The organism is Rhizobium sp. UGM030330-04 (assembly GCF_003208455.1).
Taxonomy (GTDB): Bacteria; Pseudomonadota; Alphaproteobacteria; order Rhizobiales; family Rhizobiaceae; genus Agrobacterium; species Agrobacterium rhizogenes_A.
Window position 1 is genome coordinate 230,686 of record NZ_QKML01000007.1, and the last position, 56,778, is coordinate 287,463.

A 56,778-nucleotide genomic window follows, 5' to 3' on the forward strand; every position below is an offset into this window, starting at 1 on the left:
ACTATTTTCATCGATGCCGCATCGGTCCCTTCACACTGGACCACCAGCGCATCTCTCGTCATCCAAAGGCTTGGGAGGGCCTTCCTCATGAAGACAAAAACAAAGAAATCATTGCTCATGTTCTGACGCCTGTCACGGGAAGGAGCCCCGCGCCGCCCCTATGATCCGCAACGGCAAAAGGGGGTTTCCTCAACAGGCAGTCACCGTTGTTTTCACCTTCGTGCAGCGCGTTCCGCTGTCCGCAGCCAGATAGCTGCACGCTTTTTATACGGAGTTTTCCCATGTCGATCCTCAAGAAAATAGCTTTTGCCGGGCTGGCCGTCGCCGCTCTGGCAGCCGCCTTGCCGGCTTCCGCCGACGATCTGGCCAAGGTCAGGGAACGCGGCACCTTCAGCTTTGCCATGAGCGGCAGCTTTCCGCCCTTCAGCTTCGTCAACGACAAGAACGAAGTTGTCGGCTTCGATGTCGATATCGGCAATGAACTGGCAAAGCGCCTTGGCGTGAAACCGGTTGTGGTGACGACGGCGTGGGACGGCATTATCGCCGGCCTGATTTCCGGCAAATACGATGCAGTCGTAGGGTCCATGACCATCACGCCGGAACGCGAAAAGGCCGTCGCCTTCGCCGGCCCCTATTACCATAGTGGCAGGGCCGTCTTCGTTCCCGAAACATCACCGGCGAAATCGCTCGACGACCTGAAGGACAAGAGCGTCGGCGTCACCCTCGGTGAAGTCAGCGACAAGTGGGCACGCCAGCACAGCGGCTGGACCGTGCGGACATACAAGGCTCTGTCGGAAGCACTGCTCGACCTCCAGGCCGGCCGCATCGACGCCATCGCCGCAGATTCCATTCCCGTTCTCGTGGCCTCGAAAAGCAGCGGTCAGAATGTGCGCGAAATCGCCATTCCAGACGCCGGAAATGGCGACAGCATCGGCATCGCGCTGCGCAAGAACAGTGGCGAACTCAAGGACGCCATCCAGAAGGCGCTGGACGACATGCGCGCCGACGGCACCTACGAAAAGATTTCGATGAAATGGGTCGGTCGCGACATTCGCTGACAGCTGCCCCGACATAAATCATGGAAGGAGGGTCCGCCCGTGGACCTTCCCTTTCCTTTCTCAGTTCGAGAGGAGGCACAATGGGCTTCTCCTTAATGACGCAGGTTTTTCCGTTTTTTCTGGAAGCCGCTCTCGTCACACTTGAAATCACCGCGCTTGCCCTGGCCCTCGGCCTCGTCCTTGCCACGCTGGCGACAGCGGCGCGCCTTGCCCGCTCGAAGCTTCTGCGCTTCGTCGGCGGCGCCTATGTCAGCGTCTTTCGCGGAACGCCCTGCCTGCTGCAGCTTTTCATCCTCTATTTCGGCGGCCCGCAGATCGGTATCGATCTCGACCCTTTCACCGCCGGCGCGATCGGCCTCGGCATCAATGTCGGCGCCTATCTTGCCGAAGCCATGCGCGGCGCAATCCTCACCGTCGACAAGGGACAGACGGAAGCGGCCCGTTCGATCGGTTTCGGCCGTGGGCAGACGATGCGGCTCGTGGTGTTGCCACAGGCCGGCCGGCTGATGATCCGATCCATCGGCGTCAACGCGATCATGCTGCTCAAGGGCTCATCGCTGGTTTCCGCCATCTCGGTCGTGGAACTGACCTATACCGCCCAGCGGTTCATCGGCTCGACCTATCGTCCCTTTGAAATCTTCGCCGTCTCGGCAGCGATCTACATGGTGCTGGTCTATCTGCTTGCCCGCCTGATCGACGCGCTCGATGCCCGTTTTGCGCTGAAATAGGAGGTATTCCATGCTGGATTTCACCATTGTTCCGCCCTTTGCCGCCGCGATCCTCACCGGCGCGCTGTGGACGGTCATCATCGCCGCAAGCGCCGCCGTCATCAGCTTTGCCGGCGGCGTGCTCATCGCGCTCGCCACGCTTTATGCGCCGCGTATCGCGCAATATCCCGTGCGTTTCATCAGCTGGGTGCTGATGGGAACGCCGCTGCTACTGCAGCTCTATTTCATCTATTACGGCCTTTCCCAGATCGGGGTGAACATACCGGCAATATGGACCGGCATCATCGGCCTCGGACTGCATTTCGCCGTCTACAATGCCGATATCATCCGCATCTGCATCCTCGGCATCGATAACGGCCAGACGGAGGGCGCCCGCAGCATCGGTTTCAGCAAGGTGCAGACGCTGCGTTACGTCATCGTGCCGCAGGCCGTGGTGCGCGCGCTGCCGCAGATCGGCAACAACATGATCGCCATGCTGAAGGACACCGCCGTGGTTTCGGTTCTCGGTGTTTCGGAACTGGTTCTCGCCTCCCAGCAGGCGATCAGCGAAACCTATCGTCCCTTCGAATTCTATCTTGTCGCTGCCGCGATCTATTACGCGATCAACGTGGTGCTGGAATTCGCATTGCGCAGGGCAGACAAAAAAATGGAGTTTATCCGATGAGCAATTCCCGGCCGATGGTCCAGCCCGCAATCCAGCCCACTGTGGACGTGCGCAATGTCGCAAAGTCCTATGGCGAGCTCGAAGTTCTGAAGAATATCAATCTTTCCGTCGCAAAGGGCCAGATCGTTGCGATCATCGGGCCGAGCGGCTCCGGCAAAAGCACGCTCTTGCGCTCCATCAACCATCTGGAAACGGTCAATTCCGGAGAAATCTATCTCGAAGGTGTGCAGGTAAACCAGCCGCTCAAGGGCCGGGCTTTCGAACGCCACATCAATGCCGTGCGTCAGGACATGGGCATGGTCTTCCAGCACTTCAACCTGTTCCCGCATCTCAGCGTGCTGGAAAATATCACGCTGGGGCCGATCACGCTCAAAAACATGGCCAAAGGCGCGGCAACGGAGCTTGCCATGTCACTGCTTGCCAAGGTGGGGCTGGATGCCAGGGCGGCGGCCTATCCTTCCATGCTCTCCGGCGGCCAGAAACAGCGGGTTGCTATTGCCCGGGCGCTCGCCATGCGGCCAAAAGTCATGCTGTTCGATGAAGCCACCTCCGCTCTCGACCCGGAACTGGTGGAAGAGGTCAACCAGGTCATGAAACAACTGGCGAGAGAGCACATGACCATGCTGATCGTGACCCATGAAATGCGTTTTGCCGCGGAAGTCGCCGACCGCGTGCTGTTCATGGACAAGGGGCTGGTGGTGGAGGAAGGCCCGCCCTCCGAAATCTTCGTCCGGCCGCAACAGGAGAGGACGCGCAGCTTCCTCAAGACCTATCTCAACAACTGATCGCCAGCAGGACACAAGATCACAAGCGCAGACTGTTGCGCTTGTGATCCGCAGCGTTGACCCCGCCGGAAAAAATCAGAAGACAAGCTGGACCTTCATGGATTTGCTTCTGTCACCCGCAGTTTCGAAGGCTGTGACCGCCTCTTCCAAAGGAAAGGTTCCGGTCAGCAATGGCTTCAGATCAACGCGGCGGTGGTTGATGAAATCGACGGCAAGTCCAAATTCCTCATGGAACCGGAAGGTGCCCTTCATCTCGATTTCCTTGGCCACCACCATGTTCTGCGGAATGGACACATCACCGCCAAGACCGAGCTGAACCACGGTGGAGCGCGGTTTCAGCGCTTCAAGACCCGAACGGACGGCTCTTTCATTTCCGGATGCCTCGAACTGGACGTCGAAATAACCCTTGTTCGCCGAATAGGCGGAGAGCGCATCCGGGTCGCTGGCGACATTGATGACACGGTCGGCGCCGATGGCGAGCGCCTTTTGTAAAACCGCATCCATGACATCGGTTGCGACGATTTCCCGGGCGCCATGGGCGCGGGCGGCGATGATGGCAAGCGCGCCGATCGGCCCGCAGCCGGTGACCAAAACGCGCTTGTCGGTCAATGCGCCGGCGCGGTTGACGCCATGCAGCGTTACCGCGAAAGGTTCGGCCATGGCCGCTTCATGAATGGAGATGCCATCCCGCACCTTGTGGCACTGATACGCCTCGGCAACGAGGCGCTGGCGAAACGCACCCTGAATATGCGGCATCGGCATGGCGGAACCATAAAAGCGCATGTTCAGGCACTGGTTCTGCTGGCCCTTCAGGCAAAATTCGCAATGGTTGCAGGGCCGGCTCGGCGATACGGCAACGCGGTCGCCGACGGCAAGACCGGAGACACCCTCTCCCAGAGCCTTGATGGTGCCGGCGACCTCATGGCCGAGGATCATCGGCTCCCGCACGCGCACGGTGCCGAAGCCGCCGTGATTGTAATAATGCAGGTCGGAGCCGCAGATACCACCCGCCTCGATGGCGACCTCGACCTGTCCGGGGCCGGGCTGCTCGGTCTCCCGTTCTTCGATCCGCAGATCCTTCGCCGCGTGGATGACAACCGCTTTCATAGTCTCTCCTCCCATGAGGGCTTGGCGCGGCGGCTATTGCCGCCAGGCCGTCTCCCTGGATTTTCTCAGATATCGACCACGAGGCCCTTGGCTTTCAGCACAGCCTCGAGCTTGCTGACCTCGATCACCGACTTGCCCTGCTTGTAGGCTTCGATGTAACCGGCCTCGGCATCTTCGCGGGCCTGCGAAAGCTTGGCCGCTTCCTGCGCTTCCTCGCGCCTGACGACCACCAGCCCGTCGGCATCACCGACGATGATATCGCCCGGATTGATGATTTCACCACCGACGATCACCTGATCGTTGACCGCGGCAATGGTCTCCTTGACCGTGCCCTTGATGCAGACGCTGAGCGAGAAGACCGGGAAGCCGAGGTCACGCAGCTGCAGCGTGTCGCGCACGCCAGTGTCGGTCACCAGACCGCCGATGCCTTTTGCGAGGCAGGCATTGGCCAGCACGTCACCGAAGGAACCGGCTTCTTCATATTCGCCGGCGGAAACGACGATGATGTCGCCCGGCTTGGCATAGTTGATGGCAAGCTGCAGCATGATGTTGTCGCGCGGCGCACATTTGACCGTGAAGGCCGGGCCGCAAAGCTTCATGCGATAATCGACCGGCTTCAGCCGCGAAGACAATGCGCCACGGCGCCCCTGCGCCTCATGGATCGTGGCGGGAGAGAATTTGGCAAGGGCGTCGACATCCGCTTGGGTAGGGCGCTGTGCGATATCTTTAATGTGGATCATGAAAACCTCCCACGTTGAAGCTGTCGGCGAGAGCGTCTCGCCGACCGATAGTGTTGAAGAATTGGAAATTGGCCGAGGCTGAGCCGAAGCTCAGGGGATCGGATCGAACTTCAGCTCGGACAGAGGCACGACCTTGTCGGTGCGCGTCATCTTGTATTCGGTGTCCGGGCCAAGCCACTTGTCCCAGATACGATTGATTTCGCCATCCGCATCGAGCTTGCGCAGGATTTCGTTGATCTTCGCGGTCAGCGCCGGATTGTCCTTGGCCATGCCGATGCCGATGGGCTGGAAGAGCATCGGCTCTTCGATCATCCGCATCTGCTTGCCCTTGGTCTTGGATTCATTGACGAACTTGGTCATCGTCATGGTGTTGCCGACAATGCCGCGCGCCTTGCCCTGCTGAACGGCGAGATAGGCGGACGCCGTATCCTGGAACGTCAGCGGCTCGGACTTGTTGAGCTTGACGGAGAGTTCCGATGTCGAGCCCTTGCTGGACGCGATGCGCTGGCCGACAAAATCGGACTTCTTGGTGCCGGGGTCATCGACCGGAACGATCAGCATTTCCTTAGCCAGATAATATGGGTCGCTGAACTGGATCTGTTCGGCGCGGCTCTGGGTATAAGCGAGGTTGGCGACCGAGAGATCAACGCGGCCGAGCTTGACTTCTGGAACGCGCGCCTCGACCGACACCGGCTTGATCTCGGCCTTGACGCCGAGTTCCTTGGCGATGGCCCCGCACAGATCAACGTCGAAGCCGGCCATTTCACGTGTCTTCGGGTCCGGTGAGGCGAAAGGCGGCACGTCGGCGAAAGTGGCGCAACGCAGCGTCTTGTTCGCAATGATCGTGTCGAGCTGGTCGGCCTTGGCCGGAATGACTGCTGCCGAGGTGGCAAGCGCAGCGGTAAGCGTAATTGTCTTCCAGTTCATTTCAGTTCTCCCTGTTATTATAGAGGTTGGGTTGGTAATTCAGTCCAGAGCGGATTTTTGCGAAACCGCTCATATTTGTTGCCAGCTCGCCCTAGTGTCTGAGATCAGCGAGAAAACGCTGGGCACGCGGGTGTTGCGGATTTTTGAAAAACTCGTCCGGTTTGGCGGTTTCGAGAATGCGCCCGGCATCAATGAACCAGATGCGGTCGGCCACTTCACGGGCAAAGCCCATTTCGTGGGTGACGCAGAGCATGGTCATGCCTTCGGCGGCGAGGCTCTTCATGACGGCAAGCACCTCACCGACCATCTCGGGGTCGAGAGCGGAGGTCGGCTCGTCGAACAGCATGACCGGCGGCTCCATGGCAAGCGCCCGCGCAATGGCGACGCGCTGCTGCTGGCCGCCGGAGAGCTGGGCCGGGTAAGAGCTGGCCTTGTCGGCAAGGCCGACGCGATCGAGAAGTTTCAGCGCCTTGTCATGAGCGACGGCCGGAGCAACACCCTTCACCCGGATCGGCGACATGGAGACGTTCTCCACCACCGAAAGATGCGGGAAGAGGTTGAAGCTCTGGAAGACGAAGCCCACCCGGCTGCGCAGCGCATTCAGCTCCTTTGCGCGCATCTGGGCATGGATGTTCCTGCCATCCAGCATGATCGACCCGCTGCTGATCTCTTCCAGACGGTTGATCGTGCGGATGAGGGTGGACTTGCCGGAGCCCGACGGTCCGCAGATGACAACGACTTCGCCACGGGTAACATTTTCGTTGACGTCCTTGAGTACCTGATAATCGCCATAGCTCTTGCAGACCTGCGAAAGCGTGATGGTGTAGTCCTGAGTGGCGGAAACTGGCGCGGTCATAGCTGCTCCGTAACGATATTGGCGGGGGCCGGGGCCGTGTCAGCGGCAAGCTTGCCACGCGGGCCAGCCCGGCGGCGGGCGATACGCCGCTCGAGAAGATTGGCGACATGGGTGAGCGACCAGCAGATGATGTAATAAACCAACGCCAGAATAAGGAAGACCTGGAAGGGCTGGGTCAGGAGCTGGTTGTTCACCTGGTTTGCCGCAAAGGTCAGATCAGGCACATTGATGACGTAGCCAAGGGTCGTATCCTTGATGGTCGACACGAAGGTCGATATCAGGCTCGGGATCATGTTGTAGAGCGCCTGCGGCAGGATGATGTAGCGCATCGCGCCGAAATATCCGTGGCCGAGCGCCCGTGCCGCATCCATCTGCCCCGTGCCCAGCGATACGATGCCGGCTCGGACGACTTCGCTCATGAACGCGCCCTGATAGATGACGAGCGTCGCCAGCATGGTGACGAAGCTCGGCACATCCGCTCCGGTCCAGAGCGGAACGAGAAAATAGCTCCAGAGGATGAGCATCAGCAGCGGCACGCCGCGGGTGAAATACACCACCGCGGTGACCGGCCAGCGCAGGACCCGCCATTTCGACAGCCGCGCCAGTGCCATGAGAATACTGACGGGGAAGGCGAGCGCGATGCTGAGCGCCGACAGGATGAGCGTGTTGGCAAGGCCGCCCAGCGGCCCGTTGGGATATTGGCCGATGAGGAGCAGCAGCCAGTAATCCTGCACGATTGCAATCATATCGTGGATCATGCCCGTGCCCTCCTGAGCGGATCGGCGCGCATGGAGATATAGGCTCCGAGACCCATGATCAGCAGCGAGAAGAACAGATAAAGCACGGTGGCGACCAGATAGACCTCAAACGTCCGGAAACTGAGATTTTCGACTTCCTTGACCGCATGAGTGAGTTCAGGCGCCCCGATCAGAACGCCGAGACTGCTGTTCTTGAACAGCGAGGTGCTGTGGTTGATCAACGGCGGCAGCGCGTTGCGAACGCCCTGCGGCATGATGACGAAACGCATGGCCGAGACATAGCTATGCCCGAGCGCACGTGCGGCCTCCATCTGGCCGGGATTGATGGAGCGAACGCCGGAACGCAGATCCTCACTGAAATAGGCGGCCTGACAGAGGCCGAGGCCGATAATGGCGAAGATCGATTCCGCATTGTGACTGGAAAGCCAGCTGGCCAACCCGCTTGGCAGCAGCGTGAAGACGCCGAAATACCACAGCATCAGTTGCACGAGTGTCGGCACGTTGCGATGATAGGAAACATAAGCCGCCACCAGCGGATCACCGAAGCGGAAGGGTGACAGGCGAATGGCAAGCAGCACGATGGCGAGCGACATGGCCAGCAGCCACGAGCCGGCATAGATGATGAACGTCATCTGGATGCCGTGCAAAAGCATCGAGACGTAGTCCGCATTGCTCAGGATTGCCCAGAGGTCAAAACCGCTCACGCGACTTTTCCTCCGGCTCCGCCCGCCGCCGCCTTATTTTCAGCCGGCCGATTTTCAACCGTCTGGGGCTTGGCCGTCTGCAGCCCGCCCATGACCTGAAGCGTCGGGGTAATTTCCATGTGGCCGATATTCATGGACACGGGTGCGGCGATGGCAAAGGCAATCGCATCGGCGATATCGGATGCCTGCGGCAGCTCGAAACCATCGATGAAACGTTCGCGAATGCTCGGATCGTTACCATGCACATGGTTGAAAATATCGGTTGCGACGCGGCCGGGGCAGATTTCCGTCACCCGCACGCGCTTGCCGAAAGCATCGATGCGCAGCTGGTTTGACAGCATCGCCACGCCGGCCTTGCTGGCATGATAGGTGGAGTTGCCGCCGAAATTGTAATTACCGGCTATGGAGGAGATGTTGATGACGTGGCCGCGATCGCGCGCCACCATGCCCGGCACCACCATGCGGCACAGATGCAGCACGGCGCGCAGGTTGACGTCGATCAGGAGATCGATATCGCTCTCATCCGCTTCCAGAAATTTCTTCGGGCGGTCGACGCCGGCATTGTTCACAAGGACATCGAACGCAACTTCGCTGGTGAGCTTCGCAAGCGCCGGCCGGTCCGTCACGTCAATGGCATGGGCAAAGCAGCCGGTGCGCTTCGCCAGCTGGCTGAGAGCGTCCGCGCTTCTGGCAACCGCATGCACTTCCAGCCCTTCGCGGCAAAGGCGCTCGACAACGGCGGCGCCAATTCCGGAGGATGCGCCGGTCACGAGTGCGGTCTTGTAGTCTGAGAATGGCATGTCTGTCCCCTATCGTTGAGCAAACATTAGTGAAGCTTTCACCGCTTGCCTAAGACCGATTTTTTTTGGAGTAATAAGCAACTTGTATGGATGGTGAATACGGACGCCACTTCCGGCACTGCGCCCGTCCAGCCGGCGAAAAGGAACGCCTCCCCTGCCACCGCCCGAACCGGCAGAAGCGCCTAGACGACCGGTGTCGGCAAATCTTTCCCAGCAAAATGTGCATCCAGATTGGCGAGAACCAGAGCGCCCATTTCCAGCCGCGTCTCATGGGTCGCAGCGCCGATATGCGGCGCGAGAACCACATTGCGCATGCCAAACAACGCCTCGGGAACATGCGGTTCGTTCTCGAAGACATCGAGTGCCGCGCCTTTCAGCCCACCCGCCATGAGAATATCGACCAGCGCCTTTTCATCGACAAGCGACCCCCTGGCGACATTGACGAGAACCCCGTCCGGCCCGAGTGCCTCCAGTACCTCGCGGTTGATGGCGTGTTTCGTCTCCGGCGTTGCCGCCGCCGCGACGATCAGGACGTCGCAGCCACTTGCGAGCGACACGGCCGTGGGATGATACTCATAGGCCACCTCCTGTTGCCGCCGGCTGAAATAGGAAATCTCCGCATTGAACGCCTCAAGCCGCGCCGCGATGGCGCGGCCTATGCGGCCAAGCCCGTAAATACCGTAACGCCGCCGTGAAGCCTTGTTGCCAAGCGGCATCTCGGCTTTTTTCCATTCCCCCGAGCGGACATGGTGATCCGCGCTGACAAGCTGGCGCAGCAGCATGATGGAAAGGCCGATGGCGAGATCGGCGACGTCCTCGGTCAATACATTCGGCGTGTTCGTCACCCTGAAGCCGCGTGCACGGGCCTGCTCGAGATCGACCTTGTCAAAGCCGACACCGTTGATGGCGACAATTTCGAGAGCGGGCAGACAGGCGGCGAGTTCAGGAGCAAGGCCGATATGACCGCCCGTGACAACGGCCTTTATCGACGCCGCCTCCGCCTGCAGAAATGCCTGTTTGTCAGATATTTCGTGCCAGCGATGGACCCGGAAGCGCTTTTGCAGTTCGGCTTCTATCTGTGGCTGAAGCGGATAGGTTTGCAGAAGATCGGGCTTCATGCGCGCTCCTTAGCCGCGGCCGACGAAAGGCATGCCGCTCGCCATCACGGTCATGGTCAGCACATTCGCTTCCAGCGGCAGCGAGGCCATATGCACCACAGCCCGGGCGACGATACTCGCATCGATGGTCGGTTCGATGGCGGTGCTGCCATCCGCCTGCAGCACGCCGGTCGCCATGGCGCGCGTCATCTCGGTGCTGGCATTGCCGATATCGATCTGCCCGCAGGCAATGTTGAATGCCCGGCCATCCAGCGCGGCCGACTTGGTAAGGCCAGTGATCGCGTGTTTGGTCGCGGTGTATGGCGCCGAACGTGGCCGCGGCGTGGTGGCCGAAATCGAGCCATTATTGATGATGCGCCCGCCCTGCGGCGACTGCGCCTTCATCTGACGAAACGCCGCCTGCGTGCAAAGGAAAGCGCCGGTTAGATTGGCTCCCACCACGGCATTCCAGGTTTCGAACGGTACATCTTCGATATGGACCGCCGGTGCCGACATGCCGGCATTGTTGACCAGAAGGTCGAGGCGGCCGAAACGTCCGGTGACCTCCGCAAACAGCCGTTCGACATCGACCGGAAGGGAAATATCGGCCGCGACGGCCAGAATACGGTCTCCATGTTCCCGCCATTCGGCAACGGCAGCATCAAGAACCTCACGCCGCCGACCCGTTATTGCGACACTGTAGCCATCTTCCAGAAGGGCTGCGGCAATCGCCTTGCCGACACCTGTTCCTCCGCCCGTGACGAGCGCGACCTTTCCCTTAGTCATACTGCGTTTCCCTCCAGTTCATCTTCCACATGCGCCTGAATGATTTCGGCGAAGGATGTTTCCGCCCTGAAGCCGAGCGACAGAGCGAGCTGCGGATCGTAATCCTCGGCCCAGCCGTCGACGATCCGGATGATCCGTTCGTCGGGAACACGCTTGATAAGCGCCACAGCCTTCTCCCCGGCAAAGGCGCGCAGGGCCTCGATCTCGTCGGCCACCGTGGCCGAAAGCCCCGGCATGATGAGATTGCGACGAACGCCAAGCCCGGAAAGATCGACGGTCGCGGCGCGCAGCAGGAAGGCGACGGCCGAGCGCGGGCTGGCGAACCAGTGGCGCACGGTATCGGCAACGGGTAGCACCGCTTCCTGGCCGACCAGCGGTTCGCGCAGGATATTGGAAAAGAAGCCGGAGGCGGCCGCATTCGGCTTGCCGGGGCGGATGCAGATGGTCGGCAGACGGATGCTGACGCCATCAAAGAAACCACGACGGCTATAATCCGCAAGCAACAGTTCCACGATCGCCTTCTGCGTGCCGTAGCTGGTCAGCGGCGCGGTCAGGAACTCATCGCCGATCACCTTGGGGAATGGCGACCCGAACACGGCGAGCGACGAGCAGAACACCACACGAGGACGATATCCGTCCTTCTGATGTTCCAGACGAATGGCTTCGAACAGCGAACGTCCGCCATCGAGATTGATGCGATAGCCTTTTTCGAAATCGGCTTCCGCCTCACCTGAAACCACGGCGGCGAGATTGAAGATCACATCCGGCCGTTTTGCGATCAGCTTTTCGGCGACGCCGGCATTCGACAGATCGCTGCGCTCGACGGTCACCGTGCCGCCAAAACCTTTTGGCGCAACCGGCTCGAAAACATCCGTCAGCGTCATAGCGCTGATCTTCACGCCGCCAAGCGTTCCGTCGGAAGCAAGACGTTGCGTCAATTTGCGGCCGATCATTCCGGCGGCCCCGATTATCAGAATGTGCATTGTTTCACCTTTGCTTGGCCAGCAATGCCGGCTCGATTGATTATCAGTCGTCGTCACCCTGAAACACCACCTCACGACGGCGCATGATCGCCGGCATCGCCATCATGATGACGACCATGCCGGACAAGGCGAGCAGGGTGGCACTGATCGGATGGGTGACGAATGTCGAAAAATTGCCCTGCGAGATCAGCAGCCCGAGGCGCATGTTCTGTTCCAGAAGCGGACCGAGGACGAAGCCCAGCACCAGCGGTGCCGGCTCGCAGCCGATCTTGCGCAGGAAGAACCCGACAATGCCGAAGACCGCGCAAAACAGAACATCAACGACGCTGTAGGACAGGCCATAGGCGCCGATGGCGCAGAACATCAGAATGGCGGGGCACAAAAAGCGGTAGGGAATGCCGAGAAGGCGGACCCAGATGCCGATCAGCGGCAGGTTCAGCACCAGAAGCAAAAGATTGCCCACCCACATGCTTGCGATCAGCCCCCAGAAAAGGTCGGGCCGCGACTGCATGACCTCCGGTCCCGGCGTAATGCCCTGGATCATCATCGCCCCGACCATCAGCGCCATCAGCCCGTTGGCGGGAATGCCGAGTGTCAGAAGCGGAATGAAGGAGGTCTGCGCGCCGGCATTATTGGCGCTTTCCGGCCCCGCCAGCCCTTCGATTGCGCCCTTGCCGAAACGGGACGGGTCCTTGGCGATCTTGCGCTCCAGAGCATAGCTGGCAAAGGAACTCATGATCGCACCGCCACCGGGCAGCACGCCGAGGAAGGAGCCGAGCGCGGTGCCGCGCAGCACGGCGGGAAAGGCCTGCTTGAAATCTTCTTTCGTGGGCATCAGCGATCCGGTCTTTGCCGCACCCGCATCACGCTCCACGCCCTGCTGCAGGTTGAAGAGAATTTCGCTGACGCCGAGAAGCCCGATGGCCAGCACCACGAAATCGATACCGTCGAATAGCTCCGCCATGCCGAAGGTGAAGCGCTGCTCGCCCGATGTCGGATCGATGCCGACGAGGCTGAGCGCGATACCGAAGGCGACCATGCCGACCGCCTTGACCGGCGATCCGCTCGACAGGAACACGGCAAACAGCAACCCGAAGATCACCAGACTGAAATAATCGGCCGGCCCGAAGGCAAGCGCCACGGCCGAAAGCGGCTTTGCGACAACGACGATCAGCACAGTCGCCACCGTGCCGGCAAAAAACGACCCGAGCGCTGCCGTGGCCAGCGCCACACCCGCCCTGCCTTGGCGAGCCATGGCATAGCCATCGATGCAGGTGACGACGGATGAGGATTCGCCCGGCAGGTTGACGAGGATCGCCGTGGTCGAACCGCCATATTGCGCGCCATAGAAAATACCCGCGAGCATGATCAGCGCCGCCGTATCCGGCATCGTATAGGTGATGGGCAGAAGCAGTGCGACGGTGGCGGAAGGGCCGATGCCCGGCAGGATGCCGATCATCGTGCCGAGCGTGACACCCAGCAGGCAGTAGAAAAGGTTTACCGGCGTGACGGCCACACCGAAACCAAGAACGATATTGGAAAGAAGATCAGTCATGGCAGCAACGGTATCCTCTGTCCGAGGCCCACAACGAAAATGAGGATGCAGGTAAGGATGAGCACCGCCGAAAGCAGCAGGACCTCAACCGGCCGGATCCTGCCATAGGCGATGCAGGCGAGCACGATCAGCACGAAAGCGGCGGCGATAAAGCCCAATGGCTCGATCAGCAGCGCAAAACCGACAATGCCGGCCACCGCCAGAAACGGACGCATTTTCGGCGCCACCCAGGCTTCGGACGGTGTCTTTCCCAGCAGATCCTGCAAGAGCAGCGCGATACCCAGTGCAAACATCAAGGCCGCGATGACCGTCGGCATATAGCCGGGTCCGGGCTGGAAATTGGTGCCCATGCTCAGCGGCCGCGCGCCGTAATAAAGCCCGGTGGCGGCCACCAGAAAGAAAGCCCCGGACAGAATATTCGCCGTCAGTTTCGAGCCGTGTTCGGCCATGATTATCTCCCCTCCTCGTCGAGGAATACGCCGCGCCTCCCGACACGGCGTATTCAGATGCCGGATTGCTGGCTCAATCGGCCCAGACACATCCCTTCGAGCGCATCATTTCATAACGATCCTCGATATCCATCTTGCCCTGACGGTGCAGTTCCATCATGTGGTTCTCGTGATCGTCGCGCTCCTGGCAGGCCTTGACGAGTTTCGGGATATCGTTCTCACGAACGACGACGACGCCGTCATCATCGCCGCAGATTATATCGCCGGGGCTGATCAGTTCGCCGCCCACCACAACCGGATGGTTGATGGTGCCGAGCGTGTCCTTGGAAGTGCCCTTCATGCAAAGCCCGAGCGAAAACACCGGGAAGCCGATCTCGCGCAGACCCTTGCCATCACGCACGGCGGCGCTGACCACGAAGCCGACAATGCCCTTGCCGATGCAGGCGGCAGCCAACACATCGCCAAAGCCCCCCTGATTGGGATTGTCACCGCCATCGATCACCAGCACATCACCTGGCTTTGCCAGATTGATGGCTTCGAAAATCATCAGATTGTCGCCGATATGGCATTTCGCGGTGATCGCCGGGCCGCAGATTTTCAGGCCGGGCTTGATCGGCTTAATGCGATAATCGAGAGCACCGAGCTTGCCCTGCGCCTCGTGAATGGTGGCGGGGCTGAATTTGCTGATCGCCTCGATATCGGCTCTGGAAGGGCGCTGGAAATTGCGGATGACATGGGCCATTGGCCGGGTTCCTTTCAACAGTGGGTCATAGCCGGGCCGCAGGCCGGCCCAGGCGTCATTTGGTTGGGGTGAGAGAAGCGGTCGGTATCGGCCGCTTATTTTGTCCAGGGCTTGCTTTTCCAGAGCTCGGCCAGATTGGCGTTGCCCTTCTTGAGCGCCTCGGCAAATTCGGCCTGCGTCAGCGGCAGCGTCGTCAGTTCGCGCTTTTTGGCATCGGCAAGATAATCCGGGTCCTTCAGCGCCTTCTGGAAGGCATCGACCAACTTTGCCTCCACCTCCGCCGGCAGGCCTTTCGGCGCACCGAAACCGGCAAGCAGGCTGAACTGAACATCGTAGCCGGCCTCCTTGAATGTCGGCACGTCAGGTGAAAGCGGCGAGCGCTCGGTGCCCGAAGTCGCCAGCACACGAAGTGCGCCGGAACGGTTGTCGGCGAAGACCTCGTTGAGGTTCATGAAACCGAGTGTGACGTGGTTGCCGAGCATGGCAAGCCGCGCCGGCCCGCCACCATTGAAGGGCACGAAATTGAGCTTCACACCCGCCGCATCCTCAAACAGCAGGGCAGTGATCTGGCTCGGATGGCCTATGCCCGTCACACCGACGACGACCGGGTTCGCCTTGGCCGCCTCGACGAATTCCTTGGCGGTCTTGATCGGTGACACCTTGTTGACGGTCAGCGCCAGATCGCCACCGATCTGGTTTGCGAGCGGCGTGAAGGCGTCTTCCTTGTAGCTGGCATTGCCCTGCACGATCGGCGAATACATGGACGGAAAATTCAGCGCCCCGATGGTGTACCCGTCAGGTTTCGCATTGGCGATATAGGTCGCGCCGATCAATCCGCCGGCACCTTCGCGGTTTTCCACCACGACGGATGTGCCGAGATATTTTTCGAGATAGGGCACCAACGCCCGCGACTGGATATCGGTGCCGCCGCCGGCCGGATAACCGATGACGAGCGTCACCGGCCGCTCCGGATATTCCGCCGCCGCCCCTCCCGCAGCCAGCATTCCCGCCGCTACCAGCATGCCGAACAGAGATGTTTTCAAACGCATATCTTTTCCTCCCCGATACGCTTTCAACGGGGAGGCTAGGAAGAAGCCATCAACAATACAAATACCGAGTTTTCAATTTACCCATACATATTGTTTATGGGTTGAATGCCGGCTCGCGTCTTGCAACCGCCCGCAACAGGTCGCGGAACAGCCTGAACGTTCGCTCATCCACTTCCCTGCCCTTCAGCAGATGGATGGAGCGATAAATGACGGGCTCGGTAATATGAGCGGCCTGAAGCTGACCGGCCTCCTGCTCCTGCTGCACTGAGTTCCATGACAGGATCGTCGCGCCAATACCGGCGCTGACGGCGCGTTTGATCGTATCCTGCCCGTCGATCTCCATGGTGACATTCAGTGTAATACCGGCACGGGCAGCGGCCTCGTCGATCGATATACGCAGCGGATTGTCCTTCGGCGGCAGGATCAGGTTAAGCCCTGCCGCAGCCTCAAGCGGGATTGACCGACCGATAGGCCTTGAAGAAACGGCAAACAGGCTCTCCTTGACGATAAGATCGTCGGCCTTGTCCTCCGCTCCCACCAGCGCAACGGCCATATCCACCTTGCCGAGACGGATGAGCCGCAGGGATTCGTCATTGCGCGCCTCTATCAGCCGCAGCGACACCTTGGGCATCGAAGCGGCAACCTCGCTGATGATGCTCGGCGCAAAGGCTGTGGCCCAGGAGGGAATGAGGCTCAGCCGGATCACCCGCTCGTCCAGATAGGCCATGGCCCGGATTTCCGCTTCCGCCTGCCGCACCTTCTCGGTAATCTCCCGCGCATGGGAAAGCAGGACTTCACCCTTTTCCGTCGCCTTCACGCCGCGCGCCAGCCGGTGCAGCACGGGAAAACCCACCAGCCGTTCCAGTTCCGTGATGTGATGGCTTAGCGCCGGCTGAGCTATCCCCAATTGCCGCGCCGCCGCCGACATGGAGCCGCAATCGGCGATCGCGACCAGATATCGCAGCCTGCGCAAATCCAACATGCCCGCTTAAACCTCCCGCCGGTTAGAAATGCGATCATGACACCAAATCACCGCGGTGGCCTAGGGGAAAAGCGCCGTGCGGTGGTCCTGCCGCTCTTCAAGGGAGTGATGGGGTAAGACAAGATTCTTATGACAGCCGGCTAAGGCTTTTCTCAATGTCTTCCCCATGACACGGTCCTGACTGCGATGGGGAGCGGGATGAATCCTAAAACCGGAATTTTGCTCAAGCTGACGGCCATGCTGGCTTTTACAGTCATGTCCGCCTGCGTGAAGGGCCTGGACGGGGCGATACCCGTCGGCGAAGTTGTCTTCTGCCGGGGATTTTTTGCCCTCATTCCCCTCTGTCTCTGGTTCATCGCCTCGTCCGAGCGGATAACCGTGCCGGCCCGGAAAAACATCGGCCGCCTGCTCGCGGGCAGTTCGGCCGGGCTTGGCGGCATGTTCTTCGGCTTTCTGGCGCTCGCCTATCTGCCGCTGGTGAATGTGACGGTGCTGAGCTACACGACACCGCTTTTCACCATCATGCTGGCGGCGCTGCTTCTAGGCGAAAAAGTGCGGATATACCGCTGGTCCGCCGTGCTCACCGGTTTCATCGGCGTCTTCATCACGCTCTCGCCGAAACTGATTTCCGATGCCGCCTCAGGCCCGGCCCAAATCGACAGGGTCGCAATGATCGGAACCGCACTGGCGCTGACCGGTGCGCTTTGCGCGGCCTTTTCCTCCATCGCCGTCCGCCATCTGAACAGTATCGAAAAACCATCGCGCATCGTACTCATCTATACGCTGACGGGTGTGGTGGCCGGCCTCGCCACGCTCGGATTCGGATGGAAGATGCCGGACTTTCACCAGTTCCTGCTGCTCGCCGGCGGCGGCCTTGCCGGCGGCATCGGCCAGATCACCATGACGCTCAGCCTGCGCCATGCCCAGGCCTCGCTGCTGGCGCCCTTCGACTATACGACGATGATATGGGCGATCGCACTAGGCTATCTCTTCATGGCCGAAGTGCCGACGGGCGCAACGATCGCAGGCGCGCTGACGGTCATCGCCGCCGGGCTTTTCGCCATGTGGCGCGAAAACCGGCTGGCGAAACAGGCCGTCAGGGCGCCGACAGCGTCAGCTGTTCCGTGACCCGCTTTTTGTGCAGCCGCCTTTCCCGCCACAGCGTGAACAAACCGGCGGCAACGACGATAGAAGCCCCCAGAATGGTCGTCAGGGCCGGAACCTGATCCATAAAGGTGTAACCGATCAACAGCGCCCAGATCATCGTCGTGTAATCGAACGGCGCCAGCAGCGAGGCCTCGGCATAACGCAGGCTGAGCGTCACCAGTATCTGCGCGGTTCCGCCAATGAGACCGGTGCCGATCAGCAGGGTCCATTGCCACGCGGTCGGCATTGTCCAGCCCATGCCGATGCTCGCGAAACCAATGACGGTTGTGAGCAGGGTGAAATAGAAGATGATCGCCCCGGTATTTTCCGTCTGCGTCAAATGCCGGATCTGGATCATCGATATGGCGGAGAAAAAAGCCGCCGCCAGACCGAACAGGCCGCCGAGCATGGCGACGCCGGAACCGGAAGCGACATCCGAAACATCGAAGGAAAAATGCGGCGACAGGATCAGCACGATGCCGCAGAGCCCGACGACCACCGCTGTCCAGCGATAAATCCTGACGACTTCCTTGAGAAGCAGCACCGCCAGAATGACGGTGAAGAGCGGTGTCGCGTAGCTGATGGCCGTCGCGTCAGCCAGCGGAATATAGGCGAGCGCCAGATAGCTGAAGACCATGCCGCCGGTGCCGGAAAAACTTCGCACCAGATGGCCGCCAATATGGCTGGTTGCCACCTGCCTTCGAAAACCGCCCTGCGCCGCCATCCACAGACAGAGCGGCAGCATGGCCACAGCCGACCTGAAGAAGACCACCTGCCCGATGGGTATCTCGCCCCGGAGGCCGCTGATGCAGGCGCCCATCAGCACCAGAGCGAGCGCTGCGGAGATTTTGAGGAGAATGCCTTTGCGGGAATCCATGGTTCGTTTCCTTCGGACGTCTTTGAACCGTTTCACCACGCAAAGGCGGGATATCAAACCGCAAAGCAGTGTCCATAGGAACTTCGTCTGACCCCATCAATCCCGCCCCCATGGTAGCTATTGCTGATGGACAGGGTGCGGATTCCGCTCCGCCCGCCTGCCGCCGTGGGGACAAAAAAGACGTTGGAAACCAATATGGATCTGGAAAAGATCAAGAAACTGATCGAGTTCGTCGGCTCTTCGCGAGTATCCGAATTGACCGTGAGCCAGGAGGGAACCACGGTCCGGATCATCCGCGAAAACAATGCCGTTTCACTGCGGGCGCCATCATCGCAGCCCCGGCCCGTTGCGGTAGCCGAAACGGCATCCGAGACACCCCGCGCCGAAGAACAGGCGCCAGCATCCGCCGCAGCCGCGCCGGCGTCATCCGGCATCGTCGCAGCACCGTCATTCGGTCTTTTCCATCGCGCCCCCAGCCCGGGTGCGGCACCTTTCGCCGAGATCGGCGATGAGGTTAGGCAAGGACAGGAACTCTTCATCATCGAGGCGATGAAAGTGTTCAATACCGTGAGGGCCGAACGAAGCGGCAGGATCGCCAGATTTATCGCTAATGACGGCGAAGACGTCGAACTCGGACAGCCAGTGCTGGAGTTCGAATGATGGATGCGACACTCCCAAAGGCAGCGGCCGAACAAAGAACATTCGACAGCGTCCTCATCGCCAATCGCGGCGAGATCGCACTGCGCGTGCAGCGCGCCTGCCGCGAACTCGGCCTGAAGACCGTCATGGTCTATTCGGAAGCTGATAAGAACGCGGATTATTTGAAGGCGGCCGATACCGCCATCTGCATCGGCCCGGCATCCCCCGGCCAGAGCTATCTCAACGCGCCGGCCATATTGCTCGCGATGGAGCTGACCGGTGCTGGCGCGGTTCACCCCGGTTATGGTTTTCTGTCCGAAAGAGCATCTTTTTCGGAAGCCGTGGAGGCGGCGGGAGCGGTCTTCATCGGCCCACGCGCCGACGCCATCCGCACCATGGGCGACAAGATCGCGGCGAAGCGAGCGATGATGGCGGCCGGCGTGCCCTGCGTTCCCGGCCCCGATTCCGCCCTGCCGGATGACGCCGTGGAAGTTGCGAAAATCGCCGCCGAAATCGGTTATCCCGTCATCGTCAAGGCGGCCGGCGGCGGCGGCGGGCGCGGCATGCGTGTCGTGCGCGCGGCCTCCGCCCTTCAGGACGCCGTGCTCGTCACGCGTGAGGAGGCAAGCCGGGCCTTCGGAACGCCGGAACTCTATATCGAGAAATTCCTCGAACATCCGCGCCATGTCGAAATTCAGGTTCTCTGCGATGGTCAGGGCGGCGGCGTCTGGGTGGGGCTGCGCGACTGTTCCATGCAGCGCCGGCACCAAAAGGTCGTCGAAGAAGGTCCGGCCATCGGCATCCCGCCTAATGTCGCGGCTTTCGTCGGCAATCGCTGCGTCGAAGCCTGCCGCCAGATCGGTTATCGCGGTGTCGGCACCTTCGAGTTTCTTTACGAGAATGGCGAATTTTATTTCATCGAGATGAATACCCGCCTGCAGGTGGAACATCCGGTCACGGAAATGACCTCGGGCGTTGATCTGGTGCGTCAGCAGCTTCTCGTCGCCCTCGGCCATCCGCTCGAGATTTCGCAGGAGGACATCGTCTGCGAAGGCCATTCGATCGAATGCCGCATCAATGCCGAAGACCCCTATAGTTTCATTCCCTGCCCCGGTTTGATAACGGCCCTTCACCTGCCGGGCGGCCCCGGCGTGCGGGTCGATACGCATGTGACGGCGGGTTACAGGGTGTCCGCCCATTACGATTCGCTGATCGCCAAGCTCATCGTCCACGCGCCGACCCGTGAACAGGCGATCCTGCGCATGCGCCGCGCGCTTGGCGAAATGCGCATCGAAGGTGTTTCCACCAACCTGCCGCTGCATCGGGAAATATTGCAGGACCCGGCCTTCTCCGAAGGCGGCACGGATATTCATTACCTAGAACATTGGCTTGCAGCGCGGAGTGCCCAGTGAAGCGACAGCCTGTTTCCATATCCCGCTACAGCGAGCCCGGCACGATTGCCGATCTTGCCACTCACCTCGAGCGCAACAACGTCTCCGCCATCGAGATCAAGACCCCCGATGGGTCATTGAAGATCGTTGCCATGGCAGGTGGCCAGGCCCCTGCCGGAGAGCGGCCCATTGAAACGAACAAAGCGCCGGTAAAGGCGGGGGATATTCTTGCCCGTGCACCGATGGCCGGCATCTTCACAGCCGCCCATCCGCAGCGCCCAGACCGGGCGGTTCAGGCAGGACAATCCGTAGTGAAAAGCGAGATCGTCGCATTCATCGCGGTCGGACCCGTGCTTGTTCCGGTCATCGCCGAAAAAGCCGGCACCGTCAGCGAAATCGTGACGGAAGCCGGAGCGCTTGTCGGCTATGGCTCCCCCCTTCTCAAGACCGAAACATGATGGTGACGTCGATGAGCAACCTCCCGCTGAAAACGCCCCACCTCACCCCTGCCCATCTGGGCCTGCCGAAAATCTCGATGATCGGCAACAGAACCTTTCTGATCGAAGCGCCCGGCGAGCTGGACCTGCCCGCCCAGCGGCGCATCTGGGCGCTGACGCGCGCGCTGAAAGATCGCCCCGAGGTGCTGGAACTGATACCCGGCATGACCAACCTGCTGATCGTGCTGCGCGGCACGCCTGAAGATGCCGGGCATCTGCAGGACGACCTTCTCGACCTCTGGCAAAGGACGGCGGAGCTCGATCTTCTGGGCAAAACCATCGAGGTGCCCACGACCTATGGTGGCGAACACGCCATCGACCTTGCGGCGATCTGCGATTATTCCGGCCTACCCGATAAGGAGGTTGTGCGCCTGCACTTCGAGCGCACCTATACGGTTTTCGCCGTCGGCAGCGCGCCTGGTTTCGGTTATCTCGGCGGTCTCGATCCGCGCATTTTCATGCCGCGCAAAAAAGTCCCTTCGCTTCGTATGTTGAAGGGCATGGTGACGATTGGCGGCATGCAGTCCGGCATCTCGGTTCTGACCGGGCCGAACGGCTGGAATTCGCTGGGTTTCACCGAAATCACCATGTTCGACGCCACAGCCGAGCAACCGGCTGTGCTGGCGCCCGGCGACCGGGTTCGCTTCCTTCCCGAAAGGATCGAACTATGATCCATATTCTTGCCTGCGGACCGCTGAACACCGTGCAGGATCTCGGCCGCGCGGGTTACCGCAATATCGGCATCACCGCCACGGGCGCGATGGACCCGATTGCCCTGAGGGTCGGCAATCTTCTCGCCGGTAACGGCGAAGAGGCCGCGGCGATTGAAATCCAGACCTTTCCTTTCCGCATCGAATTCGAAGAGGCGCTGACCTTCGCGGTTACTGGCGCGGACTGCGCCGCACGGCTCGATGGTGCGGATCTGCCACCCTACTGGTGTGTGCGGGCCGAGAAGGGTCAAATCCTCGAGCTTTCGACCCCGCTGAAAAATGCGCGGGCCTATCTCTGCCTTCAGGGCGGCGTCGATGTGCCGGTGGTCATGGGATCACGAAGCACCTCGCTTCGCGGCTCTTTTGGAGGCCATGAGGGACGCCATCTCACCACCGGCGACAGGCTGCCGGTTCTGCCATGCGAACCACCGGCGCTGCCGGCAAGCGGCCTCGGTGTCATGCCGCTTACCGAGGCGATGCCGGACATGTTTCCGGTGTCGGAAAAAGGCGAATTGCTGCTGAGGGCCATTCCAGCCGCCGAACATGATCTTTTCGGCGACAGCGCCGAACGTTTCTGGTCGGAAGCCTGGAAAATCACCTCACAGAGCGACCGCACCGGTTACCGGCTGGCCGGAACACCGCTGACCCTTTCGGCCCCCGTGGAACTACGTTCCTATGGTGTCATCCCGGGCGTGGTTCAGGTGCCGCCGAGCGGCGAGCCGATCATCCAGATGAGCGACGCCAACACGGCCGGCGGTTATCCCAAGATGGCTGGTATCATCGACAGCGATCTATGGCGGCTCGGCCAGGCCCGCATCGGCAGCCGCATCCGCTTCGTGCAGGCAACGGTGCGCGAGGCGCTGGAGGTCGAAAAGGCGATCGACGCCTATTTCGCGGATATTCGCAGAACCCTGCCGCTGGTTAACGCCGCACTCGGCACGCTGACAAAACGATAATCCTGAAGAACAAGGAGAGGGAACCATGAAGATCGATGTTAATTCCGACATGGGCGAAGGTTTCGGCGTCTATAAGGTCTGCGACGACGAGAAGCTTATGGAAGTCGTCTCTTCGGCGAACATCGCCTGCGGCTTCCACGCTGGCGATCCGGAAATGATGGCGCGCATGGTGCGTCTTGCCAAACAGAACGACGTCGGCGTCGGCGCCCATCCCGGCCTTGCCGACCGTCTCGGCTTCGGCCGCCGCGAAATTCCCGTCGATGCGGAAGAAATGGAACAGCAGGTTCTCTACCAGCTCGGCGCGCTTTCGGCGATTGCGAAGGCGCAGGATGTCGCGCTCTCCCATATCAGCTTCCATGCCGCCATGGGCAACATGATCAACCGTGATGCGGCCCTTGCCGAACGGATCATGAAAAAGATCAGGGCGGTCGATCCCGAACTCATCGTTTTTTCGATGCCGGACATGCTGATCGAAAAGGCGGCGCTGGATTGCGGCCTGAAAGTGCTCAACCTCTTCCTCGCCGACCGGGCCTATGATGTGAAAGGCCAGCTCGTGCCACGCAAGCTGCCCAATTCCGTCATCAAGGAAGAGGGAAAAGTTCGTGCGCGGGTGCGGCAGTTTCTGGAAAAAGGCACGGTCACGACCATCGAGGGCGAAATCATTCCCGTTCGCGCCCGGTCGATCCTCGTTCACAGCGACACGCCCGGTTCACTGGAGCTTGCGCGCACGGTGCGCAGCGAAGTGGAAGCCTGTGGCGGCAGCGTCGTGCCGGCTCGCGAAGTGGTCGCCTGAAGCGGCATACGCCTCATATCATGAAGCACAAAAAGCAAGGCACCGCATTCCATGTCAGGAGCGCGGTGCCATAATTTTGTCGGCTATGGAATACAGCACGGATTTCGATCCGTCGCCAGCCGGGCTGCCTGAGCGACCCGGCCGCGAAATCATCAATTCAGCTGGATCACGTGATTGCTGTCGCTCGTCCAGCTCAGTCTCACCCGGTCGCCAGCGGCGCTGACGGCATTGGTGAAACCTTCCGTCTGCGTCTGCCGGTAGGCGATCATCGGCTCGCCATTGTCCAGACGCAGGTAATAATGCAGCATGAAGCCGCGATAGACGACCTGCTCCACCCGCGCCGTGGTGGAATTGCTGGCGTTTTCACCTGCGTCCACCGCAAGCGGTGAGACCGAGATCGCTTCGGGGCGAACGGTGACGACGACCTTATCGCCCTGAACCGCCCCCATATCCTCGACATCGAGCCGCACACTGGAACCGGTGACCAGCCTTGCAGAACGACCATTGCGCTCCGCCACGCTCGCCTCGAAGAAGTTCGAAGCGCCGATGAAACCCGCGACGAAGCGGGTCAGCGGCTTCTGGTAGATTTCGCCGGCCGGTGCGATCTGCTCGAGATTGCCATCCCGCATCACGGCAATCTGGTCAGCCATGGTCAGGGCCTCGTCCTGATCGTGGGTCACCATGATGGTGGTGAGGCCAAGCCGTTGTTGCAGGCTGCGGATTTCGACCTGCATGCTTTCCCTCAGGCCCTTGTCGAGCGCACCGAGCGGCTCGTCGAGAAGCAGCATGGAAGGTTCGATCACCAGGGCACGGGCCAGCGCCACACGCTGCTGCTGGCCGCCGGAAAGCTGCACCGGTAGCCGGTCTCCGAAGGCGTGCAGCTGAACGAGATCGAGCGCCTGCTTTACCCGCCCTTCCCGGTCGGCCTTGGAGATACCCCGCATCTCAAGACCGAAGGCAACATTTTCGGCAACGGTCATATGGGGAAACAGGGCGTAGTTCTGGAAGAGCATGCCAACATTGCGGCGGTGAACCGGGGTGCGCGTGGTCGGCTTGCCGCCGACCACGATTTCACCCGAGGTGGGATCGACAAGCCCCGCAATCATGCGCAGGCAGGTCGTTTTCCCGCATCCGCTCGGACCGAGAAGCGCGAGAATCTCCCCTGCCTTGACGGTCAGCGAAACATCATCGACGGCAACGACCTGACCGCCGTAGTGTTTGGTCAGTCTTTCCAGGCGGACTTCTACGGATTTCATCAGCGTTCCTCAGCCGTTAAAAGTCTGGTTGTATTTTTCGAGCCATTGGGCGCGGCGCGGAATGATGTATTTCCAGTCCGGTGTGAACAGGTTCAGCGATTCCATCTTCGCTTCCGGATAAGCGAGGAATTTCGCCGTATCTTCGCCAAACTCGACACCCTTGACCGAAGGCGCGCTGAGGGTGGCCTCCGAAAGCATCTTCTGCACGCCGGGGTCGAGAATGCGGTTGATATAGGCAAGCGCGAGATCGCGGTGCGGCCCGCCCTTTACCAGCGCGATGGAGTTGATGCCGGTGAATGCGCCTTCCTTCGGGAAGGTCATGTCGAGCGGCACGCCCTTCTTGGTATGCGGATAAACCGCCTTGGAATATTCGATACCGCCGAAATCCGCCTGGCCCTGCGCCACCATCATCGTCTGCGCTTCCGCGTCGTAGATCGAGAGCACGTTCGGCTTCAGATCGGCCAGTTTGGCCCAGCCGGCATCCGTATCATATTGCGCTTCTTTCAACGGCTTGCCGGTCGCAAGGGCGGCCGCCACCATCAGCATCAGCACGCTTTGCGTGTTCTTCGGTGTGTTGAGAAGCATGCGGCGGGCATATTTCTTGTCGAACATCTGTTCGTAGCTTTCGAACGGCTTGCCCGTCGTCGGATTGTAGAACAGGCCGGCAATGGAGATTGCAAAACCGACGCCGAAATTGTCTTCGAAAAGATAACGGGAATAGACATTCTTGAGGTTGGGGATTTCGTCCATCGGCAATTGTTCGATCAGGCCTTCCTCCTTGGCCTGTGGAACGCCGACATCGTCCATCGACATGACGCTATATTGCGGATTTTCGCGGGTGGCGCGCAGCGTGGCGATATTGGCGAGCGTCGCGCCTTCGGTCGTCAGCACCCGGCACTTATATTCCTTTTCGAAAGCCGGGATGACTTCCTTCTTGATCAGCCCGCCCTGCGCCGAATTATAGACGCCGACATATATGGTGCGGTCCTGTGCGGAAGCCGAGGTATAAAAATAGGGTGTGGCGAGCGCGCCTGCGGTGACTGTCAGGAAACTGCGCCGTTTCATGATGATGGTCTTGTCTGTCATTTCCGGTACCCCTCTTGTTGTTGATTTACATAGCCATTGCCCGGCGCAGACCCACCAGCCTGTCGAGGACGAGCACAACGGTCACCGCCAGAAGGATGATGATGGTGGACATGGTCGCGACCGAAGGATCGAAGACCGTGCCGATCTGGCGATAGAGAACGATGGGCACGGGTAGGTTCGCGGAATCGGCCAGCCACATCGAAACGGGATAATTGTCGAAAGAAACCATGAAGCAGAAGATCGAGCCGGAGGCAACGCCGGGCGCGATCTGCGGAAAGATCACCCGCGTGAAGGTTTTCCAGCGCGTGGCGCCAAGCGTGCGCGCCGCTTCCTCGAGACTAACATTGACGAGCTGGAGGCTGGTCAGCACCGTGCGGATCACATAGGGCGACGTCACGACGGTATGGGCGATCAGAAGCTTCAGCTTGGTATCCATCCAGCCATAGCCGGAGAAAAGCTGCAGCAGTGCCAGGCCGGTCACCAGCACGGGAAAGATCAGCGGCGAAAGCAGCAGCCCCTTCATCAGCGAACGGCCGATGAATTTTCCCCGGGAAAGCGCGAAAGCTGCGGGAACGCCGAGCGCCAGTGAAAGGATGGTGGTCGCAACAGCCAGCGCTGCGCTGAAGGTGAGGCCAGCGGTGAATTCCTCGTTCTGCATCACCGCCGCATACCAGCGGAAGGTGAAACCCTGCGGCGGGAAGGTGACGAAATAACTGTCGGAAAACGAGATGGCGACGACGAGAACGATGGGGGCCAGAATAAAGACCATCATGGCGGCGGTGATCGCATAAAGGACAATGGCGGAAGTGCCGGTCAGCTTGTTGTTCATGACGCGCTTGCCTTGATACGACGCCCGCCGAGCAGCCGCATCGAAACGGCGTTGATCAGAATGACGATGAAAACGAGGATGGTGGCGATAGTCGCGCCGAACGGCCAGTCATAGACCGCGAGAACCTGCTGTTCGACCATGTTACCGAGCATCTGCGAGCCGGGACCGCCGATCAGAGCGGGAATGACGTAGGATGCCGAGGCCAGAGAGAAGACCAACGTGAAACCCGCGACCAGACCGGGAAGGCTGAGCGGGAAGGTGATCCGCAGGAACACTTTCCATGCCGGCGCACCGAGCGTGCGGGCCGCCTGCTGCAGGTTCGGATCGATCTTGCCAAGCGCGGAGGACAGCGGCAGCACCATCATCGGGAAGAAGATGTGCAGGGAGCCGATGATGACGGCAGCATCGGAAAACAGCAGCGTCAGCGGAGTGTCGATAATGCCGAGATTCATCAGGACATAATTCAAGAGACCCGTTGGACCGTTACCAAGGATAAGCTGCCAGCCATAAGCGCGAACCACGACGCTGACGGCCAGCGGTGCGATAACAATCAGCGTTATGATGCGGGTCGTGGTGATATTGCCGCGCACGAGAACGGTCGCGACCGGATAGGCCAGTATCGCCGCAAGAACCGAGGTGATGAGACTGATGCGGATCGTCGCCCAGAGCACCTTCTGGTAAAGATCGACCTCGAAAAACCTGATGTAGTGGGCAAGCGTGAAGGGTGTACCGATCAACCCCTGCGAATTCTGCGTCATGACGCTGAAGGTCATCAGGCGGATGGCCGGAAGGAAGAAAAAGATCAGCAAAAATACCAGCAGCGGCAATATGAGTATGCCGGGCGAAAACAGCCGACGCTCGAGAGCTTTCCAGCCGGAAACTCCACGGCGTGGCGGGGCATGTGGTTCCATGATCGCAATATCCGACATCTATACTCCCGTCGCGTTGAATACGGCACGAGGCATCGCGTTGAGCCGAACGAGATCGTCCAGACCCTATGACTAGAATTTGCTGGGTGTGCTCCCTGTCGAGGCATCCGGTCTTGTGCCGGCGCCTGTCGCATATTTCTGCATTTTCGCGCCGGTTACCTCTTCGGGTAACATTGCCCGACGCGTCGTTCCCTTGTTGTTAAGCCAAGCTTAGGGGCTAAGCCGACGGGCTGCATAATATTTTATTGCTCTGAGGTCATCGCATACGCATATGGACTGCCCATCCCATTTTGACGGCGATGCATCAAAATCCCGTATGACCTCACATCGAAGTCGTATTGGGGAAACGGCGGAAAATTCCCGTAACCTCTTTGTCATGCACTGGCGTCGCGACGATGCCTGCCTTCACCGTTACAATCGGAAATAATCTATGCCCACTATCGCCCAACGCCTTAACAACGTCACCGTGTCAGCTTCGCTCGCCATGACCCAGAAAGCCCGCGATCTCGCCGCTCAGGGCATCAAGGTCATCAGCCTGTCGTCCGGCGAGCCGGATTTCCCGACGCCTGCCCACGCGGTCGAGGCGGCGTATGCGGCGGCCCTTGCCGGCGACACGAAATATCCACCCGCTGACGGAACCCCGGCGCTACGGGCCGCGATCCAGCGGAAGTTCAAGCGCGACAATAATCTCGATTACGATCCGAGCCAGATACTGGTGGCGGGCGGCGGCAAGCAGATCATCTTCAACGCCATCATGGCCACCTGCGACCCGGGCGATGAGGTCGTCATTCCCGCGCCGTCGTGGATCAGCTATGCCGATATCGTGAAGTTCGCGGGCGCCACGCCCGTGCCGGTGGTTTGCCCGGAAAATAACGGTTTCCGCCTGCGCGCCGAAGATCTCGAAGCCGCCATCACCCCAAAAACCAAATGGCTGCTTTTCAACTTCCCCAACAACCCCACGGGCGCCGCCTGCTCGCGCGCGGAGATGAAGGAAATCGCCGAGGTCATGCTGCGGCATCCGCATGTCTGGATCATGACCGACGACATGTATGAGCACCTGATCTATGACGACTTCGAATTCTGCACCATCGCCGAAGTCGAGCCGCGCCTCTATGACCGGGTCCTGACCGTCAACGGCGCATCGAAAGCCTATGCGATGACCGGCTGGCGTCTCGGCTTCTGCGGCGGCCCGAAGGATCTCATCAAGGCCATCAGCAACGTCAATACCCAGAATAGCGGCGGCGTCGCGACCATCGTTCAGGCTGCCGCCGTTGCGGTTCTCGACGGCCCGCAGGACCTGCTGAAGGAGCGCGCCGACATCTACAAGACGCGCCGCGACTTCGTGCTCGGCAAGCTTTCGGAAATCGAGGGGCTTCGCTGCCACAAGCCCGAAGGCGCCTTCTATATCTTCCCGAACATTGCCGCGCTGATCGGCAAGACGACGAAGGGCGGCACGAAGATCGAGAACGATACCGATTTCGTCATGGCGCTTCTCGCCGAACATCACGTTGCGACAGTGCAGGGCGCGGCCTATGGCCTGAGCCCCTTCTTCCGGCTCTCCTATGCCACCAGCATGGAAAACCTCGCCGAAGGCTGCGCCCGCATCGCCGAATTCTGCAACGGAATGAAATAGGGAGAACAGCATGCTGGGAGGAAATGGCCGTGTCATCATGGTTTCCGGCGCATCGCGGGGTCTTGGCCTTGCGATCGCCAAAAGGCTTTACGAAGCCGGTTTCACCGTCGCGGCGGGCGCGCGAAATCCCGCCGCCGTTGCGGTGAAGGACCGGCTTTCGGCCGATCGCTACGATGCGGAAGAGGCGGGCTCGGCGGAGGCCTGGGTTGAGGCCGTTGCCACCAGATATGGCCGGATCGACGGGCTGGTGAATTGCGCCGGCATCAACCCCAAAGTCAAGGTCATGGATACGGGCGAAGAAAGCCTCGACCAGATGTGGCGCATCAACGTCAAGGGTCCGCTGAGGGTCACGCGCGCCGCCATTCCTCATCTCGTAAAAACCGGACAGGGCAGGGTCATCAATGTGGCCTCGCTGGCGGGACGCCGCGTGGGGTCGAATGTGGGTTATGCCATGACGAAATTCGCCGTCGTCGCCCTCACCCACGGTATCCGGCAGGAATTATGGGACAGCGGCGTGCGTGCCACCGCTCTTTGCCCGGGCTATATCGCAACCGACATGACAGTTGGCGAAACGGAAGTCAGCCGCGAGGACATGACCCAGCCGGAAGATCTCGCCGAAATGGTGGAAACCCTGCTTCGCCTGCCGAACAACCTTTCGGTGGCCGAATTGCTGGTGAACTGCCGCAAGGAATCGATGCTTTGATCTTTTCCACGCGCGGCACCGAGAAACGGTGCTGCGCGTGGTTGCGAAACCGGCCTTGACCCCTTTATTTCAGGGTCTCCGCCAGTTGCAGCAATATCTCCTTCACGGCAAGCGCCGGCTCGGAGAGCGGCGTATTGTCCGATACGCAGAAGGACAGCGTTTCCTCTATCATCGGGCTGGCGATCTGCCTGACGACGATTTCCTCATTGGATTCCGCCACGATACGGTCGGCGATGGCCTTGGGTGTGATGGTCGCGCCAAGCCCGGCATCCACGCCGCGCGCGATGGTCCTTACCGATTCCAGCTCCGCCATGACGATCAGATCCTTGCGGCTGCGGGTAAAGGCGAGATTGATGGCGCGGCGCACGAAATTATAGGTCGGCGGCAGAAGGAAGGGCAAATATGCCAGATCAGCGACCGTGATCGGCGCATCGCCCGGCTCCACACCGAAGCTGCGATGCACGACCAGCACGAATTCCTCACGCAATAGCGGCGTGAACCTGACGCCCCGGATCGGCCCGGTACCGTGGATCAAGCCCATCTCCAGACGACCATTCATGATCATCTGGCTATAGGGCTGACTGACGCTTTCCGTGATGTGCAGCAGAATGCCGGGATGAAGCCGCTTGGTTTCCTCCATCAGACGCAGCGAAAGCGTGGCGGCGCTGCTGAAGGGCGCAAGCCCCACCGATACCTTGCCGGACAGCACGGCACCTGCCTCCAGCGCCTCCGCCTGCGCCTGCTCCATCTGCCGCAAAATCACCTGCGCATGCCTGTAGACGACCTTGCCGGCATCGGTCATGACGACGCCCTGCTGGCTTCGGGTCAAAAGTTTCTGGCGGAAATGTTCCTCGATGCTCGCCAGCTGCTGGCTCAACGCCGGCTGGGCGATATGCAACACATCCGCCGCCCTTGTGATGCTCCCCATATCGACAATCGTTATGAACGATTTCAGGCGCCTGATATCCATCTGCTGCTGCTTCTTATCCCATTACTGCTTGCAGGAATAAGATGCTCAATTTGCAGATAAAGTCCATCTTCCATTTCCCCGCCTTCGGCATGCAGACACATCGGACTGCCGCGAAAGGCGGCAGCGGGTGACATGCTGAAGAAAGCCGCCCAGGGTGGTCGGGCAAGCAGCCCTGAGGGACCTCCGGAAACAGGGGCGCCATTGTCCCCGGAAGACTGCGGAAATCGGCGCCAGCGGGCACCGAACGAGAGTTGCTTCCCTCTGTTGGCTAAGCGGGAGTGAGACCGCAATACGCGCCTTACCAGGCCGGCAACACCGTCATGAAGATAACCGACTGCGAAAGAGTGCGTGCCGGCACATCAATACGCCGGGCAGTCCGCTCATATCCTGTTTTTCTCCTGCAGCCTGTTGATCGCGGCAAGTTCCAGGGCGTTGCGGACACCCATCTTCGTCAGCACCTTGCCACGATGCGCCTCGACGGTTCTCATGGCGATCCCGAGATTGTCTGCGATCTGCTTGTTCATCGCGCCTGTGAGCATGAGGTCCATGACCTCCACTTCCCGCGCCGAGAGCGACGCACGCCGCGCCTGAAGGTCACGGCGGCTTTCCGCCTGTGCCTGCACGACCTGCCCGGCGGCAATGGCGTTGAGTGCGAGATCAACGATTTGATTGTCGTTGAATGGTTTTTCCACGAAGTCGAAAGCGCCGGCTTTCAATGTCCGCACTGCGACGGGGACATCAGCGTGCCCGGTAAGGAAGATGACCGGCACCTCGGAGCCCATGATGCGCAACCGCTCATAGACCTCCGGGCCAGAAAGCGCACCCATGCGCACATCCATGATGATACAGGTCATGTCATCAAGTGGCTGTGCCGCCAGAAACTCCTCTCCAGACGCCCATGTACGGGTTTGCACACCACGCGAAGCCAGCAGGAACGAGAGTGCGTCGCGAATTGCCTCCTCGTCGTCGACGATATCGATCAAACTACCCATCAATCCCCTCCCTCATGTTTCCTCCAGTTCTGCCGGTTGCGCATATCCCGCTTCAGATAGCGGAAGCGCGACGGTGAATACCGTTCCTCCGCCGCATGCCGCATGATGCGTCAGATGCCCCCGATGCAGTTCGATGATCGTCCGGCAGATTTTCAACCCCATGCCCATGCCCTGTGCCTTGGTACTGGCAAAGGCATCGTAGATCGTGTCCACCATCTCCGCCGGTATTCCAGCGCCGCCATCCTCCACTTCGATCACGGCCTGTCCGTCACGCTCGAATAAACGCACGGTGACGGCGGCATCCTTGCCGGACTCGGCCATTGCCTCCATGCCGTTGCGAATGAGATTGATGAGGACCTGCTCCAGCAGAATGGCGTCGGCAGCGACGACGCCGGCTCCCGGCCCCTGCCGCACAAGCCGGACGCCGTGTTCACGCGCATCGGCTTGAAGGAAATCCAGTGTCTCGTCTATGACATCCGAAAGCTGCAGGTTCGAGAAACGCGGCTCACGCTTTTTCACGAGGTCCTGAATACGGCGAATGATGAGCCCTGCCCGATCGGCTTGACGCGCCAGCTTCTCGGTCGCTTCCCGCAAGACCGCGAGGTCGGTTCCCTGCCGGTTCATCAGGTTCAGCATGCCTGCGGCGTAAGATGCGATTGCCGAAAGCGGCTGGTTTAGCTCGTGCGACAGTGTCGACGCCATTTCGCCGAGGGTCACCAACCGTCCGGTTCTCGCCAGCGCCTCATCATGAAGCCGGGCACGCCGCGCGGCTTGCCTCGCCTCCGTGACATCGATGATCGACCCCATCCATCCTCGATGCTCGCCGCGCGCATCAATCAGCGGCGCTTCATACACCTCGACCTCGATTTCGCGACCGTCACGCGAGACAAAACGGGTTTCAAACCGCTGGCTGACTGCCCCGCCTGCGGCAAGGCGGCGATGCCGCTGTTCCGTCTCCGACAAATATTTGGGGTCCCAATATGGTAAGGGAGCGGCATGTCCGACAAGCTCCTGCGCGGTCCACCCGACGAGTTTGCAGAATGCCGGATTGACAAAGAGAATTCGGCCCTCGTGATCTTTGGCCCGCAAACCGACAGTCAGGCTCTCTTCCATCGAACGCCTGAAGGCGGTTTCTGCCCAAAGACGCATCTCGGTATCGCGCCTGCGCTTGCTTGACCGGTGGAGAATTGCCATCGCCAACACGGCAAAGACAGCAAGGCCGGCAATGGCACCAAAAAGCGCCGTCGAGAGAAACGTCAGAGGGCGGCCGTAGGCGCTGATGCGAAGCCATGTTCCATGCAGCGGCGGATCGATGCTGATAACATGGGTGGGGTTTTCCGGATCAATCTCCAGTCGCTGGCGGTTGGCCAGCACATTCCCGGACAGATCAACCAGCGTGACGCCATATTGCTCTGCAATCCACCACGGCAGGTGCCGGTCCAGGACAGAGGGCAAGGAGATCGTCGCGGTGAGAGCTCCACGTCTGTCGGCCAGCAACAGCCCGAAAGTCACAAACCCTTTCGACGTGATCTTCCCGTAAACCGGCCTCGAGGTTGCGGTAGCCACCTCCAAAATCTGCGCTACCAGAGCCGGATCACCGGGCGCGGCAACATCCGGCAAGCCAGTTTCAGCGCGGCCGTCCGGCCCATACCAGAGAATGGAGACGACCTCCGGATTTGTCGAAATGTGGCTGCGTGCCCTGGCCGCAATCACCGCGTCCTCTGTTCCACCCGCATGGTCCATGGCAAGCCGGACAAGCATGTCTTCATCGACACCGAGCTGGAACCGTAACGTCTGCTCCACCCACAGGGCATCGGTCGCCAGCTTGATGCGCGCACCTTCACTGTCATCGCGCGCAACAGCCCAGACGAATGCCCAGACCAGCGCCGCCAGCGCGATGATTGCAATCAATGGAATGAGCGACAACAGATCGATCCGGGCCGCCAGAGGTCCGGGACTATCACCCGGCCAAGGATACCACGCCGAGTTTGAAGGAGCCTTGGCCTCCTTACGCGGGGAACCGCCCGGTATCAAAAATTTCGCATTTCTCATTGCCGGCTTCGTCCCCCCAAACGTCGGCAAGCCTCCCATGCCTGTCCTCGCAATATATCTTCATGCCCATCACGCCACTATTGCGGGAATCCACAATAGCGGGATCGCAAACATGGTGGCAAGGAAGCTTCCGATAGCGTCGCAACTGGAGGGTTGCGGAATTTTAGGAGGAAAACAATGTTCACTCGTCGTTCATTCGCGGCATTCGCCGGTGCCGCCGCCATTGCCTTGGCCGCGGCTTTCCCGGCCCTTGCCAATCCGGTTACCATCAAGTTCAGCCATGTCGTCGCCCCCGACACTCCAAAAGGCAAGGGTGCCCTGAAGTTCAAGGAGCTTGCCGAGAAGTATACCAATGGTGCGGTACTGGTCGAAGTCTACCCCAACAGCCAGCTCTATAAGGACAAGGAAGAGCTCGAAGCGCTCCAGCTCGGTGCCGTTCAGATGCTGGCTCCCTCCCTTGCGAAATTCGGCCCGTTGGGTGTGCAGCAGTTCGAGCTTTTCGATCTGCCTTATCTGATGTCCAACTACGAAGACCTTCGCAAGATAACCGACGGCGAAGTCGGGCAACATCTCCTCGGCCTGCTCGACAGCAAAGGGATCAAGGGCCTGGCCTATTGGGACAATGGCTTCAAGGTGATGTCGGCAAATTCGCCAATCGCAAGCCCGGATGACCTCCTGGGATTGAAGATGCGTATCCAGTCCTCGAAAATCATCGAGGCACAGATGCTGGCTCTGGACGCCGTGCCGCAGGTCCTGCCTTTCTCCGAAGTTTACCAGGCGCTGCAAACGGGCGTTGTCGACGGTACGGAAAATCCGCCGTCAAATATGTTCACCCAAAAGATGCATGAAGTGCAGAAGCACGCGACGCTGACCAACCACGGCTATCTTGGCTATGCGGTGATCGTCAACAAGGCATTCTGGGATGGCCTGAACCCGGATATTCGCGAACAGATCGACCGCGCCATGGATGAGTCGACCACCTATGCGAATTCAATCGCGCGCGAAGAAAATGAATGGGCGATGGCCGAGATGGTCAAGGCCGGAGCGACGAAGTTTCATGAACTGAGCGACGACGAACGGGCTTCGTGGATCGAGCGTTTGCGCCCGCTCCACGAGCAGATGGCGTCTCGCATCGGCGAAGACCTGGTCAAACAGGCACATGGCGTTCTGGGTATCCAGTAACACCGTCAAAACCTCTTTCCATTTTCTTCAAGGGGGTGCGTCCCGCACCCCCTCTCTTGTTCGTGAGGTTTGATTATGCTGCGCATGCTCGACCGTTTCGAAGAAATCCTGATCGCGGCGCTGATGGCTGCTGCCGTGACATTGATCTTCGTCGCCGTTCTTCATCGATTTTCGATTGGTTATGCCGCCGATCTCGTTCGTTTTGCCCGTGCCAACAACATGCCGGAACTCCAGGCCTGGGCGCGTTCGATTTTCTCCACCATCAATGCCATCAAACTGACCTGGGCGCAGGAAGCCTGCATTTACCTCTTCGTATGGATGGCGAAATTTGGCGCGGCCTATGGCGTGCGTATCGGCATCCATGTCGGGGTCGACATGCTTGTAAACATGCTGGAGGAGAAACGGCGCCGGATATTGACGATAATCGCGATGTCGGGTGGCGTGATCTTTACCGCAACCCTTGTGTGGATTGGCTCCACTTTCGTTTACCACGTCGGTGTCGGGGGCCAAATCTCCGCCGATCTCGAAATACCGATGTGGATTGTCTATCTCGCGGTTCCATTGGGTTCGGCCCTGATGTGTTTTCGCTTCATTCAGGCGCTTTGGCTGTACCTCACCACAGGCATCATCATTCACCACGAGATTGGCCATGTGGATGGCGTTGATGACGAGTCCGCCGCTCAGAACGGAGGACAGAAATAATGACCGCCCTCATCATTTTTGCCATCCTCACAATTCTGCTGGCGACAGGCATGCCTGTCTCGATCGCGCTCGGTTTGACCGTATTCAGCTTCCTGTTCGCGTTCACCAAAATCCCGATGGATTCCATCGCGTTGAAACTTTTCACCGGCATCGAGAAATTCGAGATCATGGCGATCCCGTTTTTCATTCTGGCGGGCAACTTCCTGACACATGGTGGCGTCGCCAAACGCATGATAGCCTTCGCCACGTCGATGGTCGGACATTGGCACGGCGGAATGGGACTTGCAGCGGTAGTGGCCTGCGCGCTCTTTGCCGCAATCTCGGGATCGAGCCCCGCAACCGTAATGGCGGTCGGATCCATCATGATTCCCGCCATGGTCAAGATGGGGTATCCGCCACAGTTTGCCGTCGGGCCGGTGGCGGCGGCGGGCGGACTGGGCATTCTCATTCCACCTTCCATCGTCATGGTCATGTATGCCGTTGCGACGTCAGGAATGCTTGCGACCGGACCGGATGGAGAAACCATTTTCTCGCCTTCGATCGGGCAAATCTTCATCGCGGGTGTTGTGCCCGGCCTGATCCTTGCCGCGATGTATGCGATCACGACGGTGTGGCGCGCATGGAAGAACGGCTATCCACGCCTTCCGCGGGCAAGCTGGCGGGATCGGCTGGTTGCCTTCCGGAAATCCGTATGGGGCCTCCTTCTGATCGTCATCATCATGGGCGGCATTTATGGCGGTCTGTTCACCCCCACAGAGGCAGCCGCAGTCTCGGCGGTATATGCCTTCGTGATTGCCGTCTTTGTCTACAGGGACATACGGATGAGAGATGTCCCGCGCATTTTGCTCGGGTCGGCCGCCATGTCAGCCATGCTGCTCTACATCATCACAAACGCTGTCATGTTCGCCTTCATTCTGACTTCGGAGCAAATTCCCCAGCTTATGTCGGATTGGATCGTATCGCTTGGCTTCGGCAAGATCGGCTTCCTGCTGGTCGTCAACATCATGCTCCTCGTCATCGGCATGGTCATGGAACCGTCGGCGATCATCCTCATCATGGCACCGATCCTTTATCCGATTGCCGTCAAGTTGGGGGTAGACCCCGTCCATTTCGGCATCATACTGATCGTGAACATGGAAATCGGCCTCGCGACGCCTCCTGTAGGGCTTAATCTCTACGTTGGTTCCGCGATCTCACGACTGGGCCTGACAGAGGTGTCCAAATCGGTCATTCCCTGGCTGCTGACAGCCCTCGTGTTCCTGATGCTGATTACGTATATCCCGGAAATCACGCTCTTCCTGCCAAGATTACTGGGAATGTAGCAAGGTCACACAATCTCCGCATCAGCCGCGGCAGACGCCCAGTCTGCCGCGGCATCGCTTCACGACAACTGAGGGCCGCTTTCAGGTATGAAAACTCATCCGCCCTGTTCATAGGCGGCCGATCGCAGTTCAGCGTTCATGGATGGGTGCTGCCTACCGTTGCTATCATCACTGGGCTCCGTTTCCGGGCACAGTTTAGGCAGAGCCCGTGCAAGCCGCCCTGAAGGCAACTTGCACGGTTCGCTCCTCAAACCGACAGAGGTTTTGCGGAACGAAGGGCCACATTGACCACGCATGTGATTGCGATGTTCGCAGCCAGGGCAAGCAATCCCGTATAGACGGTGAATGGCTCACCACCCAGACTGATGGCGTGCAGGGGTTTCCAGCCCGCGTCCCAGACAAGGTATGTTCCGCCGACAAAGCCTGTAATCCATCCGGCCAGCAACGCTGGCGCACGGAACCAACTGGAATAAAGACCAAAGATCAGCGCCGGCAGTGTCTGCAGGATCCATATGCCGCCCAGCAATTGCAGATCGAGGGCGAACTGCGTTGGCAGGAGAAGAATGACCAGCAAGGCCCCAACCTTGACGACCAGCGACGACAGTTTGGCGACCTTGGCTTCCCCTTCCGTGGTCACGCTGGGATTAACGTAAGCCTTCCAGAAGTTGCGGGTAAACAGGTTGGCGGCACCAATACTCATGACGGCTGCCGGAACCAATGCGCCAATCGCGATCGCAGCGAAAGCGAAGCCCGCGAACCAGCTCGGAAACAGCGTCTGAAACAGGGCCGGCACGACGTCGTTCGGACTATCCAGCTTCAGGCCTGCAGCGTGCCCCATATAACCAAGCAGCGCCAGCAGGCCGAGCAGAAGCGTATAGGCCGGCAAAAGCACCGCGTTCTTCCGGATCGTGTTGGCGCTGTTGGATGCGAATATGCCCGTCAGGGTGTGGGGGTACATGAACGCAGCCAGCGCCGAACCCAAGGCCAGGGTCGCATAGGCGACATATTGGTTTCCGCCAAGCAACAGGCTACCGGTGCCCTTGGCATCAAATGCAGCCTTGGCGGATGCGAAGACGTTTTCATAACCGCCGAGCTTGGACGGAATGAGCAGGACGGCAACGATCACCACGATATAGATCATGATGTCCTTGACGAAGGCGATCAGCGCCGGCGCGCGCAACCCTGCCGAATAGGTGTAAAGCGCCAGGATGATAAAGGCGATGGACAGCGGGATTTCCCCGTGAAGACCCAGCGCCTTGAGCGCAGCCGTCATGCCGATCAGCTGCAAGGCGATATAGGGCATGGTGGCGACGACGCCGGTCGCGGCAACCGCCAGTTCAAGGGCACGCGAGCCGAACTGGCCATGGACGATGTCGCCGGCTGTCACATAACCCGCGTCTCGCGCGCGCTTCCAGAGGAGTGGCATGACTGCGAAAACGAAGGGATAGACGATAATCGTGTAAGGCAGGGCGAAAAACCCGTAAGCACCCACGACATAGACAAGCGCCGGCACGGCGATAATCGTATAGGCGGTATAAAAGTCGCCTCCGACCAGAAACCAGGTGATCCAGGTGCCGAAAGACCGGCCTCCCAGGCCCCATTCATCGATATTGTCGAGATCTTTGGGCTTGCGCCAGCGGGATGCCACGAAGCCGAGCATGGTGACCAGAACGAAGAAGAAGGTGAAGACGGACAGCGCCGTGACGTCGATCTCAGTCGTCATCGCGCACACTCCGATAAGCGATATAAGTGATGCAAGCGGTCAGCGGCACCCAGGCCAGCTGATACCAGTAAAAAAAGGGAAAGCCGAAAAGAGACGGTTTTTCGAAATTGTAGAAGGGGACCCAGAGAAGTCCGATATAAGGAAGGGCAAGAAGCGACAAAGCCGCTTTCTTGCCCGGGGATGGTTTCGCCATTGTGGTTCCTCCCGATTTGGCGTGTACATCCGGGAGGTGGTAGGGTGATTGACCTGTGGCTGCAATCGCGCGGCCGGCAAACCTGAAAGCGCCTACCCAGAAGTGGGTAACGGCGTTATGGCCTCAGGACGCCGATCCCCCGATCAAGCGCATAACGCACCAGTTCCGCCGTCGATTTCAGCCCTAGCTTCTTTTTCAGGTGCTTTCGATGGGTTTCGGCAGTCGCCAGGGTGATGCCCAGAACATCGGCAATTTCGCGATTGTTTTTCCCGGCGACCAGCTCCCGCAGCACGTCGCGCTCCCGCGTGGTCAGAGGCTCGGCTTCATCGACGCGCGCCGTCTCCAATATGGCGTCGGCGACACCGGAAGAGAAATAGGTGCCGCCTTTCGCCACCGCTTCGACAGCCGCTGCGATCTCGTCAGTCGAAACGTCCTTCAGAATATAACCGGAAGCGCCGCGCAGCACTGAGGAGGAGATGTATTCCTTGTCGTCATGCATGGAAAGCATGATGACGCCACATGCCGGCAGGGCGCTTTTGAACAGGCTGATTGCCTCTATGCCATTGATTTTCGGCATTTTTATATCCAGCAGAACGACATCCGGATGAAGGGCTGCGGCCATTTCAAGCCCGGCCTGTGCATCTGCGGCGGTCCCCGCGACATTCAGATGGGCATAGGTCTGGAGAATGGCCCGGAGCCCATCCAGAACCACGGGATGATTGTCGACAAGCAGGACGTTGATGGGGCCGGATTTCGTCATGCCGCCGACTCCGCAGGGTCGCGATGGGCAGAGAGCGGCGTCAAGACAGTTAACATGGTTCCCTTCTCATCACTTTTGATCAGCAGAACGCCACGGAAATGCGCCACCCGTTCTTGCATGTTACGCAAGCCGAGGCCCTGTGCAGCGGTTCCCGCGCTATCGAAACCGACACCATCATCACCGATCGTCATCCGGCTGCGGCCACGCTCACTGCGCAACCGAATGAAAACCGTGGTCGCATCGGCGTGGCGCTCGACATTGGTGAGAGCCTCCTGCGCAATGCGGTAAAGCGCCGTACTGACGTTGGCCTTCAGGTTATCCGCAAAAAAGCTGGCATCCAGAACGGCATCTACACCCGTTCGGTCACGAAAGCCCTCACACAGGGCGCGCAGCGCCGCTACCAACCCCAGATCATCAAGCAGAGGCGGCCTCAACGCATGCGACAACTGGCGAACATCGCGGATCGCATCGTTGAGTGTCTTGATCCCGCCTTCTATCGCCCCGGACACATCGCCGTCACCCGCCTTGACCTTGCGTTCTGCAAGGTTCATCGCATAGCGGGCGCCCACCAGGCTTTGCGAAATCCCGTCATGCAGGTCGCGGGCAAGTCGGGTTCGTTCCTGTTCCTGCGTATCGATGACCCGCTGCGTAAGCAGCCGCAGCTTTCGGTCGGCAAGCCGTCGCTCGCTGAGGGTTATGACCATGCCCGTCGCAAACACCAGCAGGATCGCCGGAATAGCGACCAAAGCGACAATTTTGAATGTCCAGCCAATGGCGCTGCGAAAATCCGTCTGAGCCGCTTCGGTCTGGGTATGGATCTCATCAAGATAGATGCCGGTTCCCAGCATCCAGCGCCAATTATCCAGCTTGTCCACATAGGACAGCTTGTCACCAATCTGGCCCGTTGCGGGCCTCGCCCATTTGTATTGAACGAAACCGCCGCCCGCCTTCGCCGTCGCGATCAGGGTTTCAATTACCTTCTTTCCATCCGGATCGATGAAATCCAGCCAGTTGCGGCCCGGGAATTCGTTTTGTCGGGGATGGACGATGCTGTTTCCGGCATAATCGTAGACGAAGAAATACCCGTCCTCTCCATAGTCCAGGCTCTTGATGAGCTCGATCGCCCTCTGCCGCTTCTCGTCATCAGACAGGCCGCCCTGCGCCATGATTCCGCGGACGGCAGACATGGCCACATAGGTAAGATGAACGATTTCGCTTTCCTTGGCTTTCAGCATATTCTGCTCGAAAGTCGATATGCTGCTCTCGGCCAGGGTTCTGGACTGCCATGTGATGAAAGCCGTGATGGCAAATACCGCCAGCACCAGCGGCAGAATGGAAAGGGCTATGATCTGCTGCCGGAGGTTCATCGACGTAATAGTACCCTTCTATCTGCGGAGCCCGGGGGCTTTTGCCTGGTGAGAACCAGGACATGATTTAGTTTTTCTTCCAGACCATTGCCATCGTCGAACGGCAGCGCTTGACCCTATCGGTCAAAGGCCGAGACCTGCAGTTTCCCGGCACGCAGAAGGTGCTGAAGAGTATAGGCAACCGACAGGGCATCATCCAAGGCATCGTGCCCTCTCAGGACGGGATGATCGACACCATAATAATCTGCAAGTCTGTTGCTTGGTGTTCTTGCCAGGTCCTCCACGGGCATGCCGGCAGCAAGCAAAAGCTTGACCGCGTTATCGAAGCGGGACGCGGGAATTGGTGGGCTTATGCCCGCTATATAACAACTGATCGCGAGCATATTCAGCTCGTCCTTTCCCCAGGACCAGAAGCCTGCTCCTTCCGAGAAATTCTCCAGACCCGACAGCGCCTCCTGAAGGCTTGTGCCCTGCTGATCGATCTGTTCTTCGGTAATTCCGGTCAGATTTACGAAGTATGGATCAAGCGCATATTTGTCGCCATGCCGGTCAACCGGCGTGACATAGGCTTTGAAGGTTTCCAGAATGGGGAAGCCGGCTTCAAGTCCGATCCTGACCGCGCCGATCTGGGCGATGACAGGATCAGGGTCGATCGCCCCACACCAGAACCGGCTTTGGGAACCCTGTATGCAGAGAAATTCACAGTCGAAGACGATAGCTGTTTTCATGTGCCCTGCTCGCCAATCGGATCGCTTCGCTCCCACACTATTACCGATCAAGAGAATGGCAATGGCGGCTCTTGGCGCATTGCGGACAAACGAACAGGCATAAATTTTGAAAACACCGTGCCTACAGGGGTAAAACCTTCCGCCTATTGCCCCACGTAACGGGCCCGGGGTCGGATCAGCTTGTCATCCAGCTTCTGCTCAAGCGCATGGGCGACCCAGCCGACAGTTCGCGCGACGGCAAAAAGTGCAAGTGCCGCACCGCGCGGCAGCTTCAGGCTTCGCCGGAGGCTGACGAGCGCCACATCGCAGGTCGGCAGTTGCCCGGCAGTGTCGTTCATCATCTGCAGAAGCTCGTCGCGTTGCGCATCCGGCGGGAGATAGGGCAGCAGGCCAGTCGCTCGTGGGTCACCGTCCGGATAGAGCGGATGATGAAAGCCAGGAATAGCTTCACCCCGACGCAGGCGCTCATCGATGATCCGCTCGACATCCCCATATCGCTCCAGCTCGTCGAATAAAAGTTCGACAAGGCTTGTCATGCCGCCATGCAGGGGGCCGCTCAGCGCGGAAAGCCCCGCATTCAGGCACGCGCCCAGCGATGCCCCCGTCGAAGCGACGACGCGCACCGCAAATGCCGAGGCATTGAGTTCGTGATCGGCCTGCAGCACCAGGGCCCGGCGAATGAGATCCGCGCCTGCCGCATCCGCCTGCCATGCGTGCGCGAGGAACAGGTGAACCGCCTGCGTCTTCGGTTGGCTTGAGGTGCAGGCACCGGCGACACCCCGCAACATGGCTGCGGCCCCAGGCCAGAGACGTCGGTTGTCACGCCGCCAGGCGGTCACGCGGCCGGCTTCCACAAGCGGAAGAAGCGCCTGGCATCGCTCTGTCAGTGGCAGATTTCCGACATGGTCGAGCACGGGCTGTGGCCACAGCATCGGAGCAGCTTTTACATCATCGAATGGATCAGCTTCGCCGCAATCCCATAGCAGCCGGGCAATATCCTCAAGGCTCGCCGCCTGCGAAAGAGCAAGAGCGTCCTGACCGCGATAGCGTAACCGGCCCTCCGCAATTTCGGTAATGGCGGACTCGAGCACGGGCAGCCCCCAGTCAAGCGCAGCGGCAGCCACCTGCCGGGGACGCCGTCCAACGTTTTTCCTCTTCTTCAGCGCCTCAATGTCGTGCGCGCTGTAGAGCCTGCGGCGCGGATCGTCGGCTGCGTCACTCGTGTGGATCAATCCACGGCTTACATAGGCGTAAAGCGTTGCACGACTGATACCCAACTCGGCCGCAGCGCGATCGGCGGTCATGAACTTGTCGGAGTGCCGCATGATGATCTCGTATTGATTATATGAATCAAGATTGACCATATATGTGCACCGCAGCATCCTCAAGCATGTTTCACATTGAATGAGGAGAATGACCATGTCCGCCACCCCTGCTCTTGTCGGCAAAAGCCCGGCTCCCGGTCTCGATGATGTCGTTGCCGCCGAAACCATGCTCAGCCATGTGGACGGGCAGGCGGGCGAGCTTGTCGTTCGAGGCCATCACCTGGCGGAACTGGCTGACTGGTCTTTCGAACAGGTGCTGGAACTCCTGTGGTCCGGGCAGACGGCGGTGAAGATCACAGCCCAGGACATTCGTTCGCAACTGGGCAAGGCGCGGCTGCGCACATTCGAACGCATGCAGCTTCTGCTTCCGGGCCTGTCCGCCCTCACCTCCGTCGAGGCCTTGCGTCTTCTGTTGTCTTCGTTGCCGGATGATGAAACCACCTCGCATCACATAATGGCTGTCGCAGCCGTGCCGGTCTTTGCCGCAGCCATCATCCGCAACAGGCAGGAACTTGCGCCGATAGCACCCGATGCGTCGCTTGCCCATTCTGCGGATTTCCTGCGAATGCTGTCCGGCACATTGCCTTCGACGGAGAAGGTGCGAGCCCTTGATACATATCTGACCACCGTTGCCGATCACGGGCTGAACGCTTCCACCTTCACCGCCCGGGTAATCGCCTCGACCGGGGCCGGGCTGTTTTCATCGGTCGTTGGTGCGCTTTGCGCCTTGAAGGGACCTCTTCACGGCGGTGCACCGGGCCCGGTACTGGATATGCTGGACGCCATTGGCACCGAGGCGGAAATCGAACCATGGCTGCTGAATGCGCTGGGGCGCGGAGAACGTCTTATGGGATTCGGCCACCGGATCTACCGCGTGCGTGACCCGCGCGCCGACGTGCTGAAACATGCCGTTTCCAGCCTGAAGGAGGGCTCCGACCGCATTGCCTTTGCGGGTAAAGTGGAGGAAGCGGCACTGGCGCTTCTGAAGGAAAAGAAGCCTCTGCGTCCTCTGCAGACCAATGTCGAATTCTATACCGCACTCGTGCTGGAAGCGGTGGGTTTTCCGCGCGGCAGCTTTACCAATGTCTTTGCGGCCGGGCGTATGGCGGGCTGGACCGCCCATGTATTGGAACAGGAGCGCACAGGGCGCCTCATTCGCCCGCAATCCCGCTACATCGGCCCGCAGCCGAGATGAGATTTGGACCCTGACAACACGCGGGGGCCGAATCGATATTTCCAGTCAGGAACGCAACATTTTCGCTGGGAGGCAGCCGCGAGCCGCCTCCCTCCTGACGCAAGGTGACCGCTCCCGTTTGACCGTGTCGGGACAATGACCCCAATACCGGCCAACCCCGTACATGCGACGCTCTGCGGGCGGGAAAAATATCCTGATTATTCCAAGTGGCTTTTATTTTTGCAAAAGACACTTTATGCCCTTTATGGTTGAAACAATCAGGACGTCTTGAGTGAAAATAACCTCCTTCATTCCCTCCGCCATTCTTGGAATTGTTGGCCTTGCAGCGCTGAGCATCGTCTTCGGTTCGTGGTATACGATCGATCAAGGCGAGCGCGGCGTCATCCTGAGATATGGCGCGATCGCGGGAACGGCAGAGCCCGGTCTTGGTTTCAAACTTCCCGTCATCGATTCGATCGTCCGCATTTCGGTGCAATCGCAATCGAAGGTTTATGAACACATGGAGGCCTACAGCCGCGACCAGCAGCCAGCGACGGTCAAACTTTCGGTCAACTATCGCATTCCCGTCGATCAGGTTGCCTCCGTCTATGAACAATACGGCTCCGAGGAAGGACTTCTAGGTCGTCTTGTCGAACGCAAGGTCTTTGAGGAAAGCAAGACGGTCTTCGGACGCTTCAATGCGGTCACCGCCATACAGGAACGCGGACGCCTCAATCAGGAGATCGCGCAGGCGATCCAGGACAGCGTGCGAGGACCGGTGATCGTCGACAGCGTCCAGATCGAGAACATTGATTTTTCCGATGCCTACGAGGCAAGCATAGAGCAGCGTATGCTCGCCGAGGTCGAAGTCCAGAAATTGCGGCAAAATGCCGAACGGGAAAAGGTGCAGGCGGAAATTACCGTCACGCGCGCCAATGCCGACGCGGATGCCCGACGTGCCGAAGCCCAGGCGCAGGCGGATGCGGTCCGGTTGCAGGCACAGGCGGATGCCGAGGCGATACGCCTTCGGGGCGATGCCGAAGCGCAGGCGATAAAGGCGCGCGGTGACGCGCTCCGCGACAATCCCGGCCTTGTCTCCCTCACCCAGGCCGAAAAATGGGACGGCCGCCTGCCCACAACCATGTTGCCGAATGGTGCCTTGCCGATGATCAATCTCGACGAGAAGGCAGCTTCCCATCGTAACGGGGAGGCCGAATAGCTAACCGCAAGGCGGCCTCCGGTTCGGAGAAAACGCACATCATGCCAGCAAAACCTGACGATGGTAAACAATCACCAACAGCACCGCGCGGCCATGCCGGAGAGCTATTTCTGCTGGCCGTGGTGATAGCCTTCATTTCTGCATTCATGCTGGCGATGCTTCTCCATCTCTTCGATCCGGATGCCTTCGGGTCGTGTTTCGAGGGAGGGTGCGGTTATGCCGCGATGTTCGGTTTCGTCCCCGTTGCTACCTTCGCTCTTGCTCCGGTCTGGTGGTTCTGCTTGCGCCGTGCCGGCCCTCTCAGTCGTCTCATATTGTGGTTCCTGCTGTTGTTGGTGGCCGGGCATTTCATTTTGGCACCACTCATCAGCTTACCGGGCTTGGCAGGGCTATTGTGGATGATGGTGCGGCTGTGGCGTGAGAACAACAAACAGGGTCAACCGATCAACGATCTGTTCGTAAAACCTGCGGCGAAACGAGTGTCATCGGTTTCCCAGGAAGCAAGGGCAGGGAAAGCGACATGAAAACAGGTATATCCTCCGCCAGTCTCATACGCCCGGCAGGTTCAAACCACGCAGGCCAATGCCGCGCTACCCATTGAAACAAGGACGGACCTGATGCGCATCCTGCTGATCAATCCTCCCTACATCTCACTGTCGTCGAAAGGTACCGGGCACCAGATTCCTTTTGGGCTCCTGTGTATTGGCGGCCCGCTCATTGATGCAGGTCATGTGGTGAACCTTCTCGACGCAGAACGTCATCACCTGTCTCAACAGGATATTGAACGGGCAATACGCGCTTTCGCACCCGATATGGTCATGACCGGTCACGCAGGCTCGACGCCGGCGCATCGAGCCTGCGTGGAAACACTGGCCACCTCAAAACGCATCTCCCCTCAGGCCGTAACGGTTTACGGAGGCGTTTACCCTACCTATCACGCTGCCGATATTCTTCAGTCCGCGGCAGATGTCGACATCATCATCCGCGGTGAAGGCGAAACAGCAGTGACTGATCTTGCAGCGGCCATTGCGCAGGGCAATCCGCTCATCCGGGTGAACGGCATCACCTGGCGTCAGCAGGATGGTTCCATTCGTGAAAATCCGTCTGCGGCGCTGATCACCAAACTGGACGAACAGCGCATTGGCTGGGAACTCATCGAAAATTGGGACGACTATCAGTGTTTCGGGCGAGGCCGGGCTGCCATCATCCAGTTTTCCCGCGGCTGTCCGCATGTGTGCAGCTATTGCGGCCAGTATCAGTTTTGGAGCAAATGGCGTTACCGTTCTCCCGGAGCCGTTGCCGCTGAAATCGGCTGGCTTCACCGCCAGCACGGCATCGGTTTCGTAACCCTGGCCGACGAGAACCCTACGTCTTCTAAACGGTTGTGGCGGGAATTTCTCGAAGCACTTATCGAACAAAACGTGCCAGTCCGCCTGTTTGCGACGATTCGGGCCACCGATATCGTACGCGACGCAGATCTTTTGCCGCTCATGCGACGTGCGGGCATGGCCTGCATCCTCATGGGAATCGAGACAACGGATCCCGCAACGCTTGAGGCAATCCGCAAGGGCTCCACGACGAAGGACGACCAGCAGGCCGTAAAGCTTCTGCGTCAACACGGCATCCTGTCCATGCTTGGCCACATCGTTGGTTTCGAAGAGGAACGTCTCGCCGATTACGGCCGCGCCATCCGCCAGATCGCGCTCTACGATCCAGATCTCGTCAATGCCATGTATGTCACACCACACAGGTGGTCGGACTGGGCGGCGGAGAACAACGAGCGTGGTGTCGTTCAAACCGATCCCGCCAAGTGGGACTACCGGCATCAGCTTCTTGCCTCAAGGTATCTCTCCACACGTTCCGTCTTTTGGCTGGTCAAGCTGATGGAAGTGGCGGTTCACCTGCGCCCGGGAACATTGTTGCGTATCCTTGCACATCCCGACAAGGACATCAGAGCCGATCTTCGCTGGTGTTTCCGTAACAGTTTCCGTGTCTGGCGGGCCGAGATCGTTGAATTTCTGCAAAGCCCGCCGCATGCTCATCCACAGATGCCCCTCGGTGAATGGTTGCGCAGGGACAGCAAAAAAGCACGTCTTCCGACGGATGCAGAACAGGCATCCAGCCCCACAGGGGTTGGCCGAACGGCGGTGTTGTAGCTTTGCAATGAGATCACGCAGGGAGTGCTTCGGGTATGCGTCAGCCTATTCGGCGGGCCGTTCCCAGTCCGGATTTTCCATGCCAGAGAACATTCGCAGGATTGCCTTGTCGCCGACGTCTTCATCCAAGACAGGGTATGAACGGGAAGGAAAGCGCCGATGAGGAAAGCTCATCTAACAAAGTGGATATTTTCCGGGCTCCTGGTCTTCAGCACCGTGTTTTTCAGCGCCGACATATCGGCTGCGGCAGAGAACGAATGCGGCACCCACGGCGAGGATATTATCCACCAAGCCTATCCAGCTGCTCAGAAGACCACCGAGTTGGAATTCAATATTGGCAACGCGACACTGAGGTTGGCCGCCGATACCTTCATCGGCAGTGATCCGCACGTCATCGTGTGCCGGCTCTGGCCCGCCAATCCGGACCTCATGCTGGTTGCCGTACCCTTGATGACGAAGCTTTCAGACTACGAAAACGAGGGAGACCTGGACATACTCGTCGTTGAAAACAAGTCACTCCAGCTCAGGCAAAGGCTGCGAGTGAAAGGGATAATGAACGATGACGCGATCAGAATCCGCGGCATGACCTTCGATACCGCCCGCTACCAGCTGGCACCCGGCAAAACAGCCTTCGGCATACGGATCGAGACCGAAGGCTCTTCCAGAGCCAACCCTTTCGGCGACACCACATTACGGCTCTACACGATCGACGGCGAACACCTGCGCTCCGTTCTCGACAATATCGTCGTTCGGGAAAATGTGGGAGAGTGGGATACCACTTGTGCAGGAAATTTCCAGATAACGACGCGCATACTGACCATGGCCAGACGAACCCACGGGGGAGCCGCCGATATTGTCGTGACGGAAACCGAAGCACCCAGCATTTTCAAGGTCATGCCGGATGGGCAATGCGAGAGCTTCGACGAAAAGAAGCAGATCAGGAAAATCCAGGTGACATATGACGGCAAAGTCTACGTGGTTCCTCGCGGTCTGAAACGGGAATACTGACCTTCACCAGAACAGTTCCGAACTTGCCGCCTGACACCCGACCATATGTCGACTCGGGTAAGAAAGCAGGCGGCACGGCCATTCCGGTACACTCGACGGACACTCGCCATAATTGCCACTCACCCATTAGCCAATAGACCAGCAGGCTAGTCAGAGGACACCTCCCTCTTGCGACAGCTGTCGGATCATTCTGCAAGCCAGCAATAAAAGCGGGTGAACCATTCTGGAAGCACGCGGACCCAGACCGCGGCAGGCACTTGCGAATGTATCCTTTGTCGCATCGCCTTTACCGATGGACGCACAGCAATATTAAGTATGATCCACTATATGGACCTTATAGGCACGCGAATAAACTACACAAATCCGCCTATTTACTGTTGATTTCGTCAAATTTCCTGTGTATCCCGAATACATGGTTTTGTAACGGTCCATATTGTGGAGGCAATATACCGATACGTTCAGACTTTCGGAGGGGTCTGACCAGCCTGGCAACAACAGATAGTGTCGCGGTTGCGGCATGGACGGCCTGTTTTGCTGGCTACCATCCATTGCGAAGGTTGTTCTGCGGGAGAGGAGGCCCCAATGACCATGACCGCAAGCACAGATGACGACGTATTTGTACTCGATGGCGAGTTATTGCACACGGAGCCGGTGACGGGCTCGTGGTTCATGCGACCGATTGAGGCCGTCGCAGCCGTGCTGTTGGCCGTGATGATTGGCCTGCTTCTGCTGGGTGTGACATCGCGCTATGCCTTACATCTGCCCATCGTCTGGATCGATGAAATGGCGTCGTTGTGCTTTCTGTGGTTTGCCATGCTGGGCGCGGCAATTGCCATTGATCGCAGCGAGCACCTGCGTCTGACGCTATTTCTCAACATGTTTCCGCAGCGTTTTCTGGGCTACATCAATTCACTTGCCCTGGTGCTGGTGGCGACATTTCTGGCGGCGATCATTAAGCCCGCTATCGAATATGCCATCGAGGAGTGGGTGGTCACCTCGGCCGCGCTCAATATTCCCATGACCTTCCGCGCTGCGGCTCTGCCATTTGGCGCGTGTCTTATGCTGCTGCTGGTCTTCAACAATCTCTTCCGCAGGGAGAAATTGCGCGACATCATCGTGGCCGTTGTCACTGTCGCGGTCGCTTCCGGCCTGCTCTATCTGGCATCGCCGGTGCTCGAAACCTTCGGCAATTTCAATTTGGCGATCTTCCTCGGCCTGTTCGTGGCCGTGTTTCTGGTGCTGGGCGTGCCGATCGCCTTCTGCTTCGGTCTTGGAACCCTCGCCTACCTGACCTTCGCCACCTGGGTTCCGACCATCGTGATGATCGGGCGTATGGATGAGGGCATGTCAGGCATCATTCTGCTGTCGGTGCCGGTTTTCGTGCTGCTGGGCTGTGTGCTCGATGCCACCGGCATGGGCAAGGCGATCGTCGAGCTCCTGTCCTCGATGTTCGGCCATATCCGCGCCGGCATGTCCTATGTACTGCTCGGCTCGCTGTTTCTGGTCTCGGGCATTTCCGGCTCCAAGGTCTCGGATATGGCGACCGTCGCACCGGCGCTGTTTCCGGAAATGAAGCGCCGCGGCCACAAGCCCAAGGAAATGATCGCGCTTTTGGCCACCGGTGCGGCCATGGCCGATACGGTTCCGCCATCCATCGTGCTGATCGTTCTCGGTTCTGCGGCGGGCGTATCGATTGCCGGTCTGTTCACCTCCGGTTTCATGATTGCCATGGTGCTGCTTCTGGTGCTGGCCGTTTTGGCCCGCTGGAAGGCGCGGCATGAGAACATGGAAGGCGCAAGGCGCACCCCATGGCCGCTGGTGGGCAAGGCAGCCCTGATTGCCGCCCCGGCGCTGGTTCTGCCTTTCCTCATCCGCAGCCTGGTGGGCGGCGGCGTGGCGACGGCAACCGAAGTGTCCACTATCGCCGTGCTCTATGCCATGATCATCGGCGCGGTGCTTTATGGCGGCATCAGCCTCAAGAAGCTCTATTCCATGCTGGTGGAGACGGCGGCCCTTTCCGGCGCCATCCTGCTGATCCTCGGCTGCGCTTCAGCCATGGCCTGGGGGCTGACCCAGAGCGGCTTTGCCTTCCAGCTCACCGCCATGATCACCGATCTGCCGGGCGGCTGGATAACCTATATGATTGTGTCGATCCTGATCTTCATGATCCTGGGCTGCGTGCTGGAAGGTCTGCCGGCGATCGTTCTGCTCGCACCGATCATGTTCCCCATTGCCCGCACGCTCGGCATCAACGACATCCATTATTCGATGGTCGTGGTGGTCGCCATGAATATCGGCCTGATGGCACCGCCGATCGGCATCGGCTTCTATATCGCCTGCAAGATTGGCAATGTCTCGCCGGATGAAGCCATGGGCGCTATCTGGCCCTATCTCGCGGCCATGGTCATCGGCCTGTTGCTGATTGCCGCCGTTCCGGGCTTTTCGACAATTCTGCTCTGAGACCATGGCGGGGACCTGCCCGCCATGCCGATTAACGATCGCATGCTTTATTTGGGAGGAGAAAGCAATGAATATCAACAGACGTACCATGCTCGCCGGTGCCGGTTCCGCCGTTCTGGCCACCGCCTTCGTGTCACGCGCCCGCGCTGCCCAATACAACTATAAATATGCCAACAACCTGCCCGCCGCGCACCCCATGAATATCCGCGCCAAGGAGGCCGCAGACCGTATCGCCAAGGAAACCGATGGGCAGGTGAATATCAGCATCTTCCCCAGCAGCCAGCTGGGCGCCGATACGGACGTTTTGAGCCAGGTGCGGTCCGGCGGCGTTGAGTTCTTCACGCTCTCGCCGCTGATCCTGTCGACACTAGTGCCGAATGCCTCCATCAGTGGCATTGGCTTCGCCTTTCCGAACTACGATTCCGTGTGGGCCGCCATGGATGGCGACCTCGGTAAATATGTGCGCGGTGAAATCGCCAAGCAGAACCTCGTTGCCATGGATACCATCTGGGATAACGGCTTCCGCCAGATCACCAGCGCGTCCAAGCCCATCGCCACACCGGCCGACCTCGAAAGCTTCAAGATCCGCGTGCCGGTAAGCCCGCTCTGGACATCGATGTTCAAGGCCTTCAAATCGGCACCGGCCTCAATCAATTTCGCCGAAGTCTACACCGCGCTGCAGACCGGCGTGGTCGATGGCCAGGAAAACCCGCTGGCGATCATTTCCACCGCCAAGCTGTTCGAAGTGCAGAAATTCTGCTCGGTCACCAACCACATGTGGGATGGTTTCTGGTTCCTGGCCAACAAGCGCGCCTGGGAGCGCCTGCCGGACGATCTGCGCGCCATCGTTGCCAAAAACCTCAACCAGTCCGGCAAGGATGAACGCGCGGATGTGGCGAAGCTGAATGCCTCGGTGCAGGAAGACCTCATTTCCAAGGGCATGACCTTCAACGACACGGATGCGACGCTCTTCCGCGCCGCGCTGAAAGAGGCAGGCTTCTATTCCGAGTGGAAGGGCAAGTACGGCGATGAGGCCTGGGCCATTCTCGAAAAGGCCGTTGGCGCCAGCTTGACCTGAGCGGTCCGCTGAATAATTGGCCCCGCCCGTAGCGGGGCCAACCCGACTATATCTGACGATTGGAATGGAGACTGTTTTGACAGGTCGCCTGACGGGAAAACGCGCGCTTGTGTTCGGCGCAGGATCATCGGGTCCGGGTTTTGGCAATGGCAAGGCTGCCGCCGTGCAATTTGCCCGCGAAGGCGCGCGCGTGGCATGTGTCGATCTCTCCGCCGACGCCGCCGAAGAGACCGCACAGCTCATTCGCGACGAAGGTTTCGAGACGATTGCGGTTGCAGCAGATGTCACCGAGCTACTGTCCGTATCGGACGCCGTTGCCCGCACCTGTGAAGCCTTTGGCGGCATCGATATTCTGCATAATAATGTCGGCGTGACCCATATGGGCGGCCCGGTCGAGCTGGACGAGGATCGTTTTCGCGCCTCGGTCGATCTCAATATCGGCTCCGTTTATCGCACCACCAAGGCCGTGTTGCCGGTGATGCTGGCGCAGGGCGGCGGGGCCATCGTCAATATTTCCTCACTCGCCTCCATTCGCTGGACCGGCTATCCCTATTTTGCCTATTACGCCATGAAGGCCGCCGTCAATCAGGCGACCGTGGCGCTGGCCATGCAATATGCCCGGCAGGGCATTCGCGCCAATTGCATTCTTCCCGGCATGATCGACACCCCGCTGATCTACAAGCAGATCAGCAGCCAGTATGCGACAGTGGAAGACATGGTGGCGGCGCGCAATGCCGCAGTCCCGGTGGGCCGCATGGGCGATGCCTTCGATATCGCCCGCGCCGCCGCCTTTCTGGCATCCGATGAAGCGAAGTTCATCACCGGCATCTGTTTGCCTGTCGATGGCGGGCAAAGCTGCGCTGTGGGGGCGTTTTCCTGAAATGGCCGCAACAACGATCCCGGCAGAGAACGATCTGACAGGTGCACGGGCGGTGGACCGGGCGCTGGCGCTGCTCTCCATGGTGGGGAGGCACGCGGAACGCGGCGTGGCGCTTTCGGTCATCGTCACCGAAAGCGGGTTGAACAAGCCCACGGCCCGTCGCCTGCTACTGGCGCTGATCCGCGCCGGCCTTGTCGAGCAGGACGAGGAAACCCGGCGATATTATCTCGGCGAGGAAGCCTATGTGCTGGGCAGCCTGTCGTCACGCCGTTTCGGCTTGCTGCAGATGGCGCAGGACGGGCTGACACGCATTTCCCGTCGTACCGAGGATTCGAGCTTCCTCTCCGTGCGCCGCGATACGTTCGCGCTGTGCCTTTACCGCGAGGAAGGCACCTGGCCGGTGCGCACCCATGCGCTTCAGGCCGGTTTTGAACACCCCTTAGGCATCGGCGCTGGATCGCTCGCCATGCTGGCCGCCCTGCCCGATGCCGAGGTGGAAAGCGTCATCGCCGCCAATAGCGGGCTGATTGCTGCGAACTATCCGGGCATCACCCTCGATGGGTTGCGCCGGGATGTCGAGTTGACCCGGACGAATGGCTATTCGCTCAACCCCGGCCTGATCCTGTCGAACTCCTGGGGCATCGGTGTTGCCATCCGCACACCGGATGGCGCGTTGGCGGGGGCGCTCAGCATCGCCGCTGTCGATAGCCGCATGCGGGCGGAGCGTCAGCCGGAGCTCGCCGCCCTGCTGCGCGAGGAAGTGACCCGCATCGAAACACGCATCGCGGAAATGATGGCCAGCCGCGCCCGCACGCGCGGCGATGGTGACACGAAACGGCAAACAAGGAGAACGAGCAAATGAGCAAAGCGCAGATCGTCGGCTGGGCGCATTCGCCTTTCGGCAAATCGGCCCTTGAAAATACCGAACAACTGATGGCTTCGGTCGTAGCGCCAGCCATAGATCATGCCGGCATCGACGTCGGCGACATCGACGGCATCTTCGTCGGCGTGATGAATAACGGCTTCTCGAAGCAGGACTTTCAGGGCGCTTTGGTGGCGATGGGCGATGAGCGGCTTGCCTATACGCCGGCGGTGCGGTTCGAGAATGCCTGCTCGACAGGATCGGCCGCCCTTTACAGCGCCATGGATTTCATCGAGGCAGGGCGAGGGCGCATCGCTCTTGTCGTTGGGGCCGAAAAAATGACGGCGCTGCCGACGGCGGAAGTCAGCGAAATCCTGCTCTCCGCCTGCTACCGGGCGGAGGAAGCCGATATTTCGGGCGGCTTTGCCGGCCAGTTCGGACGCATCGCACAGGCCTATTTCCAGCGTTATGGCGATCGCTCAGAAGAGCTGGCAATGATTGCCGCCAAGAACCATGCCAATGGCGCGGTCAATCCCTATGCCCATATGCGCAAGGATTTCGGCTTCGATTTCTGCAATACGGTATCGGAGAAAAATCCCTATGTCGCAGGCCCCCTGCGCCGTACCGACTGCTCGCTGATCTCCGACGGGGCCGCCGCGATCATTCTAGCCGATGAGGAAACGGCAGCCACACTCAACCGCGCCATCGGCTTCAGGGGCCGCAAGCATGTCAATGACATTCTGGCGCTGAGCCGCCGCGATCCGCTGGCGTTTGAAGGCGCGCGCCGCGCCTGGGCTGGCTCGCTGGAACTCGCCGGCGCAACGCTCGACGATCTCTCCTTCGTCGAAACACACGACTGCTTCACCATTGCCGAACTCATTGAATATGAGGCCATGGGGCTGGCGAAGCCCGGTGAAGGGCACCGGGTGGTGCAGGAGGGCACAACGCTGAAGACTGGGCGCCTGCCGATCAACCCATCCGGAGGCCTGAAGTCGAAGGGCCATCCCGTTGGCGCGACCGGCGTTTCCATGCACGTCATGGCAGCCATGCAATTGATGGGCGAGGCAGGCGACATGCAGATACCCAATGCCTCGCTGGCCGGCGTGTTCAACATGGGGGGCACTGCTGTTGCCAACTACGTCTCGATCATGGAGCGCGTGAAATGACGACGCAAAGTGCCGTGCAGCATCCTGCGGGCGGGGTCGCGCCCTCCACCACGCGGGTGATGAATCTCTCGCACTTCCTGACCCAGGCGGCACGCCGCAATCCTGACCACATCGGCTTCGTCTGGGGCGAAAACACCTGGACCTGGGCTCAAATGGATGCTCGCGTCGATGCCATGGCCCATGCACTGGTCAGTGAATTCGGCGTCAGAAAGGGCGATCGCATTCTGGTGCAGTCTTCCAACAACAACCAGATGTTCGAATCCATGTTCGCCTGCTTCCGGGTGGGTGCGGTGTGGGTGCCAACCAATTACCGCCAGTCATCAGATGAAGTGGCTTACCTGGCCAAAGCCAGCGGCGCGCGCGGCATGATCTGCGCCGGCGCGTTTCCCGATCATGCCAAGGCAAGCCGTGAAGCAACCGCAATCGAATTCACCATTGCCATCGGCCGGGCCGATTTCGGTGAGGATTACGATGCCATCGTGGCCCGACATCTGGGCCGGAAGGTCAAAAGCGAAGCTGTGAACCGAGACGACCCCTGCTGGTTCTTCTTCACCTCAGGCACCACCGGCCGCCCCAAGGCGGCGGTGCTGACCCATGGTCAGATGGCCTTCGTCATCACCAATCATCTGTGCGATCTGATGCCGGGAACGGGAGCGAACGATGCCTCGATCGTTGTCGCGCCGCTTTCGCATGGTGCCGGCATTCACCAGCTGGTACAGGTTGCCCACGGGTCAAAAACGGTGCTTCCGGCTGCGGAAAAGCTCGATGTGCCGGCCGTATGGGCACTGATCGAGAAATGGCGTGTCACCAACGCCTTCACCGTGCCGACCATTCTGAAAATGCTGATCGAAGACCCGGCCGTGGACCGCTTCGATCATTCCTCCCTGCGCTACGTCATCTATGCTGGCGCGCCGATGTATCGCACCGATCAAAAACGGGCATTGGCAAAACTCGGTCCAGTGCTGGTGCAATATTTCGGCCTCGGTGAGGTCACCGGAAATATCACCGTGCTGCCTCCTTCTTTCCACAGCGCCGAAGATGGCCCGGACGCGCGGCTCGGCACCTGCGGTTTTGATCGTACCGGCATGGAGGTGCAGATTCAGAACGATGCGGGCGAGGAACTCGCAGCCGGTGAAACCGGCGAGATATGCGTCATCGGCCCCGCCGTTTTTGCCGGCTATTACGATAACCCCGAGGCCAATGCCAAGGCCTTCCGCAACGGCTGGTTCCGCACCGGCGATCTC

General features: G+C 59.6%; 56 protein-coding genes (1 of these 56 only partly in view). 27 read left to right on the forward strand and 29 right to left on the reverse strand.

The features are described 5' to 3' along the window. Positions 1 to 281 precede the first annotated feature (281 nt). The 4 genes from N434_RS13080 (at position 282) to N434_RS13095 (ending at position 3,235) form a co-directional block, all read left to right on the forward strand. A complete protein-coding gene (locus N434_RS13080; RefSeq protein WP_110758238.1) occupies positions 282 to 1,058 on the forward strand; it encodes an ABC transporter substrate-binding protein in 777 nt (258 codons plus the stop codon). 80 nt (positions 1,059 to 1,138) lie between these two features. Continuing rightward, positions 1,139 to 1,786 carry an amino acid ABC transporter permease gene (locus N434_RS13085; protein ID WP_065117275.1) on the forward strand — a complete coding sequence of 216 codons (648 nt, stop codon included), beginning with the start codon at positions 1,139 to 1,141 and terminating at the stop codon, positions 1,784 to 1,786. Positions 1,787 to 1,796: 10 nt separating this feature from the next. Further along, positions 1,797 to 2,450 (forward strand): amino acid ABC transporter permease, encoded by a 654-nt coding sequence (locus tag N434_RS13090; protein ID WP_110758240.1) that lies wholly within the window; start codon positions 1,797 to 1,799, stop codon positions 2,448 to 2,450. Beyond that, positions 2,447 to 3,235 carry an amino acid ABC transporter ATP-binding protein gene (locus N434_RS13095; protein ID WP_065117273.1) on the forward strand — a complete coding sequence of 263 codons (789 nt, stop codon included), beginning with the start codon at positions 2,447 to 2,449 and terminating at the stop codon, positions 3,233 to 3,235. The genes N434_RS13090 and N434_RS13095 overlap by 4 nt, the downstream gene beginning before the upstream one ends. A gap of 75 nt (positions 3,236 to 3,310) precedes the next feature. On the opposite strand, the gene N434_RS13100 is transcribed toward N434_RS13095, so the two are convergent. The 15 genes from N434_RS13100 to N434_RS13170 all read right to left on the reverse strand — a co-directional run bounded on the left by N434_RS13100 (position 3,311) and on the right by N434_RS13170 (position 16,770). Further along, positions 3,311 to 4,342: an L-idonate 5-dehydrogenase gene (locus tag N434_RS13100; RefSeq protein ID WP_110758243.1), complete on the reverse strand. Its 1,032-nt coding sequence runs from the start codon at positions 4,340 to 4,342 to the stop codon at positions 3,311 to 3,313. 65 nt (positions 4,343 to 4,407) lie between these two features. After that, positions 4,408 to 5,082: a 4-carboxy-4-hydroxy-2-oxoadipate aldolase/oxaloacetate decarboxylase gene (locus N434_RS13105; protein ID WP_110758245.1), complete on the reverse strand. Its 675-nt coding sequence runs from the start codon at positions 5,080 to 5,082 to the stop codon at positions 4,408 to 4,410. 90 nt (positions 5,083 to 5,172) lie between these two features. Then, positions 5,173 to 6,009 carry an ABC transporter substrate-binding protein gene (locus N434_RS13110; protein WP_110758247.1) on the reverse strand — a complete coding sequence of 279 codons (837 nt, stop codon included), beginning with the start codon at positions 6,007 to 6,009 and terminating at the stop codon, positions 5,173 to 5,175. 91 nt (positions 6,010 to 6,100) lie between these two features. Beyond that, on the reverse strand, positions 6,101 to 6,865 hold the full coding sequence (locus tag N434_RS13115) for an amino acid ABC transporter ATP-binding protein (protein WP_065117269.1): 765 nt from the start codon (positions 6,863 to 6,865) through the stop codon (positions 6,101 to 6,103). Then, positions 6,862 to 7,623: an amino acid ABC transporter permease gene (locus tag N434_RS13120; protein WP_065117268.1), complete on the reverse strand. Its 762-nt coding sequence runs from the start codon at positions 7,621 to 7,623 to the stop codon at positions 6,862 to 6,864. Before N434_RS13120 ends, N434_RS13115 begins: the two co-directional genes overlap by 4 nt. Beyond that, the gene (locus N434_RS13125) at positions 7,620 to 8,327 is read right to left on the reverse strand and encodes an amino acid ABC transporter permease (protein ID WP_110758248.1); all 708 of its coding nucleotides are present in this window, start codon (positions 8,325 to 8,327) and stop codon (positions 7,620 to 7,622) included. The genes N434_RS13120 and N434_RS13125 overlap by 4 nt, the downstream gene beginning before the upstream one ends. After that, positions 8,324 to 9,127, reverse strand: coding sequence for an SDR family oxidoreductase (locus tag N434_RS13130; protein ID WP_065117266.1), 804 nt, complete (start codon positions 9,125 to 9,127; stop codon positions 8,324 to 8,326). The genes N434_RS13125 and N434_RS13130 overlap by 4 nt, the downstream gene beginning before the upstream one ends. Positions 9,128 to 9,309: 182 nt before the next feature. Further along, entirely contained in the window at positions 9,310 to 10,245 is a 936-nt protein-coding gene (locus N434_RS13135) for a 2-hydroxyacid dehydrogenase (RefSeq protein WP_110758250.1), read from the reverse strand. A gap of 9 nt (positions 10,246 to 10,254) precedes the next feature. After that, entirely contained in the window at positions 10,255 to 11,010 is a 756-nt protein-coding gene (locus tag N434_RS13140; protein ID WP_065117264.1) for an SDR family oxidoreductase, read from the reverse strand. After that, the gene (gene denD, locus N434_RS13145; RefSeq protein ID WP_110758252.1) at positions 11,007 to 11,993 is read right to left on the reverse strand and encodes a D-erythronate dehydrogenase; all 987 of its coding nucleotides are present in this window, start codon (positions 11,991 to 11,993) and stop codon (positions 11,007 to 11,009) included. Before denD ends, N434_RS13140 begins: the two co-directional genes overlap by 4 nt. A 43-nt stretch (positions 11,994 to 12,036) precedes the next feature. Beyond that, a complete protein-coding gene (locus N434_RS13150) occupies positions 12,037 to 13,548 on the reverse strand; it encodes a tripartite tricarboxylate transporter permease (protein ID WP_065117262.1) in 1,512 nt (503 codons plus the stop codon). Further along, complete coding sequence (locus N434_RS13155; protein ID WP_110758254.1) at positions 13,545 to 13,997, reverse strand: tripartite tricarboxylate transporter TctB family protein; 453 nt, start codon at positions 13,995 to 13,997, stop codon at positions 13,545 to 13,547. Before N434_RS13155 ends, N434_RS13150 begins: the two co-directional genes overlap by 4 nt. A 73-nt stretch (positions 13,998 to 14,070) precedes the next feature. Beyond that, positions 14,071 to 14,739 carry a 4-carboxy-4-hydroxy-2-oxoadipate aldolase/oxaloacetate decarboxylase gene (locus N434_RS13160; protein ID WP_110758255.1) on the reverse strand — a complete coding sequence of 223 codons (669 nt, stop codon included), beginning with the start codon at positions 14,737 to 14,739 and terminating at the stop codon, positions 14,071 to 14,073. 95 nt (positions 14,740 to 14,834) lie between these two features. Then, complete coding sequence (locus N434_RS13165) at positions 14,835 to 15,788, reverse strand: tripartite tricarboxylate transporter substrate binding protein (protein WP_110758257.1); 954 nt, start codon at positions 15,786 to 15,788, stop codon at positions 14,835 to 14,837. Positions 15,789 to 15,882: 94 nt separating this feature from the next. Next, a complete protein-coding gene (locus N434_RS13170) occupies positions 15,883 to 16,770 on the reverse strand; it encodes a LysR family transcriptional regulator (protein ID WP_110758259.1) in 888 nt (295 codons plus the stop codon). 198 nt (positions 16,771 to 16,968) lie between these two features. Between N434_RS13170 and N434_RS13175 the strand changes: the two genes are divergently transcribed. Then, a complete protein-coding gene (locus N434_RS13175; protein ID WP_110758261.1) occupies positions 16,969 to 17,898 on the forward strand; it encodes a DMT family transporter in 930 nt (309 codons plus the stop codon). Here N434_RS13175 and N434_RS13180 read toward each other — a convergent pair. Further along, positions 17,867 to 18,793, reverse strand: coding sequence for a DMT family transporter (locus tag N434_RS13180; protein ID WP_110758264.1), 927 nt, complete (start codon positions 18,791 to 18,793; stop codon positions 17,867 to 17,869). The two genes, N434_RS13175 and N434_RS13180, sit on opposite strands and share 32 nt — an antisense overlap. A gap of 195 nt (positions 18,794 to 18,988) precedes the next feature. Between N434_RS13180 and accB the strand changes: the two genes are divergently transcribed. Genes accB through N434_RS13210 form a run of 6 tightly spaced genes read left to right on the forward strand, consistent with a single transcriptional unit; the run spans position 18,989 to position 23,779 of the window. Next, complete coding sequence (gene accB, locus N434_RS13185) at positions 18,989 to 19,453, forward strand: acetyl-CoA carboxylase biotin carboxyl carrier protein (protein WP_110758369.1); 465 nt, start codon at positions 18,989 to 18,991, stop codon at positions 19,451 to 19,453. Then, positions 19,450 to 20,844, forward strand: a complete 1,395-nt coding sequence (accC, locus tag N434_RS13190) for an acetyl-CoA carboxylase biotin carboxylase subunit (protein WP_110758266.1) — start codon at positions 19,450 to 19,452, stop codon at positions 20,842 to 20,844. The genes accB and accC overlap by 4 nt, the downstream gene beginning before the upstream one ends. Continuing rightward, complete coding sequence (locus tag N434_RS13195; protein ID WP_110758268.1) at positions 20,841 to 21,281, forward strand: acetyl-CoA carboxylase biotin carboxyl carrier protein; 441 nt, start codon at positions 20,841 to 20,843, stop codon at positions 21,279 to 21,281. The genes accC and N434_RS13195 overlap by 4 nt, the downstream gene beginning before the upstream one ends. After that, positions 21,278 to 21,991 carry a 5-oxoprolinase subunit PxpB gene (gene pxpB / locus N434_RS13200; RefSeq protein WP_110758270.1) on the forward strand — a complete coding sequence of 238 codons (714 nt, stop codon included), beginning with the start codon at positions 21,278 to 21,280 and terminating at the stop codon, positions 21,989 to 21,991. The genes N434_RS13195 and pxpB overlap by 4 nt, the downstream gene beginning before the upstream one ends. Then, the gene (locus N434_RS13205) at positions 21,988 to 22,986 is read left to right on the forward strand and encodes a 5-oxoprolinase subunit C family protein (RefSeq protein ID WP_110758272.1); all 999 of its coding nucleotides are present in this window, start codon (positions 21,988 to 21,990) and stop codon (positions 22,984 to 22,986) included. Before pxpB ends, N434_RS13205 begins: the two co-directional genes overlap by 4 nt. A 25-nt stretch (positions 22,987 to 23,011) precedes the next feature. Then, entirely contained in the window at positions 23,012 to 23,779 is a 768-nt protein-coding gene (locus tag N434_RS13210) for a 5-oxoprolinase subunit PxpA (RefSeq protein ID WP_110758274.1), read from the forward strand. A 152-nt stretch (positions 23,780 to 23,931) separates the two neighbouring features. On the opposite strand, the gene N434_RS13215 is transcribed toward N434_RS13210, so the two are convergent. Genes N434_RS13215 through N434_RS13230 form a run of 4 tightly spaced genes read right to left on the reverse strand, consistent with a single transcriptional unit; the run spans position 23,932 to position 27,879 of the window. Further along, on the reverse strand, positions 23,932 to 25,035 hold the full coding sequence (locus N434_RS13215) for an ABC transporter ATP-binding protein (protein WP_110758275.1): 1,104 nt from the start codon (positions 25,033 to 25,035) through the stop codon (positions 23,932 to 23,934). 9 nt (positions 25,036 to 25,044) lie between these two features. Further along, positions 25,045 to 26,121, reverse strand: a complete 1,077-nt coding sequence (locus N434_RS13220) for an ABC transporter substrate-binding protein (RefSeq protein WP_110758277.1) — start codon at positions 26,119 to 26,121, stop codon at positions 25,045 to 25,047. Positions 26,122 to 26,146: 25 nt separating this feature from the next. Continuing rightward, positions 26,147 to 26,950, reverse strand: a complete 804-nt coding sequence (locus tag N434_RS13225; RefSeq protein WP_003519698.1) for an ABC transporter permease — start codon at positions 26,948 to 26,950, stop codon at positions 26,147 to 26,149. Further along, positions 26,947 to 27,879 (reverse strand): ABC transporter permease, encoded by a 933-nt coding sequence (locus N434_RS13230; protein WP_110758279.1) that lies wholly within the window; start codon positions 27,877 to 27,879, stop codon positions 26,947 to 26,949. Before N434_RS13230 ends, N434_RS13225 begins: the two co-directional genes overlap by 4 nt. A 430-nt stretch (positions 27,880 to 28,309) precedes the next feature. On the opposite strand from N434_RS13230, the gene N434_RS13235 reads away from it, so the two are divergent. Both N434_RS13235 and N434_RS13240 read left to right on the forward strand, forming a co-directional pair. Then, positions 28,310 to 29,512 carry a pyridoxal phosphate-dependent aminotransferase gene (locus tag N434_RS13235; RefSeq protein ID WP_110758281.1) on the forward strand — a complete coding sequence of 401 codons (1,203 nt, stop codon included), beginning with the start codon at positions 28,310 to 28,312 and terminating at the stop codon, positions 29,510 to 29,512. A gap of 10 nt (positions 29,513 to 29,522) precedes the next feature. After that, complete coding sequence (locus N434_RS13240; protein WP_110758282.1) at positions 29,523 to 30,215, forward strand: SDR family NAD(P)-dependent oxidoreductase; 693 nt, start codon at positions 29,523 to 29,525, stop codon at positions 30,213 to 30,215. Between the two features lie 64 nt (positions 30,216 to 30,279). On the opposite strand, the gene N434_RS13245 is transcribed toward N434_RS13240, so the two are convergent. The 3 genes from N434_RS13245 to N434_RS13255 form a co-directional block, all read right to left on the reverse strand. Further along, positions 30,280 to 31,185, reverse strand: coding sequence for a LysR substrate-binding domain-containing protein (locus N434_RS13245; RefSeq protein ID WP_065117244.1), 906 nt, complete (start codon positions 31,183 to 31,185; stop codon positions 30,280 to 30,282). 380 nt (positions 31,186 to 31,565) lie between these two features. Continuing rightward, positions 31,566 to 32,177: a response regulator transcription factor gene (locus N434_RS13250; protein ID WP_065117243.1), complete on the reverse strand. Its 612-nt coding sequence runs from the start codon at positions 32,175 to 32,177 to the stop codon at positions 31,566 to 31,568. Positions 32,178 to 32,189: 12 nt separating this feature from the next. Continuing rightward, positions 32,190 to 34,268, reverse strand: coding sequence for a two-component system sensor histidine kinase NtrB (locus tag N434_RS13255; protein WP_210206046.1), 2,079 nt, complete (start codon positions 34,266 to 34,268; stop codon positions 32,190 to 32,192). Between the two features lie 138 nt (positions 34,269 to 34,406). Here N434_RS13255 and N434_RS13260 point away from each other — a divergent pair, with 138 nt between their 5' ends. From N434_RS13260 to N434_RS13270, 3 genes are all read left to right on the forward strand, one after another. Next, a complete protein-coding gene (locus N434_RS13260; protein ID WP_110758286.1) occupies positions 34,407 to 35,411 on the forward strand; it encodes a TRAP transporter substrate-binding protein in 1,005 nt (334 codons plus the stop codon). A 75-nt stretch (positions 35,412 to 35,486) separates the two neighbouring features. Further along, positions 35,487 to 36,113 (forward strand): TRAP transporter small permease, encoded by a 627-nt coding sequence (locus N434_RS13265; protein WP_181423962.1) that lies wholly within the window; start codon positions 35,487 to 35,489, stop codon positions 36,111 to 36,113. Continuing rightward, complete coding sequence (locus tag N434_RS13270) at positions 36,113 to 37,435, forward strand: TRAP transporter large permease (RefSeq protein ID WP_065117240.1); 1,323 nt, start codon at positions 36,113 to 36,115, stop codon at positions 37,433 to 37,435. Before N434_RS13265 ends, N434_RS13270 begins: the two co-directional genes overlap by 1 nt. Before the next feature lie 247 nt (positions 37,436 to 37,682). On the opposite strand, the gene mctP is transcribed toward N434_RS13270, so the two are convergent. The 6 genes from mctP to N434_RS13300 form a co-directional block, all read right to left on the reverse strand. Beyond that, the gene (gene mctP / locus N434_RS13275) at positions 37,683 to 39,158 is read right to left on the reverse strand and encodes a monocarboxylate uptake permease MctP (protein ID WP_110758289.1); all 1,476 of its coding nucleotides are present in this window, start codon (positions 39,156 to 39,158) and stop codon (positions 37,683 to 37,685) included. Beyond that, entirely contained in the window at positions 39,148 to 39,351 is a 204-nt protein-coding gene (locus N434_RS13280) for a DUF3311 domain-containing protein (protein ID WP_110758290.1), read from the reverse strand. The genes mctP and N434_RS13280 overlap by 11 nt, the downstream gene beginning before the upstream one ends. A 115-nt stretch (positions 39,352 to 39,466) precedes the next feature. Then, complete coding sequence (gene mctR / locus N434_RS13285) at positions 39,467 to 40,111, reverse strand: two-component system response regulator MctR (RefSeq protein WP_110758292.1); 645 nt, start codon at positions 40,109 to 40,111, stop codon at positions 39,467 to 39,469. After that, positions 40,108 to 41,478, reverse strand: coding sequence for a two-component system sensor histidine kinase MctS (gene mctS, locus N434_RS13290; RefSeq protein WP_110758294.1), 1,371 nt, complete (start codon positions 41,476 to 41,478; stop codon positions 40,108 to 40,110). Before mctS ends, mctR begins: the two co-directional genes overlap by 4 nt. Positions 41,479 to 41,594: 116 nt before the next feature. Next, positions 41,595 to 42,206 (reverse strand): 3'-5' exonuclease, encoded by a 612-nt coding sequence (locus N434_RS13295; RefSeq protein WP_110758296.1) that lies wholly within the window; start codon positions 42,204 to 42,206, stop codon positions 41,595 to 41,597. Between the two features lie 143 nt (positions 42,207 to 42,349). Next, complete coding sequence (locus N434_RS13300; RefSeq protein WP_286172238.1) at positions 42,350 to 43,531, reverse strand: citrate synthase family protein; 1,182 nt, start codon at positions 43,529 to 43,531, stop codon at positions 42,350 to 42,352. 94 nt (positions 43,532 to 43,625) lie between these two features. Between N434_RS13300 and N434_RS13305 the strand changes: the two genes are divergently transcribed. From N434_RS13305 to N434_RS13355, 11 genes are all read left to right on the forward strand, one after another. Continuing rightward, positions 43,626 to 44,726 (forward strand): citrate synthase/methylcitrate synthase, encoded by a 1,101-nt coding sequence (locus N434_RS13305; RefSeq protein WP_110758374.1) that lies wholly within the window; start codon positions 43,626 to 43,628, stop codon positions 44,724 to 44,726. Positions 44,727 to 44,997: 271 nt separating this feature from the next. Continuing rightward, positions 44,998 to 45,924 (forward strand): prohibitin family protein, encoded by a 927-nt coding sequence (locus N434_RS13310; protein ID WP_110758298.1) that lies wholly within the window; start codon positions 44,998 to 45,000, stop codon positions 45,922 to 45,924. Between the two features lie 41 nt (positions 45,925 to 45,965). Further along, a complete protein-coding gene (locus tag N434_RS13315) occupies positions 45,966 to 46,448 on the forward strand; it encodes a hypothetical protein (RefSeq protein ID WP_146227650.1) in 483 nt (160 codons plus the stop codon). 93 nt (positions 46,449 to 46,541) lie between these two features. Next, the gene (locus tag N434_RS13320; RefSeq protein WP_110758301.1) at positions 46,542 to 48,080 is read left to right on the forward strand and encodes a B12-binding domain-containing radical SAM protein; all 1,539 of its coding nucleotides are present in this window, start codon (positions 46,542 to 46,544) and stop codon (positions 48,078 to 48,080) included. 159 nt (positions 48,081 to 48,239) lie between these two features. After that, complete coding sequence (locus N434_RS13325; RefSeq protein ID WP_110758303.1) at positions 48,240 to 49,088, forward strand: PA3715 family protein; 849 nt, start codon at positions 48,240 to 48,242, stop codon at positions 49,086 to 49,088. 582 nt (positions 49,089 to 49,670) lie between these two features. Further along, positions 49,671 to 51,548, forward strand: coding sequence for a TRAP transporter large permease (locus N434_RS13330; RefSeq protein ID WP_110758305.1), 1,878 nt, complete (start codon positions 49,671 to 49,673; stop codon positions 51,546 to 51,548). 67 nt (positions 51,549 to 51,615) lie between these two features. Continuing rightward, positions 51,616 to 52,626, forward strand: coding sequence for a TRAP transporter substrate-binding protein (locus N434_RS13335; RefSeq protein WP_110758306.1), 1,011 nt, complete (start codon positions 51,616 to 51,618; stop codon positions 52,624 to 52,626). Positions 52,627 to 52,702: 76 nt separating this feature from the next. Continuing rightward, positions 52,703 to 53,506, forward strand: coding sequence for an SDR family NAD(P)-dependent oxidoreductase (locus tag N434_RS13340; protein ID WP_181423963.1), 804 nt, complete (start codon positions 52,703 to 52,705; stop codon positions 53,504 to 53,506). Position 53,507: 1 nt separating this feature from the next. Further along, positions 53,508 to 54,368, forward strand: coding sequence for an IclR family transcriptional regulator (locus N434_RS13345; protein ID WP_110758310.1), 861 nt, complete (start codon positions 53,508 to 53,510; stop codon positions 54,366 to 54,368). Then, on the forward strand, positions 54,365 to 55,534 hold the full coding sequence (locus tag N434_RS13350; RefSeq protein WP_110758312.1) for an acetyl-CoA acetyltransferase: 1,170 nt from the start codon (positions 54,365 to 54,367) through the stop codon (positions 55,532 to 55,534). Before N434_RS13345 ends, N434_RS13350 begins: the two co-directional genes overlap by 4 nt. Further along, positions 55,531 to 56,778: the 5' portion of an acyl-CoA synthetase gene (locus N434_RS13355; protein ID WP_110758314.1), read on the forward strand. It continues 393 nt past the right edge of the window; the window shows 1,248 of its 1,641 coding nt (coding positions 1–1,248); it begins with the start codon at positions 55,531 to 55,533; its stop codon lies off the right edge, out of view. Before N434_RS13350 ends, N434_RS13355 begins: the two co-directional genes overlap by 4 nt.

Bases quoted from the DNA above. Each gene is read 5' to 3' on its own strand.
- N434_RS13080 (WP_110758238.1), top strand. From the start codon at position 282: ATGTCGATCCTCAAGAAAATAGCTTTTGCCGGGCTGGCCGTCGCCGCT.
- N434_RS13085 (WP_065117275.1), top strand. From the start codon at position 1,139: ATGGGCTTCTCCTTAATGACGCAGGTTTTTCCGTTTTTTCTGGAAGCC.
- N434_RS13090 (WP_110758240.1), top strand. From the start codon at position 1,797: ATGCTGGATTTCACCATTGTTCCGCCCTTTGCCGCCGCGATCCTCACC.
- N434_RS13095 (WP_065117273.1), top strand. From the start codon at position 2,447: ATGAGCAATTCCCGGCCGATGGTCCAGCCCGCAATCCAGCCCACTGTG.
- N434_RS13100 (WP_110758243.1), bottom strand. From the start codon at position 4,342: ATGAAAGCGGTTGTCATCCACGCGGCGAAGGATCTGCGGATCGAAGAA.
- N434_RS13105 (WP_110758245.1), bottom strand. From the start codon at position 5,082: ATGATCCACATTAAAGATATCGCACAGCGCCCTACCCAAGCGGATGTC.
- N434_RS13110 (WP_110758247.1), bottom strand. From the start codon at position 6,009: ATGAACTGGAAGACAATTACGCTTACCGCTGCGCTTGCCACCTCGGCA.
- N434_RS13115 (WP_065117269.1), bottom strand. From the start codon at position 6,865: ATGACCGCGCCAGTTTCCGCCACTCAGGACTACACCATCACGCTTTCG.
- N434_RS13120 (WP_065117268.1), bottom strand. From the start codon at position 7,623: ATGATCCACGATATGATTGCAATCGTGCAGGATTACTGGCTGCTGCTC.
- N434_RS13130 (WP_065117266.1), bottom strand. From the start codon at position 9,127: ATGCCATTCTCAGACTACAAGACCGCACTCGTGACCGGCGCATCCTCC.
- N434_RS13135 (WP_110758250.1), bottom strand. From the start codon at position 10,245: ATGAAGCCCGATCTTCTGCAAACCTATCCGCTTCAGCCACAGATAGAA.
- N434_RS13140 (WP_065117264.1), bottom strand. From the start codon at position 11,010: ATGACTAAGGGAAAGGTCGCGCTCGTCACGGGCGGAGGAACAGGTGTC.
- denD (WP_110758252.1), bottom strand. From the start codon at position 11,993: ATGCACATTCTGATAATCGGGGCCGCCGGAATGATCGGCCGCAAATTG.
- N434_RS13150 (WP_065117262.1), bottom strand. From the start codon at position 13,548: ATGACTGATCTTCTTTCCAATATCGTTCTTGGTTTCGGTGTGGCCGTC.
- N434_RS13155 (WP_110758254.1), bottom strand. From the start codon at position 13,997: ATGGCCGAACACGGCTCGAAACTGACGGCGAATATTCTGTCCGGGGCT.
- N434_RS13160 (WP_110758255.1), bottom strand. From the start codon at position 14,739: ATGGCCCATGTCATCCGCAATTTCCAGCGCCCTTCCAGAGCCGATATC.
- N434_RS13165 (WP_110758257.1), bottom strand. From the start codon at position 15,788: ATGCGTTTGAAAACATCTCTGTTCGGCATGCTGGTAGCGGCGGGAATG.
- N434_RS13170 (WP_110758259.1), bottom strand. From the start codon at position 16,770: ATGTTGGATTTGCGCAGGCTGCGATATCTGGTCGCGATCGCCGATTGC.
- N434_RS13175 (WP_110758261.1), top strand. From the start codon at position 16,969: ATGAATCCTAAAACCGGAATTTTGCTCAAGCTGACGGCCATGCTGGCT.
- N434_RS13180 (WP_110758264.1), bottom strand. From the start codon at position 18,793: ATGGATTCCCGCAAAGGCATTCTCCTCAAAATCTCCGCAGCGCTCGCT.
- accB (WP_110758369.1), top strand. From the start codon at position 18,989: ATGGATCTGGAAAAGATCAAGAAACTGATCGAGTTCGTCGGCTCTTCG.
- accC (WP_110758266.1), top strand. From the start codon at position 19,450: ATGATGGATGCGACACTCCCAAAGGCAGCGGCCGAACAAAGAACATTC.
- pxpB (WP_110758270.1), top strand. From the start codon at position 21,278: ATGATGGTGACGTCGATGAGCAACCTCCCGCTGAAAACGCCCCACCTC.
- N434_RS13205 (WP_110758272.1), top strand. From the start codon at position 21,988: ATGATCCATATTCTTGCCTGCGGACCGCTGAACACCGTGCAGGATCTC.
- N434_RS13210 (WP_110758274.1), top strand. From the start codon at position 23,012: ATGAAGATCGATGTTAATTCCGACATGGGCGAAGGTTTCGGCGTCTAT.
- N434_RS13215 (WP_110758275.1), bottom strand. From the start codon at position 25,035: ATGAAATCCGTAGAAGTCCGCCTGGAAAGACTGACCAAACACTACGGC.
- N434_RS13220 (WP_110758277.1), bottom strand. From the start codon at position 26,121: ATGACAGACAAGACCATCATCATGAAACGGCGCAGTTTCCTGACAGTC.
- N434_RS13225 (WP_003519698.1), bottom strand. From the start codon at position 26,950: ATGAACAACAAGCTGACCGGCACTTCCGCCATTGTCCTTTATGCGATC.
- N434_RS13230 (WP_110758279.1), bottom strand. From the start codon at position 27,879: ATGTCGGATATTGCGATCATGGAACCACATGCCCCGCCACGCCGTGGA.
- N434_RS13235 (WP_110758281.1), top strand. From the start codon at position 28,310: ATGCCCACTATCGCCCAACGCCTTAACAACGTCACCGTGTCAGCTTCG.
- N434_RS13240 (WP_110758282.1), top strand. From the start codon at position 29,523: ATGCTGGGAGGAAATGGCCGTGTCATCATGGTTTCCGGCGCATCGCGG.
- N434_RS13245 (WP_065117244.1), bottom strand. From the start codon at position 31,185: ATGGATATCAGGCGCCTGAAATCGTTCATAACGATTGTCGATATGGGG.
- N434_RS13250 (WP_065117243.1), bottom strand. From the start codon at position 32,177: ATGGGTAGTTTGATCGATATCGTCGACGACGAGGAGGCAATTCGCGAC.
- N434_RS13255 (WP_210206046.1), bottom strand. From the start codon at position 34,268: ATGGGAGGCTTGCCGACGTTTGGGGGGACGAAGCCGGCAATGAGAAAT.
- N434_RS13260 (WP_110758286.1), top strand. From the start codon at position 34,407: ATGTTCACTCGTCGTTCATTCGCGGCATTCGCCGGTGCCGCCGCCATT.
- N434_RS13265 (WP_181423962.1), top strand. From the start codon at position 35,487: ATGCTGCGCATGCTCGACCGTTTCGAAGAAATCCTGATCGCGGCGCTG.
- N434_RS13270 (WP_065117240.1), top strand. From the start codon at position 36,113: ATGACCGCCCTCATCATTTTTGCCATCCTCACAATTCTGCTGGCGACA.
- mctP (WP_110758289.1), bottom strand. From the start codon at position 39,158: ATGACGACTGAGATCGACGTCACGGCGCTGTCCGTCTTCACCTTCTTC.
- N434_RS13280 (WP_110758290.1), bottom strand. From the start codon at position 39,351: ATGGCGAAACCATCCCCGGGCAAGAAAGCGGCTTTGTCGCTTCTTGCC.
- mctR (WP_110758292.1), bottom strand. From the start codon at position 40,111: ATGACGAAATCCGGCCCCATCAACGTCCTGCTTGTCGACAATCATCCC.
- mctS (WP_110758294.1), bottom strand. From the start codon at position 41,478: ATGAACCTCCGGCAGCAGATCATAGCCCTTTCCATTCTGCCGCTGGTG.
- N434_RS13295 (WP_110758296.1), bottom strand. From the start codon at position 42,206: ATGAAAACAGCTATCGTCTTCGACTGTGAATTTCTCTGCATACAGGGT.
- N434_RS13300 (WP_286172238.1), bottom strand. From the start codon at position 43,531: ATGCGGCACTCCGACAAGTTCATGACCGCCGATCGCGCTGCGGCCGAG.
- N434_RS13305 (WP_110758374.1), top strand. From the start codon at position 43,626: ATGTCCGCCACCCCTGCTCTTGTCGGCAAAAGCCCGGCTCCCGGTCTC.
- N434_RS13315 (WP_146227650.1), top strand. From the start codon at position 45,966: ATGCCAGCAAAACCTGACGATGGTAAACAATCACCAACAGCACCGCGC.
- N434_RS13320 (WP_110758301.1), top strand. From the start codon at position 46,542: ATGCGCATCCTGCTGATCAATCCTCCCTACATCTCACTGTCGTCGAAA.
- N434_RS13325 (WP_110758303.1), top strand. From the start codon at position 48,240: ATGAGGAAAGCTCATCTAACAAAGTGGATATTTTCCGGGCTCCTGGTC.
- N434_RS13330 (WP_110758305.1), top strand. From the start codon at position 49,671: ATGACCATGACCGCAAGCACAGATGACGACGTATTTGTACTCGATGGC.
- N434_RS13335 (WP_110758306.1), top strand. From the start codon at position 51,616: ATGAATATCAACAGACGTACCATGCTCGCCGGTGCCGGTTCCGCCGTT.
- N434_RS13345 (WP_110758310.1), top strand. From the start codon at position 53,508: ATGGCCGCAACAACGATCCCGGCAGAGAACGATCTGACAGGTGCACGG.
- N434_RS13350 (WP_110758312.1), top strand. From the start codon at position 54,365: ATGAGCAAAGCGCAGATCGTCGGCTGGGCGCATTCGCCTTTCGGCAAA.